Raw genomic sequence first — 57,671 nt, 5'->3', positions numbered from 1 at the left:
AGAACAACTGGGAGATACTTCTCTGTCTGATGCTATTAAATACAGTTTGATCATTACACTGGTAGTGATCGTTTCCCGTCTTCTCTGTACACTGGGTGCATCCCTATTTACCCGTGTGATCAGCAATGTCATAACAACGGCAGATAGTAACCCCGGCTGGCGTATGCCGCTGCTGTTCGGCTGGGCCGGGATGAGAGGAGTGGTGTCCCTGGCTGCCGCTTTATCTATCCCTCTGTATATTAATGGCACCCAGCCATTCCCCCAGAGAAACCTGATCCTGTTCATCACTTTTGTGGTGATACTGGTAACACTTGTTTTCCAGGGCTTAACACTCCCCCTGATGGTTCGCTGGCTTAAACCACACGCAGAAGACTCTCCTTTATCCGAACTGGAACAGGATACACTCATCCGTAAAAAGCTTGCTAAAACAGCCCTGGAACTGCTGAGTGAACGCTATAGTGATGAAGTAGATACCAACGAGCTGTTAATACAGATGAAAAACGGCCTGGAAAGTAAACAGGTATTCCTGGAGCACTTCACCAGCGATCCTGATGTACACCAGTCTATCAGCCGCTACCGGAACATATTCCAGGAAGTGCTGGCAGCTCAGCGCGATCTGCTGAAGAGAATGAACCGGAAAGCAGAATTTGATGAAGAGATCATCAGGAAACATTTCTCCATGCTGGATATGGAGGAAGAAAAACTGGAAAATCATCTGCATTAAAGTATTATGGCTGGAAAGAACGAAATAACCGTGTATGATGCAAAGGCCTTTACCAGTAAGTTCATGCCTTCCAAAGAACTGGAAGCCTTATTGAAGGGCGATCTCCGGAAATTCCTGGTAACCAGGCTGGAAGACATGTACAGGCATGTGAAAAAGGCAGTGCCTGCATCCCGCTCCGTCACGCATTCCTGTCTGTATCTTACCGCCGGAGAAGCCATCATGAAAATTGGCAGCGAGACTTATAGGGTTGGGAAGGATGAGCTGCTGTTCGTCCCGGCAGGACAGGTATTTTCCTTTAAAGAGAACGATGTGAACAAAGGCTTTTTCTGCAACTTTCATGATAACATGTTGCTGGGAAAATATGGCAACAGCGGCCTCCTGAAAGAATTTGAATTTTTACGCGTATGGGGAAACCCGAAGATATTGCCTGGTAAAAAAGCTTCCCGGTATATATTACAGGTGTTTGAACGACTGCTGGCAGAATACCAGGAGAACGGCGTCCGCAACCTCGATATCCTGCAGCCCTATTTTATAGCAATGCTCTGCGAAGTGAACAGGGCCTATCAGCCTGTGTCCGGCAGCAGGTATACGGCTGCAGAGAATATCGCGATTAAATTCCGCGAACTTGTCTTCTCCAATATAAGGACCAGGCACCTGGTAACCGATTATGCAGCCATGCTGAATATTTCTCCCAATCATCTCAATAAAACGGTGAAGGCCGTCACAGAAAGATCTCCTACAAAATGGATCGATGAAGCAATAGTGCTGGAAGCAAAAGTACTGTTGAACCAGAGTAATTTCCCTATCAGCGAAGTAGCTATACAGGTAGGTTTTGAAGATCAGTCCTACTTCACACGGTTATTCAGGAAGTATGAAGGCATCACTCCCTCAGAATTCAGGAAGATGATTGAAATGTCCTAAAGGTAGCTTTGTTTGTCCTAACAGCCGGTTCTATTTAGGCGGAGCTTTGCAGTGTAAAATGTAAACCTGCTCCGCAATTTTAAAGTATGTATTTTTTTCTTTTATTCTCTCATGCTGTTTTCAGGTGGCTGGTCCTGCTAAGCCTTACGTATGCCCTTTATCGTGGTATAAGAGGTTGGTACAACCACGCTGCTTTTACCGCAACTGATAATACAGTAAGGCACCTCACCGCTACTATCGCACATGTACAGCTGGCGCTGGGTTATGTACTGTATTTCAAAAGCCCCGTTATCGCTTATTTCAGGACTAATTACCATGAAGCCGTCAGGCAGGGAGATTACCTGTTTTTCGGCCTGATACATATCCTGCTGATGACCTTATCCGTTGTCATCATCACAATAGGTTCCTCCGCAGCTAAACGTGCGGAAGGAGATAGTAAGAAATTCAGGACCATGACCATCCTTTTCGGAATTGCCCTGCTGATAATTTTTATTGCCATACCCTGGCCTTTTTCGCCACTGGCGCACAGGCCATATTTAAGATCATTTTAATCATGTTACGTTTTTTAAATACTAAAGTTGGCCGGTTAAGACTGATCGGTTTTCTGGAAGGCATTTCACTGTTATTACTACTGGGTATTGCTGTGCCCCGTAAATACGCTTTCGGCGATCCTTCCCTGGTAAAAATGCTGGGCCCCGTGCACGGTTTCTTCTTTGTGGTCTTCGTGATCAATACGTTGAGTGTTGGTATAGAGTACAAATGGAGGTTTTCTGAGATAACATGGAAAGTATTAGTAGCCTGTATGATCCCTTTCGGTACCTTTTACATTGATTACAGGATCTTGAGAAAGATGGATTGAAAAACCAGGAAGGTGGCGTATTTTTAAATTATGAAAATGGAACGCTACCTTCCTGCCCCTGCCTTACGGCCTTTCATCAAAACTTTCATGATCATTGAATGTGATGAGAGCAGGACCAACTATGTAGTGCCCGATACCGGTATAGTGATGGCATTCAGGTACAAGGGGAAGGTAAGCTGGCTGGCTGACGGGGTTAAAGGTATTTTCCCTGCCGCAGCGCTGACAGGGCTAAGAAAAACACACCGTAGTATCCTTTATGATGATAATACCGCAAACTTACTGGTGGTATTCCGGGAGAATGGAGCGGCCGCTTTTTTCAGGGAGCCGATGAACAAAGTGTTTGGCAGCAATGTACCGCTGGAGCAGCTGATACCTGCTCATAAACTGGAAACGGTCATTGCCCGCCTGGAAGAAGCAGGTAATAATGAAGCACGGATTGCCATAATGGAAAATTTCCTGTTGAACGAAAAACGTGAATTTCAGCCGGACGCACTGATAGAACATGCCATCATACAGATCCAAAGCGCAGGAGGCGACCTCAGAATGAAATCATTGCTGAAAGAACTGCATATCAGCCAGGACCCGTTTGAAAAGCGCTTCCGCCGTATAGTAGGCGCTACTCCCAAACAGTTCTCCACTATTACCCGTTTAAGAAATATTATAACCCAGCCGGCAGCATCTTTTACAGAGAAAGCATATGCAGCAGGGTATTTTGACCAGGCGCATTTCATAAAGGATTTCAAAGCCTTTACCGGAAAAACTCCCGGAGAGTTTTACCAGTCTCCCAACTTCTGGTGATTTTATCCCGGTCAACAGATCTCAAAGAAAGACTACTTTTATTTCCTGACTTATTTTACAATCATTGATTCGTAACACGAAAATGTTATTAGTATAGCCGTGTCCGAATGCTATTTTTGTCTAGTGTAATGCAAGAGATGACCTTATAGCCTTGTTATCGTATTTGTTCCCACACCTACTTTACCCGGCTATATTTTTATGTCAATAATCATTTTGCCACCAATAATCTTTAATAGCTGGACAATTTTTAGGATGTATATAGAGAAGTTCGTAACGATGTTGTTAAACTAGAAATCTGATTGAATAAGTTTGAATCTGTCGTCTATACCAGAAGCCTTTGCCGGTTAAGATAACCCTTTACCATAAATGAACTTATAATGCGGTTTTTTCGGACACTTTTACTATTGGGCTGTACAGCGCTTATTGCCTTCATCTACTTTTCCTGCCAGAGATCAAAGCTTACTGGATTTTCTTACAGCTCTTGGTGATGACCCTAATAGGGCCAATTACGATGCAGAGCCGGATGTATTCAGCTTCAATTTTGGGAAGTATTCTGGGAAATTCATTCTCGATGAGAATAGAAGTCCGGTGCTGCTGAGTTATTCTGCATTGAAGGTGGAAAGAGATATTGGAGCCGAAAATGTTCTTAACTGGAAAATCACAGATCCGGAGGGTATCCAGTACTATTTTGGAGGTGATTCGGCAAGAGATCAATCCCACAAAACAACATTTGGAACGGGTTGCGGGAAAAGCTTCCCAAGCGGATCTGTAACTGCCTGGTATCTTGCTAAGATCATTCATCCCAATAACGATACCGTCTATTTTGATTATTCCAGGGTGGGCATGACTTATACAACCGGTATCAGTCAGACAATGTATGCTAAATCTGACTTTCAGGATGTATGTAATGGATCAATGGTCGCATGCGGTACAATTCCAAACACAACATGTTTAGTGGCGCTTACTTCAAATATGGCACTTCTGAAGGAGATTAGAAGTACAGGCGGAGCCAGATTGAAGTTTACATATATCAACAGAAAGGATGTTGCTGACAGGCTTTTGTCTAAAATAGAGTTCTTCTCTGCTGGGGTGAGTACCGCCCTGAAGACTTTTGAGCTTTCATATAGCTATTCTTTCAACTCTTCTTATTTAAATAGCTATAATGGTGATTCGTCTTATCGCTACCGGCCATTTTTAAGCCAGTTAGCAGAATATGGCAATAGTATAGCTGACCAGAAAGTATATGGCTTTAGTTACCTGAATTTAAATAATGTAGCGCCCAGGTTGAGCTTTGCCCAGGATCATTATGGGTATTTCAATGGGCAGAATAATACAACATTTATCCCCAAACCATCCTTTCCATCCATGCAGGATAGGTTTCCTTCTGCAACCGCAAACAGGGAAATTAATCCGGCCTACGCAGCTAATGGGATGCTGTCGAAGATTATTTATCCTACAGGAGGTAGTGACAGCATCATTTATGGCAGTAATATGGTATATAAAACCTATGAAGTTACTCCTGCACCGATTGTTTATAGCATTGGAGGAACAGGAAATCTGAATTTTAGTATGGTGAAAAGATCATCTCCCGATATGCCCGTGGCTATTACGCAGGAGGTTCGTATTCAGGGATGGTGTTCTTTTAATCCGGATGCCGGTTATGAATATGATGACAGGCATCACCTGTCTTCAGTTACAGTTGTTGATGTAACCAATAGCGCAACTGTTTACAGTATTACTTTACGGCCGGGTGAGAGCTTTAATAAGGTGCTTGACTTTGTGACTGGAAACACCTATAGAGTAGATGTCGTTTCTAATGGCCTGCCAGTGACCAGCTACGCAGATTTCTCATATATTCCTGGAAATAAGACTTACCGGCAGGGAAATCTTGATGCAGGAGGTATGCGGGTGGAAAAAGTTATCACAAAAGACCATCTTTCCGGTACTAATAAGGTGAAGAAATACCTGTATGGTACTGAAACTGATCAGGGAATTTCGTCCGGTGGAACGATCTTCGAGCCTTCGTACGATCAGTATATGGATCTGCAGCAACCATGTTCTGGCTCCATCCCTGGTTGCGAATTTTCTCATTGTTACTATTATTCACTGTTTTCCAGCTCCATTAATAATATTTATACTTATGCTCAGTCACCGGTATCTTATAGTTATGTTACTGAGTCGGAAGGTGAGAATTTTGAAAACGGTGGAACAAACCATACTTATGTCATTGCTCCTGATATTCCAGGGAACAGCGTATTGGGAAATTATATTCCATCAGCACCATTTACCGGCTATAGCTGGAAGAATGGACTGGAAACAATAACCCATACCTTCCGTATAGAAGGCGGACAGACAAAATCTGTTCAGAAAGTATTTAATCATTATAAAGAAGATACCCGTATTAATCAGGAAATCAGGGGATATGTTGTAAATAAACGCCGGGAACAGACCTGTTTCCATACTCCTGTAGAATCCTCCGATTTTGAAGCTTTTGATCTGCTGGCCTATTCCTATTTCCCTAAATGGATATACGTGGATAGCACAAGAACATTGACCTATACGAGTGATGGACAACAGTACCAGGAAGATGTTGCCGTTTTTACCTATGGGAATAAAGATCATGCGGAGCTGACGGCAACTACCAAACTGAAAAGCGCCGGAGACCTGGAAAGTGTCGAAAGCTATTATCCACAGGATGTCACTTACACGGGCACTGAAGAAACTGCCCGGCAGGCATTGGTAAGTAAGCATATTATAGCCCCGGTTATGGAACAAAGTGTAAAAGTAGGAGGTACCCAGACTTACCATATGTGGACGAGTTATCAGGTATTCCCGAATGGACTTGTATTACCTCAATCACAGAAATTACAGATAGCCGCCAATCCGGTTGAAATGGGATATATTTTCTATAGCTATGATAATAAGGGTAAACTGCTGGAACAGTCAAAATCCAATGATGTCCATGAGGTTTATCTATGGGGATATAACAGCCGTTACCCGGTTGCCAAAGTGGTGGGAGCTTCCTATTCTGCAGTCATTTCTCTTGTTAACCAGGGAGTTCTTGACAATCCATCCGATGACCAAACCCTGAGGACGGAATTACAAAAAATACGCACCGGCCTGCCTTCGGCGCAGGTTATAACTTATACTTATAAAGATCTGGTTGGACCAACCAGTACAACAGATCCCGCCGGTAGAACAATCTTTTATGAATATGACAACATGGGAAGACTCAATGTAGTCCGTGATCAGAATGGCAAGATCCTTAAAGTGAATGACTACAGGTACCAGTATCCTTTTTCTGTTAATTGACCTCTAAATTGATACTAATGCAAAGAATAAATCCCTATAAATGGTTGTTCGCCCTCAGTTTATTTATGCAGTATCATTTGTATGCGCAGGTAACACCTGCAAGTACAGGGAATCCTGTGAGCGCAACACCAGTTACCATTCCTTCTTCTTATACAGGTACCACTCTTAATTATATACGCTCATGGGAGCCCAGTATGCCGTCTGCCGACATAGGCACTGTTACTGCAACAGGGAGAACGTTAAGTGAAGTAAAGCAGAGTACTCAATATATCGATGGTCTAGGAAGACCTATACAGACGGTTAATAAAGGCATCAGCCCTAATGGCAGCGATCTTGTAACTCCTGTTATTTATGACGTCTATGGAAGGGAACAATTTAAATACCTGCCATTTGTACCTCAGGCTGATAATGTAAATGATGGTGGTTTTAAACAGAATCCTTTTAATGCGCAATCTCAATTTTATAAGAATGCCAACCTGAACCTCGGGACGGTTGGAGAAAGTATTTACTATAGCCAGGCCGAATTTGAGGCATCCCCTTTGAACAGGGTACTAAAGTCTTTTGCACCGGGAAACAGCTGGGCTAAAGAAGGAGCGAATAGACCGGTGCAGAATCAATATCTGGTCAATACCGCCGCAGACTCAGTGCGTATCTGGAATATCAGTATTGACGGAGATATTCCCACCAGTATTAGCGGAAGGATATATGCAGCGGGAAGATTATTTAAGAATGTAACGATAGATGAAGCAGGAAATAAAATAGTAGAATATAAAGATAATGAAGATCATATTGTCTTGAAAAAGACCCAGTTAGCAGAAACTCCCGGAGAGGCGCATGTAGGTTGGTTATGTACTTACTACGTATATGATGATCTGGACAATCTGCGGTTTGTCATTCCTCCTAAAGCTGTTCAACTGATATCTTCAGATTGGACTGTCAGCTCAGATATTGCTGCTGAACTCTGTTTCAGTTATCGCTATGATGGTCGCAACCGGATGGTAGTGAAACAAGTGCCCGGGGCTGGGCCTGTTTATATGGTGTATGATGTCAGAGACAGGTTGGTATTCATACAGGATGCAGTACAGCGCTCTAAATCTACACCAGAGTGGCTGGCTACATTCTATGATGAGCTGAACCGCCCTGTTATGACGGCGATTTATAAATCAGGCAGTACACGGGAGGTATTACAGCAAAGTATGAATACTTCATCTTCAAACGGAACAATAACGTATGATTTCCCTGCTAAGTCAGATTTATATGTTGACAGGTATACGGGAGAGAACAAGTTTGCAGCTACTCAAAGCATAAACTTCATAGAAGTATTTGATTCAGGTGAGAATGCCAACTTTGATGCAAATATAGAACCGGGAGGCACTTCGGGATCTTCAACAATAACTGCAACAAATCCTTTACCTGGAATTGCTTCATCAGATCTCATACCATTGACATATACCTATTATGATAATTATAATTATACAGGCAGGCTTCCTTTTGAAAGTGGTGATATCAGTAAACCACAGGCAGGAGGAAATCCGTATGCGGAGCCATTGCCCGGTACGCCAGGTAATATGACATCAGGATTGGTTACTGGTACTAAAGTACGTGTTCTGGGAACTGATCAATGGCTGACAACAAGCTCTTATTATGATGATAAAGGGCGTGTTATCCAGGTAGTTAGTGAAAATAACGTTGGTGGCCGCGACGTAATAACCAGCCTTTATGACTTTAATGGTAAGGTTTTAAGCAATTATGTGAACCATAAGAATCCTCGTAGCGTCCTGACACCTGGAATCGGTGTGTTAACTTCAAATTTATATGATGCTGCCGGGAGGTTGGTCCAGGTGAAGAAGAAGGTAAATGATGAACCGGAACAGGTAATTGTGGCTAATAGTTATGATGAATTAGGCCAGCTGAAACAGAAACGCCTTGGTGTGACCGGTGCTGATACGCAGCTTGATTCAATAACTTATACTTACAATATCCGTGGATGGATATCTGGTATTAACAAGGCTTATGTAAATACTGCCAATGGCAATTTTAACTGGTTTGGACAGGAACTGAATTATGATCAGGGATTTACTACTAACCAATATAATGGGAATATATCCGGAATCAAGTGGAAGTCTAAGGGTGATGGAGTAAGCCGGGCTTATGGATACAGCTATGATAAAGGGAATCGTCTTACAATAGCAGATTTTACTCAGCAGAATAATGGTAGTACTACCTGGACAAGAGATAAAGTAGACTTTTCGGTAAGTAACCTGTTGTATGACGCCAATGGCAATATTAATTCCATGACTCAGAAAGGGATGGTGGGGACAGCAATTACTACTATCGATCAGCTTGGCTATTCTTATCAGGCAAACAGTAATAAATTACTGTCAGTATCAGATCCGGTTAATACAGTGGTGGCTAAGCTGGGAGATTTTAACAATGGTACTAATATTGGTAATGATTACAGCTATGATGCTAATGGTAATCTAGTAAGCGATCAGAATAAAGGTATTAGTTCAATCATTTATAATCATCTAAACCTGCCTTCCCTGATCACTATCACTGGTAAAGGTACAATCAGCTATGTATATGATGCCACTGGCAATAAGATGAAGAAAACAGTGATAGATAATACTATATCTCCTGCCAGAATAACGGTTACCGACTATCTGGGAGGATTTGTTTATCGTCAGGACAGTTTGGAATTTGCAGGTCACGAGGAAGGACGTATTCGTCCTGTATATAAATCTGGTCAGTCCGTGAGCTATGCTTATGATTACTTTGAGAAAGATCATCTTGGTAATGTACGCGTAGTGTTGGGGACGCAAACAGATGCCAGCGTTTATGCAGCGACTATGGAAACGGCTGTTGCTGAAAAAGAAAATGCTTTATTTAGCAATGTAGATGTAACCCGGCAGGCATTGCCCGTAGGTTATCCTGCTGATGCTACTACAGATCCTAATACGTTTGTTGCCCGCCTCAATGCTGTAAACGGTTCAAAAATAGGTCCTTCTCTTGTTTTACGTGTAATGGCAGGAGATACGGTTCAGCTGGGAGTAAAAGCATTCTATAAAAGCGCGGGCACCAGTACATCTAATACCACTCCTGAAAACATGCTGTCTGCGATCATTTCTGCTTTCAGTGGGGAAAATGTAAATGATGGTGCACATGCCGCGACAGGAAGTAATTCGCCTATCGCTTCCAACTTCACAAGTAGCGATTATACGGCATTAAAAACTTCTGATCCTTCCCAGAATCTGACCGACAAGCCCAAAGCCTATCTCAATTATGCGTTGTTTGATGATCAGTTCCGGATAGTTAATGAAAACAGCGGTGTTAAGCAGGTACAAGGAAGCCCTGATGAGTTACAGACATTATCAGTAGATAGAACCGTTATTAAGAAGAGTGGATTTTTATATATTTACACGAGCAATGAGAGCGGAGAAGATGTGTTCTTTGATAACCTGGTTGTGTCGCATAATAATGGTCCATTATTAGAGGAGACGCACTATTACCCGTTTGGATTGACGATGGCAGGAATAAGTGCGAATGCTTTGAAAGGGGAAGGGTATTTGGAGAATAGGAAGAAGTACAACGGTAACGAATTGCAGTCAAAGGAATTTATAGAGAAAGGGTTAGATTGGTATGATTTTAATGCGAGGATTTATGATCAACAAATAGGAAGATTTCACCAAATAGACCCTTGGATGGAAGTAGAAGGGCAGGAGATATTTACTCCTTATCAATTCTCTTACAATAATCCGATACGTTACAACGATCCTGACGGAAGATGCCCAGTATGTCCGGTAATCCCCTTCGTTATAGAAACTTTAGAGATAGGTTGGAGTGCTTATCGGGTCTATAAGACTGGCGCAACTGTTGTAACGGTTATGAGAGTATTAAACGAAGGTGCCATAGAAGGTGCTGATGCTGGTAAACCTAATAGTAATCCAGCGCCCGTAGACAATACGGCTGTAAAGAGAGAAATACCAGTTGGGAAGGCGCCAGCTGACGTGGATATGCCATTGCCAATTCCTGGTAGATTGGATAAGTCTTCAGAAAAAGGACCTGTGAAGCAAGAAGCTGCAAAAGAAAGACATGGCGGAGGTAAAAATGGGCAACATGCAAATCAAAAGGCCAGAGAGTCAGCACGGGAGCGATATGAGAGAGCGAAAAAAGAGTACGACGCTTTAAACTCGAAGCCTAACAAAACCAAAGAGGATAAGAAGGAGCTAGATAAACTTGAAAGAACGGTTAATCATGAGAAGAGAAAGATGGATAATACTGGAGAAAATCATAGTCGCAAGGCAAAAGGAAGTTGATTATTAATGAAAAATAATTTTAGCCTAATGGAATTGTATACATTTCTTATGGAATTCAGAGGGGGAACCTATATAAGTCAATTTAATGCTGGAAAATTGCAGGAGGCTGTTCTATTATGGACTGAACATTTAGAGATAAAGGAGATTAAATATTTGAGTGAAAAAGGGAAAGCCGAAATAAAAGAAAAAATTAAAAGCAAAGAACCTATAAAAATACGAGACCGTAAAAATATATGGTTTTTCTGTATGTCAATTAAGATGGGTTTTGTCGCGGTTAATGTGGTTAAGACAAGTCTCGACTAATTTTTAAAATTAAAACAGTAAAGTGGAACTGCTACATTTGCCAGGACACAGAGTTAAGCTCTTTTCGTAACTTTGAATCCAAAGTGCTTATATAATTTTCTCTACATCTTGCTTAAATGAAATGGAGGATCTGTGGATTTACATCAAGTAATAAGATTGTATTAGCTTTGGATAAAGCTTTAGTAAGAAAGTTTCACCAGTATAAAATAAAAGTAATACAAGATAACAAAAGTGGTGTATTATGAAGAATGATAACAAGCGTGGGGTAGAATTGAAGGTAGTGGGTGTAGTTACATTCGTCGTAACAATTCTCGCAGTTTTTGTATATGCATTGGAGGGTATCCTGTTATTACCTCTGATGAAAGAAGCAATTAGCGCAGTTGTTAATAATGAATCTTCTGGTCGCGAAAAACTAGCTTATACAGCTTTGGTGGTAGAAGTAAAGTCATGGATTGCTTTACTCGTTTCTTATTTTCTGTTTGGAATATATCTTCTTTTTAGTAAAAATAGATGGGGTAGAGAGACCACAATCGCCTACCGGATCTCACTTTTGTTAGTGTTTTTTTTAAGAATATAGACGATATGCGGTACTTAATATGAGATGTCTCATAGTTGTAAGACCGGTTTTTGTTATTAATTGCATAGTATAACGTTTTCAAGTATGGGTAGACGATAATAATCTTATTGATGCAATTTTGGTATCTCCTGTAAATAAATTTGATTAATCGTGAATACGGCTATCAGACCTAATAGAAGTAATTGTCGTTTTACGATTCTTTTGAACAGATATGTGAGGGCGACTAATTTTGAAAGATTTATTGTTTATCGCTGTTCTTATTAGTAATTCAACGCATTAAGATGCTCTAATAACTGTCTTTTGCACAGGCTATTCTTTAGGTTGATCTGGATGTGAATCTCAGCCGGAAGATAAGAAAGCTAAATCATTAAATAATTAAAGCTGAAGTGGGACTTTATACATTCATAATGGAATTCCGGGAAGGAACCTATATTAACCAGGTAAATGGAGTAACCCTACATGAAACCCCATTACTATGGGCCTGCCAACTTGATGTGAAGCAAATTAAACATTTGGGCGAAAAAGGGAAATTGGAAATAATGAAAGGCTTAACGATGAAATGCCTACTGTAATTGATAATTGTACCAACGTTTGGTTCTTCTGCCTTTCCATCAGGGCTGGTTTTATTGGCGTCAACATTAATTATAAAAACAAGTTCAGACAGCTTTTCATGACTGAAAAATAGATTCGAAAGGATATTTTTGCATACAATGTTGTGAATGATTAATGGAAAGAAGTGTTTTTTAATTATGCTACAGTAATTGTCTTAAATAACGTATAACCATCCGTATTATTCCCTGTAATTGAATCAGCCATATTTCCATTCAGACTATTAGAAAAAATACTGTCTTGTGTGTTTGATGTATCAGGTGTTCCATTATAACCATCTGTTCCATAAACCGACATATAAGTGGAAACAGGAAAGGCAATTTGAGTAACCAGGAGTGAGGTTCCTCCAGAAGTTAATATTTCAACATGAATATGTGGTGCTCTGCCCGGATACCAGCCTGGAAATATGCTGATGAAGGATACCTGCCCATTTGTATCTGTAGCTTGCCTTCCTCTCAAATAATTAGCATTGGTTTGAGTGGTATATTGAGAGTACAATCCATCCTTATCACATTGCCAGACGTCTACAAGTACATTTGCAAGCGGAGTACAACCATTGCTTTTATCCTGTATGGTCAGGGTCATTAAAAGAGGAATACCTGTTCTGTCTCCAATAATACTTGCTCTTACATACTGTGCCGGAGTTTGTATAGGAAACGGCCCTTTGGTTTCCGTGGGCGAAACAGTACAATCACTACCAGGATTGTTACTGCTATCCACATTATCATCTTTTGAACAGGAAGAAATAACGCTGGGCAATGCTATAATAGAACCTAATCCGAAAAGACCTTTCTTCAAAAAATGCTTTCTATCCATATCTTGTTTTTTATGCAGATGACTCAAAGATGCAACCATCCAACGCATAAAAACATTGAACAAGTTCAATAAATAAGATTTGCTGCCAGCTATATTGCTTATTTATCCAATAACCTTCTGTGATAATTGATCTGCCCCAGGTGATAAGCCAGGTGCATAGCTAAGTGCGTCAGGAAATAGGCCGTTGACATTTTACTCTCAAACACTACTTTAGGATATTCTTCTTCCAGCTTATGTGCCGGCAAGGCATCAAGTGTTTTCTCAATAATACTGATAGCACCATCTATCATCTGTAATAACTCACTTCTGGGAACATCTTTCTTCGAAAATTCCTCTTCCCTGTTCCTGATATAACCGGAATGGCCGAGTTCAGCCCCTATAAAAGTATTCAGGTTACCTACCAGGTGCAGGCAGAGGTTGCCGGCAGAGTTAGCAATATTCCCGTCAATGATCCAGATATTCTGTTCATGCTGATAAGCGCTTATCTCAGTTTTTAACTTTAAAAGATCTCTCTGGAAGAGTTGTTTAAGGACAGTCTGCATAAAATTTTATTCTGTTCTCAATTTAGTAAAGAACTTCTATATCTTTGGCTCCTACATAAAAATCAGCATTGATGAGCGGGCCAGTTTATATAAGACATGCCTCAGTAAAAGACGCAGCACAGATAGCAGTGCTGTCTGAAGAGCTTGGTTATCCAACAACGGTGAAAGACACTATTTCCAATCTTACAGCCATAGACAAAAGCAACTACGACGTTGCCTATGTAGCTGTGGCGGGAGAGCTGGTCGTAGGCTGGATCCATGTACTTTACAGCATCCGCCTGGAATCCGGGCCATTCTGTGAAATAGGAGGGCTGGTAGTGTCAAAAACGGTACAGGGGAAAGGAATAGGAAAACTGCTGGTAGAGAAAGCTATCAAATGGGTAGCCGAAAGGAATATACAGAAGCTGAGGGTAAGAAGCAACGTGATAAGGGAAGGTGCACACGCATTCTACCTGAAGAATGGTTTCCACGAACAGAAACAGCAGAAGGTATTTGAATATTTATTGCCTGAAGTATAAAAGAACTGCCGGATGAAGATCCGGCAGTTTTGCTTTACATTATTCAACGCTTGTCTTTCAATGACCAGCCTGTTTTCAGCCCAACAACAAAGATGACAAGTAAGATCTCCCCTGTTGCAAGCAGTATATCGCCCGGTACACGCAGCCAGCGTAGAAGCTGCATGGTTTCCGTCTGCATGAAATCTGCTGACCTCGCATACCAGTAACCATGCTGGATAGAAGCAACGGTCTGCATAATACCAATAGGTAGTATACTGATGCTTACCATTACCAGCAGGCCTATATTGGTACACCAGAATGACCAGCCTATCAGTTTATTATTCCAGTGATGATCAGGGTATAATCCCCGCAGTACAAACAACATCAGCCCTATACCCAGTATGCCATACACGCCGAAGAGGGCGGTATGTCCGTGTACGGCTGTAGTGTTCAGCCCCTGTAAGTAGTACAGTGCAATAGGAGGGTTGATGGCAAAGCCAAAGATCCCCGCTCCCAGGAAATTCCAGAAACAGATAGCAATAAAGCAGTAGATAGGCCACTTATATGCTTTTATCCACTCGGTAGATTTGCTCAATGTGTAGTTATGATATGCTTCATAGCCAATAAGTACCAGGGGCACTATTTCCAGCGCACTGAAAGTGGCGCCCAGTGCCAGTACGGCCACAGGGGTAGCACTGAAATAAAGATGGTGGAAAGTACCCAGGATACCGCCCGCCAGGAACACGATGGTAGAAAAGAGCACACCCGTGGTAGCAGACTGAATACGCAGCAGCCCCAGACGACAGAAAAGAAAGGCAGATACGACAGTAGCAAACACTTCAAAGAAGCCTTCCACCCACAGATGCACTACCCACCAGCGCCAGTATTCTGCAATCGCCAGGTGTGTTTGCCTGCCGTACATCAGCCCGGCGGCATAGAATACAGCTATAGCCACAGAAGCTATCACAAAGAGCGTCAGCAGGTGCCGGCTTTCATCCTTCTTTTTCAATGCCGGCAGCAGGGCCCGCATCATCAGTACCAGCCAGATGATAAGGCCGGCCAGCAGCAATATCTGCCAGATCCTGCCCAGCTCAATATATTCATATCCCTGGTGCCCCCAGAGGAAGTTATCTATCAGTCCCAGTTTCTGCATCACACCCAGCCATTGTCCGGTAAGAGAACCGCCCACAACAATGATAAGCGCAACGAAGAGGATGTTCACACCCAGTTTCTGGTAAGGAGGCTCATAGCCGGAAATAGCAGGAGCCATATAAAGCCCTGTAGCCAGCCAGGATGTAGCTATCCAGAAAATAGCCAGCTGCACATGCCAGCTGCGGGAAATAGATTGAGGAAGGAACTTGTCCAGCGGTATGCCATAAAAGGCCTGTCCTTCCACGCCATAGTGCGCTGTGATAATACCTGCCACCATCTGCACCAGTATCAGCGCGCTTACTACCCAGATATATTTCAGCACTGCCTTCATGGAAGGAGTGGCTTTCATATTCCTTAACGGATCAGCAGCAGGCAGTGGAATATGTTCATCATCTTTATTACGTGCATGGTAAAGCACCAGTAGCGCCACACCTGCCAGCAGCAGCAGCACGCTGAAGCCTGACCAGATATGAAGGGATGCTGACGGGATGTTACCTACCAGTTCATCTCCCGGCCAGTTGTTGGTAAAGGTAATGTTACTACCCGGTCTTTCTGTAATACATACCCACGTAGCCCATGCAAAGAAGGCAGCCATTTTCTGCATCCTTGCAGGATCTTTGATAGCACCTTCAGGAATAGCATACTGCCCCCGCAGGCGGCTGAATGAAGTGTCTGTCATGAACAGCTTCGTATAGTAAGAAGACAGATCGCGGAAAACAGCTGCCCGGCTGTCTGAATAAGTGATCACATCAGATGCAGCATCATAGGTGTTCTTCCTGAGCTCCTGCTTCATCCGCTCTTTGTAGATCAGCTGCTGTTCCGCGGGTAAAGACTTATAATTCTTACCATCTTTCTCTGCCAGCTTGCTAAGCATCAGCTCTGCTTCCCTGTGCAGGTAATCCGCCGTCCAGTCCGGTGCTATGTAGGCCCCATGGCCCCATATGCTGCCCGTTGTTTGTCCGCCTATAGACTGCCACACATTCTGCCCGTCTTTTATTTCCTGCCCTGTAAACAGCGTCTCTCCGGAGCTGCTTACCACCCTTCCCGGTATAGGAGGTGCCTTTCTATAGATATCAGTTCCAAAGAAAATAAGCGCGGCAAATGAGCTGAGCATGACAATCCCCAGCCATCGCCATAGTTTTTTTGTAGTCATGGCTAATAGAATACTTTTTTGTCTTTTATTATTGCAGAAGAAAACGGGCGCTGTATGTCCCGTTAAAAAAAATTAAGTTCTTTTAAGAAAGGTGAGTTTTTTATCAAGCTTTTCCTCAAGATCTCCCAGCCTGGCTTTAGTCAGCACATCAGAAATATTTTTCCTGATCTTCACAAATTCGTGATGCATAGGACAGGGTTCTTTATCTGAGCATTGTTTCAGGCCCAATGCACAACCGGAAAAGATCTCATCTCCATCTACCGCTTTTACTATTTCCGCCAGAGACGTTTTCCTGTCGCTTTCATCAAGGAAAAATCCGCCCGTAGGGCCCTTGAGCGACTGTATCAGCCCCTTTCTGCTCAGGTCCTGCAGTATCTTGGCAATGAAATGCTCAGGAGAATCTATCCCCCTGGCAATATCTTTGATCCCTACCTTACTGCCATCTTTTGTTTGCTGAGCAATGTAGATCACAGCACGTATAGCATATTCGCAAGTCTTGGAGAACATGCCGCAAAGATAAGGGGAGAAATAATAAAAGACAAAAAAGTATTTTAATTATCTTTGCATCGTTAAAATGTTATTTTATGAGAGAGGACATCCGGACAGAAGAGGATATTAAACAGCTGGTACATACTTTCTACGATAAAGTGAGAGCAGATGACCGCCTGTCTGTTATTTTCAACGAAGTGATAAAAGATAACTGGGATAGCCACCTGCAAACCATGTGCGATTTCTGGAGCACACTGTTGTTATACTCCGGAAGGTACAGGAATGATCCGATGAGTAAACACAAGGTATTACCGGTAGATAGTGCACATTTCGGCAAATGGATAGAACTTTTCCAGGAAACAATAGATGAGCTGTTCAGCGGAGAAGCAGCAGACGCTGCAAAGAAAAGGGCAGCTAACATCGCAAGAGTTATGCAAACGGTAATAGGGGTAACAAAATAAACGGAACATTGTTTTCGCCACTCTTTACCGTAAAAAAAGGTTTCGCGCAGGCGAAACCTTTTTTGTTACACAGTTATTTACCCTTTCGGGAAAGCTGCCATATCTGTATACAATACCTCCCAGATATGACCGTCAGGGTCCTGGAAACTACGGGAATACATCCAGCCATGGTCCGCCGGATCACTGGAGAACTTACCTCCGGCAGCCAGCGCAGCTTCTGCTATCTGATCCACTTTCTCCCTGCTTTCTACAGCCAGGGCATTGATCACCTCCGCAGTTTTTAATGTGTCTGGAATATCTTTTTTTGAGAACCCTTTAAAGAATTCTTCTACCAGCAACATGGCATAGATATTTTCTCCCAGTACCAGGCATGCCGCCCGCTCATCAGTGAAATCAGGATTAAAGCCGAAGCCCAGTTTAGAGAAAAAGTCCTGCGCCACTTTCAGGTCTTTTACAGATAGGTTTACAAAAATCTCTTTTACCATTGTGTATTATTTTAAATGAATTAAAGATGATGGAGCTGCATCACTTAGACTTAAGCGCAGCATATTTTTTCCAGTAGAAATAGGAGAGAAGCAGCCCTGCCAGGAAAAGCAATGGCGAAATGATCAGCGCTGTACTATCACCGGCATCAGCCCTCGCTACACAAGCGCCAATGAAGTTGAAAGTAAAACCTGCATATGCCCATTCCTTGATAGTTTTAAACTTCGTTTGAAGCAGTGCAATAGCACCCAGGATCTTACCTGCGCCCAGCACTATCAGTATATGCAGCGGATAACCCAGATGCCGCATGATCTCTTTGCCTTCTTCAGATTGTATAAATTCCACAATGCCTGCCATCAGCATAAATACAGAAAATAGTCCGGTAACGGTCCAGTGAAGGACCTTGATAGTCTTAGGTTTCATTAAAGGTGATTTTATCAGTAAATAGAGTTCAGGTGTCAGTCCGGCAATACCTCGCTGTTGAATCCGAAACGACTCAGCAGGTTGATCAGGTGAAAGGGTTGTACAGGCCCCTCATTACTTTTTACTCTCAGGATCCTGTCACAATCTTCCAGGTCAAAATTAGCGCTGTAATCAACGTAGGTATTGTGTATGTGATCCAGGAGCATGTGCGCATGTTCCGGGCTGTTTACATTTGTTTTAAAAACTTCTACCATATACACAGTTGTTGCAGGTTCAGGGTGTTTATTACAACCTTATGAATGCAAATTTATCAGAAACCTTTTAGTTGCGGGGGCCGTGAAAACGACATAATGAGGGGTAAGATGCGACAAGCTGATGTGAAGTTCTGCTCGATAAGAATAGTCCCACAGGGATTTCGTATTTTTATACCGTATGAAATTTGAACAGATACCGCCACCCGCGCCGCTAAAGCACTATATCCGGTACTTCTGGACACTGGAAAGCGAAGGGCCGTCTGATACATCGTCCACCTTCAGGACAATGGCAGATGGCAGCCCCGGACTCGTATTCCAGCAACCGGAAAAAGGATGCTTTTATCAGAACGGGAAACTGCTGTCAAATACCTTTCTCTACGGACAAAGCACCCGCTATGCAGAACTTTGCCTGAAAGGAACTTTCAGCACAATAGGCGTATTCTTTTTCCCTCACGCACTCAAATCCGTTTTTGGTATCAATGCAGAGGAATTGACAGACTCCTGTGCAGACCTGAATGCCATGGCAGAAAAGCAGGGACTCTACCTGACAGAAATAGTAGCCGCTGCCACATCAACGACAGAGAAAGTAAATATCCTCTCTTCCTTCCTCTTAGTACAGATCAGGAAGAATGAACAACAGCAGGATGGCGCCATGCACTATGCCATGTCCAGCATCCTCCGGTCCGGCGGCAGCATTGCGCTGAAAGACCTGCAGGATAAACTGCAGTTGTCTGAAAGAAGCTTTGAACGCAAGTTCAGACAGCATATAGGTATCACCCCTAAACTATTTGCAAGGATCTGCCGTTTCCAGGCCTCCCTGCGGCAACTCCGGAACAACCAGTATAACAAGCTGTCAGACATCGCTTTTGAAAACGATTATGCTGATCAATCCCATTTTATCCGCTCATTTAAAGAATTTGCAGGTCTTTCCCCTTTCCGGTACCGGCAACAATCCAGGGAAGTAGTGGAAAACCTGTCCCGCTTAACCTCTTAAACCCTCTGACGGTTTTGTTCTATTTTTCCCATTTGCTGCGCTGCAACTTTGTATAAAAAAATATACATGAAAACACTGCTTACCAGCACTGTCGGCGGAATAGACCTCTCACTTTCAAATATCACGCTGACCATCACCACCACAGCCACCGCTCTTATGGCGGGACTGTTCTTTGCCTATTCCTGCTCCGTAAACCCCGGACTGGCACGTCTGGCAGATACCTCTTACCTGGCAGCCATGCAGTCCATAAACAGGGCTATCCTGAATCCCTTTTTCCTGATACCTTTTGTCGGACTGGTGCTTCTGCTGCCCTTCACCGCATACCTGGAGTATACCTCTCCCGTTTCCCCCAGGTTCCTCCTGCTGGCTGCAGCTGCCATCACCTATATCTGGGGCGTATTTGGCATTACCATGTTAAAGAACGTACCATTGAATGAAGCACTGGATGCGTTCAATATCCAGGCAGCCTCCGTTGAAGATCTGACACGTCAGCGCCTGCAGTTTGAAGAACCCTGGAACAGATGGCACCTTATCCGTACCATAGCGGCCGTGCTGACCTCCGTATTCACGATCCTGGCCTGTTTATTTCCTTCATCTTCAAAAATCTGAGTCTATGTACCTGGTAATAGCATTATTGGCCTTAACAGGCCCGGGAAATGGCATGAAAACAGTGAAGATGGAAGGCATGAGGTTCAGCCCCAAAAAAATAGAGATCTCCATAGGAGATACCGTAGTTTGGATAAATGGCAGCAATATGCCGCATAACGTTATCTCTGATGATGGTGTACTGGCCAGCAGCCTTATGAAGAAAGGAGAGACCTTCCGGTATGTATTTAAAAAGGCTGGTACATTCCCGTATTATTGCCAGCCACACAGATCAATGGGTATGAAGGGAACAGTAATTGTAAAATAGATCAGGGCCTCAAAAAATCCAGCGCAAAAGGTACTCCTGCACCCAGTATAGCGCCTGCTGCCACATCCGACGGATTATGTACACCCAGGTACATGCGGGAATACCCAACACTACCAGCCCATAAATATGCAGGAGCAATCACATACCATTTGGAATAAGCCCTGGAAAGAGCAGTAGCAGTGCTGAATGCAGAAGAAGTATGACCAGAGGGGAAAGACGATGATTTAGGCTCATACACCGCGTTGAAATGTATGTTATATACAAAAGGACGGGGCCGTTTTGTCAGCTTTTTGATCAGGGAATTCAGAAGAAAAGTAGTAGCCGTACTACTGGCAACATACAGCGCATTCTTCTTCATCTCCGTATCATTGTTGATCAGCCCTGCCGTAAGCAAGCCCGCAGGTATGGCTACATTCACATAGTCATTGGTGTTGGACAGGAACAGCCATAGTTTGGTTTGCCCCTCCGTCCTGTGATCTGCAAGATATTCCAGCGTACGGCTGTCAAAACGTTGTATGGCAGACTGTGCAGAAGAAGTATGATATAACGTGGCTGTTGTAACCAGCCACGTTATAATGAAAGTTCTTATTCTGATCATTGTTTTAAATACTCTTTATCCAGGAAGAGATAACGGTCAGTATCCTTCTGCACTCTCTGTACCGGCTGTACGTCAATATCCATTAGCTTAGACGCAGCACCAGGTTTGTCAGCTTCCCAGTAAGGTAACCCTTTACCGTTAGGATTGCCTGTTTTGATAAAGTTCGCGAAATAAGATTGCATTGTTGCAGAAACTTTATAGTCTTCTTTCGTCCATGCATATACTTCATTAGAGGCTAGATTACCCATGGCATATTCTATCTCCGCTGCATGCGGAGCGCCCTGAAAAACCTGTGGTTTAGGAGAAGGGCCTGCATTTTTGATCACTCCTCCGGCCAGCCCCGCCTGTGCATTACCCATTTTGGGCGTCATCGGCGGGCGTGGGTGCGAATACACATAACGGTATACAGGCTGTCCGCTGGTCTTGGTATGCATATCAGCCCATTTCCAGGTGCTGTAAACAATAAAACGGTCACTTGCCAAAGCCGTGGCAGATGCTATCACTTCCTCCCTGGTATTGCCGGGATAGAGCTTCAGCACTTCAGCGGCCTTCTCCGGGTACAGCTGTTTTACCTTCTTGGCATAATTTTCCGGCGTAGGCTCATCTCCCCATAACAAGGCATTGTAAGGTATTTCGGCAGAGTTCCATCCTGCCAGCAGGGGTACATGCGCCTGTTCTCCTGCATTATTGATCTCCGTCAGGCTTTTAGGCAGGAAATAACCATCAATATTCATTGCCAGCGGTGGCATATCCTTCTGGTATGCCTTATCCAGCAGCTCTGCTGCAGGTATGGCGCGCAGCTCCGCAATAGTTTTAGCATTAAGCTTCTCCGCGAACAACACCCCGTTCCTTTCCGCCGTTTCTTTTGATACAGGCGTCATAGTTGGATTGATAGCCGCGCCGCTTTCTCCTATAGCACCACTGATCAGCCCCTTGCTTAAAGGAGAGGCCATTTGCGCAGATACCGAAATAGAACCGGCAGATTCTCCGGCAATGGTCACTTTATCAGGATCTCCGCCAAAAGCAGCAATATTCTCTTTCACCCATACCAGCGCCGCATGCTGGTCCAGCAGACTGTAATTACCGGAAGAATGATTGGGAGATTCCTGGTTCAGCTCAGGGTGCGCCAGCAAACCAAATACTCCTAATCTGTAATTCACTGTCAGGGCGATGATCCCCCTCTGTGCCATGCTTTCGCCATCATAACGGGGTTCCGAGCCATCGCCGGCTACCATACCGCCGCCATAGAAGTACACCAGTACAGGAAGCTTTTCTTTTGATGGCCTGGCCGGTACCCACACATTCAGGTAAAGGCAGTCTTCCCCCATGCCGTCAGAACGGAAGTTCATATCCCCGAAAATCGGTTTCTGCATAGCCCGCGGACCAAAACGATCTGCAGCCTTTATACCCGTCCAGTTCTCCACCGGCTGAGGGGCTTTCCAGCGGAGATCCCCTACAGGAGGTTTGGCATAAGGAATACCCTTGAAACTTTTAACACCGGTAACGGGAGATTTAGTGCCCTTCAGAGATCCGTTGACTGTTTTCACAACAAGCGGATCGGCAGATTGAGAGAAGGCGGCTGCCCAGGTTAACTGCCCTAGTAAGATTAACGTGATCAATGATTTCATAAACGTAATGATAGGTGGTGAGGCCATAACGGCGTAAGGAAAGGTACTAAATTAATATTTTGGTTGCTTCAGAATGTAGCGATCTAAAACCCTGTTTAAAGTATATTTAAAACTGATCAGGTCCACCTTTAATCCTCCTTTAAAGCATGTCTTAAGCATGTCTTAAGCATGTCTTAAGCATGTCTTAAGCATGTTTAAAGCATGTTTAAAGCATGTTTAAAGCATGTTTAAAGCATGTTTAGTGTATGCATTGCGGTACCACTTCTGCACCACGGTATAGTCCTGATATAGGTTACACTTCTGTTAGATAATCCTGTTTGAAGTTTACAATTGTTGCTTTTAATCCTGTAATTGGTTTACCGGCCTTCTTTTTCTGTGCTTCCACCTGGCTGGTATTTTACCAGTTGCCTGGCGATATAGGTATAGTCCGGGTATATGCCTGGACCATCCCCGGCATACCGGAAGCAAATATGAAATTTGTTTGTTTTTCCTTATATATTTGACGCCAGTACAATCACTCAATGAAGCGCATATTACCTTTCCTGCTGCTGACAGTTATTTCAGGCTGTTCGGTAGCACAGTCACCCCGGAACCTCTTAGACAAGTTCACCCGGCAACAGATCAGTGAAGCATTATTGCCTGCCGGCAAATGGCATCCCTTTCCCAATACCGGGAAAGAATGGCAGGAAGCATTGCCGGAAAATGTGCGCCGGAGAATAGTACAACAGGCAGAAACCTACGCCCGCATCCCATTCGTCGCCATTCCGGCCTCAGTAATGCTGGAATATCAGCAGAACGGCGACCGCTCCCATTACGAACAAAGCTCCTTCCGCAAACGTGATCAGCTGTTTGTACTGGCATTGGCAGAATCCATTGAACAGAAAGGACGTTTCCTGCAACCCGTTATGGATGGCATCTGGTCCATCTGTGAAGAAAGCTACTGGGGCGCCCCCGGGCACCTCTACTTCCAGAAAGCAGGAATAGACCTGGTAGACGTGGAAGACCCCACGGTCGATCTGTTCGTCAGCGAAACAGCTACCGTACTGGCATTGACAGATTACCTGCTGGGGGCAAGACTGGACAGTATCTCCAGACTGCTGCGCCGCCGGATATACTACGAGGTGGACAAACGCATGCTCACCCCCCTGGAAAAGGACAGCGACCGCTACTACTACCTCAAAAAAGGTACCCCCAGACAACCACTGAATAACTGGAATCCCTGGGTGATCAGCAACTGGATGACCAGCCTGTTATTACTGGAAAAGAACGGGGAAAGGAGGGCAAAAGAGCTGGAACATAGCATGCACCTGCTGGACCATTATATCAATTTCATCCCGGACGATGGCGCCATAGACGAAGGCCCCGTTTACTGGTCCGGCGCTACCGGGCGCCTCTTTGATGCACTTACAGTACTGGAAAGCGCCACCGCCGGGAAGATCAATATCTATAGGGAACCGATCTTCGGGAACATGGCGTCTTATATCTACAAAATGCATATCGCCGGTAATTACTATGTAAACGTAGCAGACGCCTCCCCGGTTATCAGTACCGACGGCTTACTGCTTTACCGCATGGGCACAGCATTGGGAGATAGTGTCATGACGTCTTTCGGGGCCTGGGCATTTCACAGGTACCCCGTAAGTTCGCCCGTCAACACTGACTTCGCCAAACCCCGGATGCTTTTCAATGTCAAAGCCTGGGATGCCTGCAGCCGTAGTAACGGACAGCCGCCTATGCTGCCGGAAATGTGGCTGGAAAGCATCCAGCTGATGGCGGCAAGAACGGAAGGTTTGTTTGTAGCTGCTCACGGCGGACATAACGCCGAAAGCCATAATCACAATGATGTAGGCGATTTTATGGTCTATGCCGGCGGGCAGCCCGTAATCATAGACGTTGGCCTGGGTACCTATACCGCAAAAACATTCTCGAAAGACAGGTATCAGCTATGGTATAACAGCTCAGCCTACCATAACCTGCCGGTTATCAACGGCTACCAGCAACTGGCCGGCAGGCAGTATGCCGCCAGGAACGTTCGTTACCAGCAGGCAAAAGACAGCACGCAGCTCACAATGGATATTGCGGCCGCATATCCGCCAGAGGCTGGTGTTACAGAATGGGACCGCAACGTAACTTTACAGCGGGATCACGATGAAGTACTGGTGACAGATAACTTTACCCTGCAAGGGTCTTCCCGCCTTACCCAGACATTCATGACAGTATGTACAACGGATATACGGCAACCAGGGCGTATCCTGTTTGAGACGGCAGATAAGAGAAAAGTAATACTGGAATATGATCCGGAGACATGGAATGTGACGAAGGAATTGATGGACTGCAGCGCCCCGGATGAAAAACGGCTGACAGAGAACTGGTCCCGGCAACAAATAACAAGGCTGCTGTTGACTGTAAAGAGCCCTGTTACAAAAGGAACTTTCAGCTACAGGATCCGGCAGATATAAACCTGGTATTCAAAAATATTCACCCGCGCGCAGCGCAAAAAAATCTCGCTCTCAACACCCATTTTGAGAGCAGTTTTTCAGCTCGTATATAAAAAAGAATTTTAAACTGATGCACTACCGCTAAAAAGAAAAATAGTAACTTAATAAAATAATTTTCAACGTTATGAAGATCGCGTTAACTGGCTTACACGTAAAAAATCCTTTGCAAGCCTATCAGTTTTATACAGAAGTACTTGGTTTCATTAAAAGAACATATATACCGGAAGCCAACATCGCTATCGTAGCTTCTCCGGATGAACCGGATGGCACGGGCCTGTTGCTGGAACCAAACGATAATCCCATTGCCAAAGCATACCAGGAAGGACTGTGCAAAGCAGGATTACCCGCATTGGTGCTGGGAACAGAAGATCTTGAAAGAGATTATCAGCGGTTGAAGAGATGTGGAGTATTGTTCAGGAAAGCACCTACAAAAACAGAATGGGGCATGGAAGCAATTTTTGAAGATACATGCGGTAACCTGGTACAGTTACACCAGGTACAATAAGTATGAACAGACACAACATTTATTTAAATTCTTAGCCGGCCGTAAGCCCAAATACTTTTATTCAAAAAAACTCAAAAAAAGGTTTTGCCAAAAAGGCGAAACCCTTTTTTTGAGCAGTCTTTTCACATTGTACATCAAAAAGAAATTTAAACTGATACAGTACCCTGATAAAAAATACAACAGCTAACAGGAAATAAAACTTTATCTTTCACATAAGAAATATCTGAAAAACCTTACTGCTCCTGAGAGAAAACCGAATATGAAGTTTACGTTATGATATGCCATGCGGATTGTATCCGTTTATACCCTGCAATAATTTCGCTGTTATGAAACATATCTATCAACCTTTATTCGTACTGTTGTTTTGTTGTCTTGTCAGCCCACACCTACTTGCACAAACAACCCAGGCCTCCTTTACAGGCACAGTCACCAATGAAACCAAAGAAGCGGTTCCAGGTGCATCTATTCTTTTGCGTAATGAGTCTACAGGTTTCAGTAACCGCACCATCACCAACGCAAAAGGAGAATTTACTTTTAAAGAACTGCCGTTAGGCGGTCCGTACACTATCACCGTAAGCTTTGTCGGATATACTGAACAGAAGCGCACCGGTTACATGATCAACCAGGGCGATCTGATAAAAGTAGATATCGCCATGCAAAGCTCATCAGTCAGCATGAATGAAGTAGTCGTATCAGGTTCCGGCCTGAAGAATAAGACAGAGAACTTCGGAGCCGCCACTACAGTAACCGCCCGCGATATTGCACGCCTGCCGGTGAACGGACGTAACTTTACTTCCCTCATAGACCTTTCTCCTTTAAGCAGCGGTAACAACCTTGCCGGTCAGCTGGGCTCTTCCACCAATATTACTATTGATGGTACAACAGCAAAGAACCCGACCTCCAGCAGTGGCACCAATACCCGTATTGGCGGCCCTTATGCACTGACCATGGAAGCTATCCGCGAGTTCAAGGTGGTAACCAACCAGTATGATGTCACTTTTGGCCGTAGCGGCGGCGGTACTATCAGTACCGTAACCAAAGCAGGTACCAACACATTTTCCGGTAGCGCTTTTACCTATGCAAGGGCAGATGTATTGGCCAGCAATTACGATATCCGCGGAAACAGACGCCAGAACGATTTCTCTACCTATCAGTACGGCGCTACACTGGGAGGCCCTATTATCAAAGATAAAGCGCACTTCTTCGTTGCGTGGGACCATCAGAAAGATGCCCGCCCCCTGCAGATAGCAGATATACAATCAGCTGCCGACGAAAAGCGCTTCAACGTATCACGCACAACCCTCGATACCTTCCTCCAGATAGCCCGTGGTAAATATGGCGTGGCAAACTCTCCACAGTTTGGTTCATTCAATAAAAAGAGAGGCACTGACAACCTCTTTGTACGTGTGGATATCCAGCTGAATGAAAAGAACCTGCTGACCATACGCGACAACTATGTGAATGACAGGGCGCCACTTGGCCGTGATGATAATACGGCTATCAATCTCTATGAAGTATATGCAGATGCCCAGGCAAAGAACAATAGCTTGCTGGCTACACTACGCACTGTGGTAAGCAGCCGTTTAACCAACGAACTGAAAGTTCAGCACCTGTACACATTTGAAGAAAGTACACCAGGCAGCCAGCTGCCCTCTAAAAACATTCCCCGTGCTATTGTTGAGCGCGTACAGTCTACAGTAGATGGCAGCAATGTATTTACTTCCATTCAGCTGGGAGGCCAGCGTTATTCACCGGAACACTTTTACAATAATGTATTCCAGCTGGTAGATAACGTTTACCTGAATACCAATAAAGCCAATTTCACTTTTGGTACTGATATCATGTACAGCCATATGAATTCCCTGTACGGAAGTGAAATGAACGGCCGTTTCTATTTCACCGGGGTAGATAACTTCAACAACATGACGCCATACCGTTATGCCCGTGAAGTGGCCCTGGCAGAAGATCCCAGCGTAAAACAGAATATCATCAGCGCTGCGCTCTATGCCCAGATGCAAACAAAGCTGTTCCCGGGGTTTGAAATGATAGCCGGCTTGCGCGCTGATTATACCACTTACCTGAACAAACCTAACTTCAACCAGTCTGTTTATACTGAGCTGGGATTACGTACAGATAATTCACTGACCACTTTCCAGGTACAGCCCCGTCTCCAGTTCAACTGGGATATCAATGAAAAGCACAGGGACTACCTGCGCTTCGGTGCCGCCGTATTCGGGTCTGATATCAACAACTATGCAATGATCAATAACATGTTGTTTGATGGCACCAAAGTACTTTCAGTAGATATACTGTCCGGCGTGCCAAACCCTGATTTCGTGGAATACCGTAAGAATCCCTCCTCAGCACCCGGTAAAGAGCTGTTTGATGAACTGGGACTTGCCCGCATCGGTACCATCAACATGAACGGCAAGGACGCAAGGATCCCTGTTGTATATAAAGCCAATATATCCTACAATCACCTCTTTACAGACCGCTTTAAAATGGGAGTGACCTTCTTTACTACCATTGCACGCAACAACTATATGTATGTAGACCGTAACATGGTGGATGCTCCCTTCTTCCGCCTGGCTAATGAAGGTAACAGGGGAGTGTATGTACCGGCAGATTCCATTAAGGTCAACAATGGCGCCACAAACTGGATGGATGGCCGTAAGAGCAAGAACGTAGGCCGTGTGCTGGAACTGAACAGCGAAGGTAAAGTGAACCAGTTCGCGTTTGTAGTGGATGGAACTTACCGTTATTTCAGGGATGGTGAAGTATCTTTCAGCTATACCTGGAATGATACTAAAGATAACACCTCCTATAACGGAGACGTAGCTAATACCGCTACACTCTCACTGATGGTGAAAGATGATCCGCGCAATCTCCGCAAAATGACCTACTCTGACAACCAGTTCCGTCATAAAGTAGTGTTCTATGGTACATCACCTACTTTTGCCGGCTTTAACATAGGTATCAGGTATTCAGGTATTGGCGGTACACGTTATTCCCTGGCTGTCAGCGGTAACGTGAATGGCGACTTTGTGAACTCGAACGATCTGGCTTATATATTTGACGTTAAAGACCCGAACCTTCCGGAAAGCATCCGTAAAGGCATACAGGGTATACTGGACAACCCGCTGGCAGATGAAAGACTGAAAGAGTATATCCGTAAGAACAGCGGTAAGGTAGCTGAGCGCAATGGAGGTGTAAATGGTTTCTATGGTATATGGGACCTGAGAGCTACCAAGAAATTCAGAGTGCATAAATCACATAATATTGAGCTCTCGGCGGATTTCTTCAACGTGGCTAACATATTCAAAAAAGAATGGGGTACTTACAAGACCCTGGGCAAGCAGAATATTTACTCGCTCGGAGGCTTCGATAAAGCTACTTCAACCTATAAATACAACGTTAACGTAAACACAGGTGTGGTAGTACCTTCTGGTAATCCATGGCAGATCCAGCTGGGGCTCCGTTACGGATTCTGATATCAGATCATAAAAAACGCTTTAGTCCCCAAAGGCTAAAGCGTTTTCTATTTATAAAGCTTCAAAGGTCCTTGGCTTTCTTTGGAGCTTTTCTCCTTTATAGGTCTCTGCCAGCTGTAACCTTCTTAACCCTATTTTCACATATTCTTCCTGCAGCTCAATTCCCAGGCAGTTCCTGTTCAGTTGTTGCGCAACGTAGCAGGTAGTGAAAGTACCTGAGAAAGGGTCCATTACCAGGTCACCCTCATTAGAGCTTGCTTTGATGATCCGCTCCAGCAACGCTACGGGTTTTTGTGTGGGATGCTCTTCATATTCATCCATACGGTAACGTACCCTCGGAAAGCTCCATACATTGCCCGGTACTTTTTCAGTATTATATGCAGTAGGCACAGGTTTACGGTAATCTATCAGCTTTCTCTTAGATCCTGTTTTAGCTTCTACAAGTATATCGCTTGCATTGAAAGTATAATTATTCCGGTCTTTTACGCAGAAGAGGATGGGCTCATATAAAGAGCCGAAGTATTTCTTTGCCTGGGCGCCTGAGCTGTCGTAATGCCATACTATCCTTGACAGGACCTCCGTTCTTTTACGCAGCCAGATGTCAAAGTAAGGCATGAACTGGGTAGCCGTCATTACATAGAAACTGCCGTTGGGCTTAAGCTTCCGGACACAGAGGTCCAGCCATTGATAGCACCATTCCAGGTAGGCATCCTCCGACTCCCATTTTTCAATATGACCGTTAAAGTTCTTCCCGATGTTATATGGCGGATCAGCAAAGATCAGGTCAACCGAATTATCTGCTACATTGTTGGATAGCGCTTCCAGCGCATCCGCGTGTATGATCCTGTGCCTGTCTGTACCGAATATTTCCATCAGCTGTAGAGTATTTGAACAAATATACGAAGATCAAAAAATCTTACTTTCGCGCTCAATTTCAGATAGTGCACCGGTTTGAACTTTCTGGTACACTGCTCAATTTCGATTGTATGATCTCACTCAGAACAGTAGGCCTTTTAATTATAGAGGATGGCAGGTTGTTACTCGCTTACAGTAAGAATAAACGCTGTTTTTATTTGCCTGGTGGTAAAGTAGACCCGGGAGAATTACCGGAAAACGCCCTTTGCCGGGAAATAGCAGAAGAACTGAATGTTGACCTGGAAGAGCAGGACTACCATTACTATACACATATATCAGCCCCCGCATTTGGCGAAGAAGAAAATGTGATAATGGAACAGGATTGTTACCTGCTGACCCGCACAGTTGATCCGCAGGCATCTGCAGAGATAGGGGAGGTACGCTATTTCTCTCTCGGAGAATATAGGAAAGAGAAGGCGCAGGCGCCCGGTGTCATTGTCATACTTACTCTTCTAATGAAGCACGGCTTGATTGTGTAGAGGCCTGGGCAGCCGGCGCCGGTCGCCGGTAACCTGCACGCCCCATAGGAGAGCCGCTCAGAGGCAGGTAATAGTTGGATGGATTTACCCCTGCCGAGTTGACCGTATAAAATTTCTTATTTTCCTGCTCCCCCGTACCCTCAGTCACAGCCCCATTAACCTCCACATAAATAAAGCATCTGCTTTGCATCCCGCTGTTGCCAAAATAAGGAGCTATGAAGGCATTGGACTGAACTATCTGCTTACCGGTCATGCCAGTATAGCCATTGATGCGCAGGCTGTTTTCCTTTGTACCGGCAATGGTATTATTTGTGATCCTCACTATAGCATTGGCAGTGCCCCTCAGGCTGATACCATTGCTCTGATTATCCCTGAAAAGGTTATTATTGATGATGTGGGTAGCCCCGTTCTCCCCCGAGCCATAGAACTGGCAGAATTCACCATACCCATCATGAACGTAGTTGTCGTGTGTATTGGTGTTGGTTGTACGCCCACCAATTACGATGCCTCCGTTATGTGAAGAGTTACGTTGCATAGCCCAGTTTGATATCTCATTATTGCTGATCTCCAGGCCATCTGTTGCAGCTGTCTGAATACCGTCCAATCCTATATTTTTCACAATATTATTATAGATCCTGACATTGCGCCACAGAATAGGCTGTACATACTGATGACCTGGCGTAAAGCCGGAAGGTGGGCCATAGTACGGTATATTAGCTGTAAAGTCCCAATAGGTGGCAGTATGTCCTATATACATAGCCTCATTCTTGGTACCGTTGATGATCAGGTCATGTATAAGCAGGTTCTGCATAACGGTGTTAGGATATAATGTGGTGGCATCTCCTTTCACCGGGTCTGTTTTAGCTACGATCCCGTTCCCGCCATTGTTGATGGTGAGGTTGCAGATCTCCATGTTGTCTGATTTGCTTTCAAGCTGAAGATCACGGTAGGCTTCCCTTGCAGCCTGTGTAGATCCGTTTATCACCACCTGGTCCATGTCCTTCCGTCCGCCAAAACGTATGTAATGACAGTTCCAGAAACTGCATCCTGAAGAGTAACCACCTCCGTTCCATGATGGAACGCCAATAGTAACTACCGTATTTTTAGCGTTCTGTATAATGATAGGCGCAGAAGCGCTGCCGCTCAGGTTTGAAATATATACCGATTTGAAATTTCCTTTCAGATTAAGGATGTCGCCAGGCTTGTAAGTCTTGTCAGCATTGTCTATGGTCAGCCGGCCATAGACGTCGGGTACAAGCGTAAATTCCCTGCCTGAAACAGGAGAGGCTGCAGTATGTATTCCAGAGCTATAGTTTTCCCTCTGGGCCAATGTTTCATCGTGAATGAAATTAATAGCGAGGAAAAGAAGGGGTATTGCAATCATTAATTGGATATTTGTCGTAACCCGGTTAAGGCATCCTAAGTTAGGGCAAAAACCTTATATTCGTATCCAATTCTATATGTCGATGAAACTCATTTATTTATCCCTGCCAGTCGTCATTCTTCTGGATATTTTTATCTGGACGTGGGTGGCAGGGCTCCTGACTGCCCCAAGCGATCTCTCCGTTTTTGCCGGCGTAGTTTGCATTCTTATCTTACTGATAACACATTATCTCCTGTATAAGTTCTTAAAATCCAAAGTAAAAGTATGAAGAAGTCAGTTATTGTAATGATCATTGTAGTGGTGATTTTCCCTGTATTTTGCCTCCTGTGCTGTACAAGGATAGATGCAGGTCATGAAGGGATTAAAGTAAAGCAATATGGCACAGATAAAGGTGTTCAGGACATTTCACTGGTAACAGGCCGGGTATGGTACAATCCGCTGACAGAATCCGTTTACGAGTTTCCCGTCTTTGTACAGACTGCTGATTACAATCCGTTTACTGTAAACGCCCGTGACGGATCTATATTTACAGTAGATCCTACTATTACTTTCAGGGTTATTCCCGGTAAAAGCCCTGAGATCTTTAAGAAATACCGTAAAGGAATAAAAGAGATCACCGAAAGCACTTTATATAACTATGTGCGTGATGCCTTCCGCATACAGTTCAATAAGTATACTACAGACAGCATGATCAGCAGCAGGGAGAACTTCGAGAACGCCGTACAGAAGCAATTGTCAGACGCTTTGTTCAAGGAAGGTTTTGACCTGGAACAGCTAACCAGCGGTATTCAGTATCCCGAAACCATCACCCAGGCTATCGATGCCAAGAACCGGGCAGTACAGCAGGCTATGCAGGTAGAAAATGAGCTCCGTGTAACGGAAGCTAATGCAAAGAAGCTGATCATACAGGCAGAAGCAGAAGCCAGGGCAAACCAGCTTCGTCAGCAGTCGCTCACACCTTTACTGATCCAGCAACAGTTTATTGAGAAATGGGATGGTAAAACGCCTTTATATGGCAATTCTCCCGTGTTCTTTAAAAGTGTACAGTAGTGCATCTGAAAAATCTCCTCAAAAAAAACTTCCTTCAAAAAGTTCTCTCTTAACAAAACGGGTTTTGCCGAAGGCAAAACCCGTTTTGTTAAGCAGTTTTTTCATACTACACATCAAAAAACAACCTGGAATTTTATAACAGATTCTTCTTGATATAAGTACAGCTGGCAGTCAGTGTACCTATCGCACTGGGAACATAATTGTTTTCATGTTCTATGAAGAAATGTTTCATCCCTGAAAGCTTCGCTTCTGCGAAGATGGCTTTGAAATCGATACTCCCGGTTCCTACAGTGGTATTTAATTCAGGATTCGCTTTATCCATATCCTTTACATGCCACATCGTAAAACGTCCGGAATGTTCTTTGAAAAGCCTGATAGGATCATTACCGGAACGCACTACCCAGTAAAGGTCCATTTCAAAATCCACCAGGCTTTTATCCGTTTCTTTCAACAGGATATCATACCCGGTGGTATTACCAAAGGATTGAAATTCAAAATCATGATTGTGGTACGCCAGTTTAACACCTTCCTGGGCGCACAGTTTGCCGGCATCATTTAACCTTTTGGCAATCACTTTATAGTCGTCCGCGCTTTTCCTCAAAGCCTCATCTATCCATGGTGCAGTGATATATTTAGCTCCCAGGGTTTTAGCTGCCTTAATGGCTTCTTTCAGCTCATCTGTATTACCGTCAGCCAGGTAACTACCCAGTCCGTAGTGGCCACTTGGCGTTTTAAGGCCGTTTTTATCCAGTAGTGCTTTAAATTCTTTAGGTGATAATCCCCAGAACTGGTCCCTTTTTGAGAACCCGTAAGTTTCCACTTCCCCGAAACCTGCTTTAGCCACCTGCGCCAGTACCCCTGCCACATTTTTTGATATCTCATCCCTGAGCGAGTATAATTGCAGCCCCACAGCCTTTTTATCTATTGCAAAGGCGCATGAGGGTGTAATAAGGGCTGCCGCAGCCAGTATACCGCCGTTTGCTAAAAATTTTCTCCTTGTCAACATAACGCTACTGTTTAATTATGAGTTTTATGGGCAACAATATAATAAATATTAAATCCGAAAACGACTAAACGCTTCATTCCTCTGTTTAACTCCTTCTGAGCTGGATTAGTTTCTTTATTATAACTGGATTATTCAGGTAATCCAGGTTGTTTGTACTTTGCCACTAAAAACTATGACTTTTTCTATTCAACCTGTTCTGGAGAATGAAAGGATAATCCTTCAGCCCCTGGCGGAATCTGACTTTGATGTTTTATTCAACGCTGCATCAGATCAAAAGATATGGGAACAACATCCTCAGAAAGACCGCTGGAAAAAAGAGGTTTTCCAGTCCTTTTTTGAAAGTGCCATTCAAAGTGGGGGCGCATTCAAAATTATCGATAAAGACACAGGAGATGTGATTGGAAGCACCCGTTTCTTTGACTATGATGCGGCAGAGAACAGGATAGAGATCGGATATACGTTTTATGCAACCAGGTTCTGGGGCACCGGAATAAACCCGTCAGTAAAGAAGCTGATGATGGATTATATCTTTCAGTATGTAGATAGAGTATGCTTTTTAGTTGATTCTGAGAACTATCGTTCACAAATAGCCGTCGGCAGGCTGGGAGCTGCAAAAGTAAGAGAGGAGAGGGCTGCTAATGGTGAGCCCCCAAGATTGAATTTTGTATATGAGATCAAAAGATCCTCTAACCGGCCGCAGGCCCAATCCCCATCATTTAAAAAATGAGCCGCGCGCAGCGCAAAAAAATCAAACGGACGCACTACTTTCCTTTCCATGCCTTATACTTTCCCTTCATACAGTGCCCACAAGGCCTGTAACCCTCCGCAATCGCCTCTTCTTCATTTTCAAAGAATACCCGGTTCTCTGTTTTCATACGTTTACCGGAAGGGCAGGATAAGGTGCCGTAAATTTTACCCGGTTTATTCCCTCCAAGCGTAATAATACCTTTCCTGATAAGCCGGAGAACAGCAGCTGTCCCTATATCAATATGACCGATCATGACAGCCTGTTATTTTTAGCAGCCTCCCAGCCAATAATGGCATTCTTGCGGACACTTCCCCAGTGATACTGACCAATCTCTCCCGTAGCCTTGATAACCCTGTGACAGGGAATCAGGAACGCTACAGGATTATTGCCAACAGCAGTACCAACAGCCCTCGATGCGCCTGTATGTCCTGCTTTTTCAGCGAGATCTGCATAAGTGGTCAGGCCGCCTATAGGGACCTTTAGTAAGATTTCCCATACCTTGATCTGGAACTGTGTACCCTTCAGGTGCAGCTTTATCTGCCCCAGCTTACTCCAGTCCTGCCCGAAAATAAACAGGGCATTCTGCTGAATGCTGTCTACCAGCTGAGTGTAAGTTGCATTTGGAAAGGCACGCTTCAGGTTGGCGAAAGCGGTCTCCCTGCTTTCATCTGCAAAAGCCATATGACATATACCCTTATCCGTCGATGCTACAATGATAAGACCGAACGGGCTTTCTGCAAAGCTGTAATTGATATGAAGCAGCTCGCCTCCATTCTTATATTCACCAGGCGTCATACCTTCTATCTTGATGAAGAGGTCATATAGCCTGCCTGTCCCTGAAAGCCCTGTTTCAATGGCAGCATCTACCAGGGTTGCACCTGTTTTTTTCAATATATCTTTAGCATGTTCTACACTTAAATATTGCAGGAACTGTTTAGGCGTTACACCTGCCCATTCCTGAAACATACGCTGGAAATGGAAAGGGCTCAGGTGCACATGCTCAGCCGCTTCTTCCAGCCCGGGCTGGGTCTTGAAATTCTGCCTGAAAAATTCAATTGCTTCCGCAATCCTTTTATAGTTTATTTCCTGTTGTGTTTCCATGACTTTCCTGTTTTTAGCTTAAAGCATCGTGAAAAATAATGCCTAAAGTATGGCGGTTACCACTATGCAGCGGACTTACACCATGTTTCATACTCACCCTGTAATATCCTTTACTGCCTTTCACCGGCCGGAAATTGGTAGTGAAAAGCAGCATGTCACCTCTTTTGGGTTTAAGCACATTCGCTTTAGATTGTGCCCGGGGGATAGATTCTGTCAGTACAAATTCACCACCGGTATAATCTTCATCTGCTTCGTTTAAGAACAATACCAGCTGCATAGGAAAATAGATATCTCCGTACAGGTCCTGGTGTAGTGTATTAAAACCACCCTCACCATATCTGAGTATAAGAACGGTGGGTTTGGTCTGTCCGTGCTGATGACATAAAGCCTTTAGTTCCTGGTGTGTTGCAGGAAAGTGCTTATCTATATTCAGCACTTTCATCCATTGATTAGCCACCGGTGCAATGTACGGATATACAGTCTCCCTGATATCGGTGATCAGTTGCGGTAAAGGATACTGAAAATACTTGTATTCACCCATACCAAACCTGTATCTTTCCATCGAAATGGTTTTACGGTAGTCATCATCTGACTGGTATGCTGCAATCAACTCTTTACATTCTTCAGGGGCGAGTACTTCTTCTATAACGGCATAACCTTTCTCCGTAAGGCTTTCTGCAGCTTTCTGCCAGTCCTTTGTTTGTAGCCGTTTTATAATATTGCTCATTGTCTGCTGGATTAAGTTATTTACTTATGCAAAACTAATCAGCATGACATCCTTATAAAACCCGCTTCTTGCTATGATTACAGAGAATACTAACAATTTTGTTAGTATCTGACAATTAATTGCAGGGTCTGTAAAGTTAGATGCTGCCCGCTACTTTTGTAAAGAAATTTTCTAATACACTACCTGAAAAGGAAAATAATATGGATCTGTATTTAAAAGGAAAAACGGCAGTAGTGACCGGAGCCAGCCAGGGCATTGGCCGCGCTATTGCAAAGGAATTAGCCATTGAAGGTGTAACAGTGCTCGCTACTGCAAGAAACGAAGAATTATTGAAAAGTCTCAAAGATGAGATCGCTGCTGCGGGTGGCGTAGAACCAGTTACGTTAGTACAGGATTTTGTTGCGCCCGACGGACCGGAAAAGATCGCTGCAGCAGCATTGGTCAGCCTGGGGCATGTTGATATACTGGTTAACAATACGGGCCGTAGTCGCCCGGTAGATGTCGTAGGGCCGGAAGATGCCTGGACCGGCTCCATGACGATGGATTTTGACCGCCACCGGCAACTCACACAGCAGTTGTTGCCTCATTTTATAGAACGTAAACAAGGCGCCATTCTAAACCTTGTCAGCACCTATGAGTTGCGCACACTCAATGTCTCAGCAGTAGCCAAAGCGGCGGTAGTAGCATGGTCCAAGCAGCTTGCCGGGCAATTGGGGCAGCATGGTATCAGGGTCAACTGCTTACAGCCGGGCCTTATAGATACTGAGAATATCCGCCCTTATTTCCGTGGTGACGAGCGCAAGAAATTTGCTGAACGGGAGATCCCCTTGGGCGATTTCGGAGAACCGCAGGATATGGCCAACATGGCTGTTTTCCTGGTGTCTCCCCGTGCAAAATATATTACCGGCACCGTGGCCGTTGTAGATGGCGGTATGCGTCACCATCCGTTCTGAAAACAGGAAAAAAATAGCCCGGAATCTATATTCCGGGCTTCGATGCCGCAATCATTGTTGCTTGGTCAGTCATCTGTTAAATAGAACGGTTTGATATACTTACTATTGTCCACAAGTAGTACTTTCATACAGGAACAGAAATTGTGAGCCGCAACCCTGGTCAAGATAAGTACCAAGACCCCCATTACGGGTAGTTCTGCGTTTACAACCATAAGTTGTTCCGTTAGAGAAAAAGAACTGGTAACTGGTAGCAGCCGCAGGCCCGGTAGATGTCCACTCAACCAGCATATAAGTAGTATTGTTACCATCTATATAGCTACAGGTGCTGCTAAAGTTAGGTGTACTGTAAGTTTGATTACCCGGCACTGCAACTGTATAATGATAGTCTACAGGAGAAATAGGACCGAGCGATATTTTAATATCCACATTGACCGTGTAAGGAGTCTGATTAACAACTACGATATTGTCATCTCCGGAGCGACGGACTACTTTCGTCACCTTCTTCTTTACAGGTGGAATTTCAGTAGTTCCGGTAGAAGGATTAAAGGACATAAATGGCAACGCCAATGTCAGTAAAAAAACAGCAAAGTTTTTCATAATAACAGGGTTTAAGTATGATAAATATATTTGAGGGGCATTCCTTGCAGTGTTATGTATTTAGCCGGGTTATCTGAACGGTTGCTAAGATACAGTCTGAAAGTACTGAGTTGATCCGCATTTTATAAGTGCATCGGTTTAACAGATAACTGCATCGTTTCCTGTCATAACTGCAAATAAATGCTTACATCATCAGCCTGTCTAAAAACTCTCCCTTCTTTCTTTGAGATACTTCCAGCTCAGTACCATCCGTCATTATCACATATCCGCCCTTGCCTTTTATATAGCTTTTAATGAATTGCAGGTTAACAATGATACTGTGATGGATCCGGAAGAAATTGGCGGAATAAAGTTGTTCCTCATACAAACCCAGCCTTTGGGAGGAAATGATCCTGGAGCCGTTGGAAAGATAGAACATGGTATACGAACCTTCTGACCCGCACCAGATAATATCTTTCATGTCCACAAAGTCATAACCGTGAGGAGTAGGTATGCTTATCTTTTTATCATACCCGGTTCCCGGTAATTTGCGCAGCAGCTCATCAATGAAGGTGCGCGGAGCCCTGGTTGTCAGTCTGTCCCTTGCGCGCGTCAGGGTATCTTCAAACTCCTGTATGCCAATAGGCTTTAACAGATAATCAATAGCGGCAAAACGGAAGGCGTCCAATGCATAATTATCAAATGCGGTGATGAATATCAGCTCAAAGTTGCGGAAAGATAATTGTTTTAGAACATCAAAGCCGGTGCCATCAGCAATACGGATATCCATAAAAAGAAGGTCCGGTTCATTCACTTCTATTGCCTTTACGGCGCTGCTGATATGAGAGGCATTACCACAAATGGTCAGATCAGTTGCAAAATCGGAGATCATCTTCTGTAACACATACAGGCTTTTTTCTTCGTCTTCTACGATAAAGGTTTTAAAGGGCATAGTTAATGGGTTTTTATTGGGAAGAGCAGATGAACAATGGTACCGCTGGCAGCGTTGTCCAACGTTTGTTTATCAGTTACCTGCAATACTATCTGGTGTTTCTGAAGCGTGTTGATAGTATTGATCCGGTTAACAGTAATACTGGTGCCGAGAGATACGTGGCCATATTCTTTAGAGCTGTCACTTTGCATAGGTGCAGGCATACCAGGGCCGTTATCCTCAATGATACATTCAATATAATTACCTGCGCGGGTTATCTTAATGTTTAATATGCCCTGCCTGTCTTCCAGTGGAGCAATGCCGTGTTTGACAGCATTCTCCACATAAGGCTGAATGATCATGGCAGGAATTAATATATCTTCCTGCGGGATGTTATCAGATACATCTACCCGGTACTTCATTCTTCTGCCCAGTCTCAATTCTTCCAGTTCCAGGTACAGCTCCAGTATCCGTAGCTCATCTTTCAGTGAAATAACGGATGTGGTGCTGTGTTGCAGTATCTTCCGTATCAGTATAGAGAATTTATGAAGGTAAACATGAGCATTCCTCACATCGGCCTGCATCAGGTAGTACTGGATAGAAGTAAGGCAGTTAAAGATAAAGTGTGGGTTCATCTGCGCGCGTAGCGCCATAACTTCCAGGTCATGCATCCGCTTTTTCAGGTAATATTCTCCCTCCCTTTTCTGCAATACCCGGCGGTAAACCTCGTAGAATCCCAGCGCCGTCAGTATAAAGCTGAGCAGGTAAATGCACAGCAGGAAGCCGTTGGTTTTCCAGAAAGGTGGATCATTAATGATAATTATACTTTTAGGACTATCGCTTTTTTCCCTCCATCTGTCTACTGCACGCACCTCGAAGGTAAAGCGTCCAAAAGGTAATGCAGGAAACTCTATTGTATTGTTCGTAATGTTATTCCAGTTATTGTCCAGCTCTTTCAGGCGGTATTCATAATGTATCTGCTTCCCGCTCCTGTAGGAGATCCCTGACAGCTCTATCTGAAGCTTGTTTTTCTTGGGCCCCAGTACAATAGTATCTGCTACCGGTAATGTTTCATTGCCGGCCGCTATCCTGCTGATATTGATCATAGGATGCAGGGCGGAATGACTGATATAACTCTTCGGAAAGTAGGAGATACCCCTGGCTGTGGCAGCCCATACATAGTTTCCCATAGGTAACGTCTGATTCACTTCATTGGTGGCCAGCCCATCATCTTCTGTTATGTTGGAGAGTGTGTAGGCCAGCCCGGCTTTACGCCAGTGATAGTCTATCTTTGCAATGCCCTTGTTGGTAGATACCCAGGCAGTGTTCTTATCAAAAGAGACATGTTTACAGGTATTGCTGGGCAGGCCCTGCTCTTTTTTGATAAATGTGAGCACGGAATCTTTCAGTATTGCTACCCCCTGTTGGGTAGATATCCATAGTGCAGTATCAGGTGCTATATCCAGGTGATGTATAATACCGGCCAGCGCAGGATACTTCCGGCCAAGATAATGTACCACTCCATTTGAAAACGTATATACCCCATGCATAGTACCCCAGTAATATTGTCCGTCCAAACCAGTCAGGCTGGTAATTCTATTGGAAATCAGTACTTTATCAGTCCCTCTTTTCAGTTTTGTCTGTATCATCCCCCTGGATGTACCCAGTAATATTGTACCATCCCGCTGTACATGTATTGCCTTTACATCAGTTGTAATAAGGTCTTCAGCCATTCCCTTATCAAGCAGCTGTAATGAGCGGTCAGACCCAGCCAGCAGCCTGCCATTTGCCAGAGGCCATATTTCAAGTATCCTGTTATTCCTGACTGTCTGGTTAGGTACTTGTCTGCTGCTCAGGTTTACAGTATTTACCTGTATGATGCTGCCATCGGCAAAGCCGGCTGTTATTATGTTGTTGCCGGATGCCCTTATACACAGTGCATTCTTTACTGTCATATCAGACAATGTATGAAAGCTCATGTCGGGTAAATGGAAAACGCCTTCACCATGGGTAGTGACCCAGTATCCGTTCTCTTCGTCTTTTATAATTGAAGTACAGGAACTGCTGGTAAAGTAAGAATGCAGGGTAAAACGGGAAGTCAGGAAGTTCTTTATACAAAGCAGCCCCAGGTTCCTGGTACAGACCCACAAAGTAGAATCATTCTCACAATAGAGAGAGTTCAGGTCATCATTTCTGAACGGCATGAGACCCAACTGGTGTAACGATATGACAGGATATATTCTTTCAGCATTGCAGTAGTAAATGGAATCAGGAGTATGGAACACGATACCTTTCTTATCCGCAGTAAGAGAGGAGAAAGCGTTTGTAGAGAAGGGAAGGTGATAATATCCGTATCTTTTAAAGAGGTAACGCTTTTCAGTGCTTTTATCTTTAACTGATATACTATAGTGTAATGTATCAAAAATTGAAAAGTAGAAACTGACTTTTTGTGTGGAAGATGCCCGTAATATTGGCCAGCTTCGGAGCTGTTGCCAGAGGTCCGGTTTGAAATGCGGAATAAATTGCCATCTCCCGGGGGTATTCACTGCGCTGTAATATCCTCTGAAGCCCTGGGTGCCCCTGTTCTGTTCTGCTACCAGTACGATTGAATCTGTTAGCCGGTCTTCACAAATGTTGGTTACTCCGGTACAATGATCAAAGCGGATAATAGTGCCGTTATGGTAAACAGATGGGATGCCCAGCAATGAAATAAACCAGATATTGTTATGCCTGTCCAGGTACAACTTTATTATTTCATTATCCGGCAGGCCGTCTTCTCTGAAATAGTTGGTAAATGTTCTTCCGTCAAAACGGCTTACTCCCTGGTTGGTGGCAAACCATATAAACCCGTTCTTATCCTGTAATGCCTGGTAAACAACCGCTCCCGGAAGCCCGTCTTTAACAGTAAGTTGTTTGAAGGATAATTCCTGGCTATAGCCACATAAGCAGCAGCAAAGTAAAATGGGAATTATGAGGGTACGCATCAGGGTTCTCTTTTCATATTGGCCGTGGAAACATATGAATATAGTAAATAATAGGCTAATAAAAAAAGCCTGCTGCCAACTGAAAATATGCACAAAAAATCCCTTTGCCAGGAGCAAAGGGATTTCAGAAGAATAAAGATTGGGGCTTCTCAGGATCTGAAATAATGTCCCAGGTCAATATCCTGGAGCAGGCCGATCTGTTTGGGCTGCCATCCCAGTTGTTCCCGGGTGCGTTCACTTGACACATGGTTATCAATTGCTGCAAAATAAGAGAACCAGTCAAAATGAGCAGCCGCTTCTTCCATAGACTTGCTCACAACCGGCACGTTCAGGTGTTTGCCTATTATACCGGCAATGTCCCGGAACAGTATACCTTCCTCTGCAACCGCATGATAGCGGACACCTCCAACCCCTTTTTCCAGCGCCAGCCTGAAAAGATGCGCCGCATCAAACCGGTGCACGGACGGCCAGCGGTTAAGCCCTTCGCCTATGTAGGCCGAAGCGCCTTTCTCACGGGCAATTTTAATGAGAATAGAGATGAAACCATGGTCGCCCTCCCCATGTACAGATGGCGGAAGACGCACTGCCGATGCACATACACCACGCTCTGTCAGCAAACCAGTCATTTCTTCCGAGATGATACGGGGAGAAGAGGACAGGCTGGAAGCGGAGACATATTCCTCTGTAGCCAGGAATCCACCCTTGAGCAATCCCGTTCCGGAACTGATAAGCAGGGGACGGCTGGAACCGGCTAACGCTGAGCCCAGCGCTTCAAGGGCGCGTTTCTCTATCTCACAGCTTTCCTGGAATTTAGTGAAATCATGAACAAAGGCTGTATGGATCACACCATCAGCCTTGGCAGCGCCACTCCGGAGACTTTCCAGGTCCATAAGATCTCCCCTGTGCACCTGGGCGCCGGCAGCTATAAGAGACTGAGCGCCAGCATCTGAGCGGGTAAGCCCCAGGACCTGGTGACCAGCGCCAATTAATTCCCGGACAACGGCCGAGCCAATAAAGCCCGTTGCCCCTGTTACAAAAACACGCATATTCTGTACTTTAGTTTAGTAAACAATGCAAATTTGAGACGGAAGGCTGCCCTGAAACAAGGGCATTTGACACAATTTTTTGAGGTCATTTGACCTAACTTTGAATCAAATTGAATTTCAGCGATGTTTGAAGCTTTCGAAAACTATATGATGTCCAGAGCAGATCTTACTAAAGATCAGCTGAAATATATATGCTCCCTCGCAACAATGAAGAAATTGCGCAGAAGACATCTGTTGCTGAAAGAAGGAGAAGTATGCCAGTATAAAATATTTGTTTCTAAAGGGCTGTTATATACTTACCGTAGAAAGGATGATGGCACTGAATATATTATGCGGTTTGCACCTGAAGATACATGGACCATAGACCATGAAAGCTATAATAACCAGACACCGTCAGTATATAATATAGAAGCGCTGGAAGATTCAGAAGTAATGTTGTGGAGACGGGACGAATTTGAGGAATTAGCTACTGCAATTCCCACATTTAAGGGCCTTTCAGATCAATTGAAGGCAAATAGCTTAGATATCAGCCAACAACGCATCCTGAAGAATATCAGTTATACTTCTGAAGAGAAATACGAAGATTTCATTACTTCATACCCTGACATTTTCAGACGTGTACCCCTACATATGGTGGCGTCTTTTCTTGGCGTATCCAGAGAAACACTTAGCCGTATCAGACATGCACGGCTTAAACAAAATAATTTATAAATTACACTATCTGATTGAAATAACAATCAGATAGTGTCTCAGTTTGGCCTGCAGGGCAATACCCCTGGCAAAAAAGTTCAAACTGATACACCACCATCAATCAGTGGATAATGTTAACTAAATTTATTTGATAATTTAAACCCATGAAGAACCGATTCCCCCTTAATTGTTTACGCCACAGGAGTTTGGCTATCCTTATAGCTGTGAGCGTCATTGGTTGTGCAAAACCGGAAACACTGAAAGCCGCTAAACTTACCGCTGTTGGTCCTCAGGCTGTTAAAACCTATTATGTTGCTCCGACAGGGAACGACAATAACGACGGTTCTGTCAATTCTCCCTTCCTGACCATTCAGCGGGCACAAACCGCCGCAATTGCAGGAGATATCGTCTATATACGTGGGGGTAACTACGTTATGTCAGAAGCCCAGATAGCCAGGACAGAATCGTTATACGCCTGCGTTACCTATCTCAACAAAAGCGGCACAGCCAGCGCCAGGATACAGTATTTGGCCTATCCGGGTGAAAAACCCGTGTTTGACTTCAGTAATGTGAAACCAGCAGAGAAACGTATCACAGCTTTCCTCATTACAGGATCTTATATCACAATTAAAGGACTGGACGTAAAAGGTGTACAGGTAACGCTTACCGGGCATACGCAGAGTGAATGCTTCCGTAACGAAGGCAGCAATAATATCTACGAAGGACTTAAAATGCATGATGGCAAGGCTAACGGCTTTTACCTGACAAAAGGAGGCAATAACCTGGTACTGAATTGCGATGCTTACAACAACTGGGATGATGTTTCTGAAGATAAAAAAGGCGGCAATGTAGATGGCTTCGGATGCCATCCTAATAAAAGTGGGGCAGGTTATACAGGCAACGTTTTCAGAGGATGCCGGGCATGGTTTAACAGCGATGACGGATTTGACTGTATCAATGCCATGGAGGCTATTACATTCGATAACTGCTGGTCTTTCCATAACGGCTATTCCCCCTCATTTGTAAAACTGGCTAATGGACTGGGATTCAAGATCGGCGGGTTCGGTGTAACCGACTTCAGCAGGGTCCCACCCGTTATTCCCCGCCACACCGTTAAATTCTGCCTGGCTGTCGAAAACAGGACGGCTGGCTTTTACGCCAATCACCATCTTGGTGGCACAGACTGGTATAATAATACCGCCTATAAAAACCCGGTTAATTATAATATGCTTAACAGGAGCGCTGATTATACCGCAGATGTACCAGGATACGGACATACGCTGAAGAATAACCTGGGCTATAAAGCAACTTCCAGCGAGATCATCAATATTGATCTGGCTAAATGCAATGTAAGCAATAACTACTTTCAATTAAGCAATATAAGTATCACAGATGCAGATTTTGCAAGCCTTACAGCATCTTTGCTAACGCAGGCGCGTAACGCAGATTTTACATTGCCTGTCAACGATTTTCTGCATCTTGCAGCAGGAAGTGACCTGGTAGATAAAGGAATAGATGCCGGACTGCCTTACTCAGGGAATAGCCCGGACCTTGGTTGCTTTGAATATAAGAAGTGAGTAAATACATTGTTCGGGAAACTCACTAAAAATAGCGATTTATTGATAGGGGGACATATCCTATCTTCGTTTTATATAACCCAGACTAAATTACATCCGATCCAACATGAATGCATTGGTAAACGCATTGAAGAAAAACAGCCTGATGGAAGCCTCAGCCCTTCTTCAGCAGGGAGAAAAGATCCCCCGTAACCTGCCAGGTTATGAGAGCAGACAGATATTTGAGAACCTGCTGAAGGCTAAAGCCTATGGGCTGATACTGGAACTGGCAGACAACGGTTCTGTAGAAATGGACCTTTATGAGTACGAAAAGCTGGATGGTACTATTTTTGAGACTCTCTTCAGGCAAATAACATCTGAGGATGAACAACAGCAATTCCTGCGTGATTTTATCTCAAAGCTGGATAATATCAATGATGCTGTTCAGAATAGGACATTACTGGAGGTTGCATTTGTGAGCCAGGCCCCGATAGAGACCATCCGCGCACTGGTAGATGCAGGTTGCAATGTACAATATAAAGACAATGCAAATGCAGGCTACCTGTATAAGATTATACAGGAATTCGGCATCCGGGAAGAAAAAGGCCTGGAATATTTCGCTTTCCTGCTGGAACAGGGACTAGACGTTAATGAAGGAAATATTGTCGGAGACACACCCCTGCACTTCGCCATTAACAAGAATAAAAAGCAATACATCGACTTCCTGCTGCAGAACGGAGCAGACCTCAACCAGCCTGACAGGAACGGAGAAACGCCGTTTTATGCCGCTCTGGTCCACCAGGTTTGCGATACAGATACTTACAGGCGGCTTGCTGCTTTCACCCCACCAGACTTCAATATCGTTAATAAGAACGGCGAAACACTGTTGCTCGGCGCTGTACGCATGCGTAGAAGGGGAACCGAAATAGAGGCTGCACTGTTGAAAGCCCTGGTGAACGACGGGGCCGATGTATACCAGACATCTCCACACTACGGAAGAGAAAAATCCGCACTGGACTGGCTCTGCGAACAGCCGGCTGAAATGCTGGAAGCTGTATTGCAAACCGGAGTGGTAGATGTAAACAGGAAAGATGATGCAGGAAATACGTTGCTGCACAAAGTATGCGCTTATAATGTGAACTATGAACAGGAAGCCGCCCGGCAATTGTACCGCAAGGTAAAGCTGCTCATTGAGAATGATGCAGACCCTAATGCTACCAACGATCAGGACCAGACACCCATGATGCTGGCCGTACAGGATAATCTCAAGTCTAAAACAGTTGAACTATTATTAAAACATAAGGTATAGTCCATGTCCATGTCTTTTATAATTGCCTGTGAAAGCGGCAAAAGAAAAATCGCGGAAATCCTGCTCGCCAATAAAGAGGTGGATGTAACTTATACAGATGAGAAAGGCCGCACTGCCATTCATTACGCCGCTCACCAGGGATACCTGGACCTCGTAAAACTTTTACTGGAAGCCGGCTCTGACATTGATTACGAAGATCATAACGGAGAAACACCTTTTTATTTCGCCTGCCTGCAAAAACAGAAACAGACAGCGCTTTACCTACTGGAGAAAGGCGCCCGTTTCAATATCAATGATAACCAGGGTAATAGCCTGCTGCACCTTACTGCCCGGACCGGCCAGCGGGAAGTGATGGAGAAATTGCTGGAACAGGGCATGGAAGCAGACGGGGAAAATAACAATGCAGAAACGCCACTAATGATAGCTGCTGCCTGGCGCAATAAAGACATAGCAGAACTGCTCATAAAAAATGGCGCCAACGTAAATGCTACCAACAAAATTGGTGATACTCCGCTGCTGATGGCTATACGTACCAAAAATCAGCCCATGGTCAGCTTACTGCTGGAGAATAATGCCAACGTAGATCATGTGAATCATGCCGGCGATTCTGCCCTGCTCATTGCCTGTTACGATACCAACCGTATGCTTACCAACCTGCTGGTACAACATGGAGCTAATGTACAGGTAACATCGAAGGATGGACTTTCACCTATCTGGTACGCCTGTGCCAATAATCAGAAAGAGATAGTAAGCCTGTTCCTGGATAACGGGGTGGATGTGAACTTCAGCCAACCGGTTTCCGGCAGTACAGAAAGCATGAGCACCTACCTCAGCTGGGTGGAAGAATCCAATAACCTGTCTATGGAAGCCAGCTTCAGCTTTAACCACAGCTATAGTTACGGAGGAGAAAGCATGTTACATGTAGCTGCAAAGAATGGTCACCTGAGTATGGTCAAACTCCTGCTGGAACGTGGGGCTAACGTCAATATACAGGATGAATCAGGTAACACAGCGCTGCATTATGCTACTTCCGCAGGTAAGAAAGATATTGTGAAATACTTGCTGGAGCAGGGCGCAGATGCTATCATAGTGAATTCGAAAGAACAGAAGGCGATCGATTATGCTTCCATCAAAGGATTTAACGAAATAGCAGCCCTGCTGCTGGGGCAAAGTACTAACACAGGTAAGACTGCTCCTGTTGCATCAGCAGCTGTACCGGATATAAAGAAAGCATTGCTTGACCTGAAAGAATTACTTGACGCCGGCATCTTATCTGAAGCGGAATTCCAGGAGCAAAAGGCAAAGATCCTGGCTGGTAAAACGGCTTAGTTAAAAGTGGTACTTTATTAATATATATTGATCGATTATGCAATTGCCTTTTATTGAGATCATTGAATCTGTAACTCCCGACCCCAACCTCCTCATGTGGAAATTTCCTGACGAGGACAAGGAAATAAAGGACGGAGCTATGTTAACCGTGAGGGAAAGCCAGTCTGCTCTGCTATTGAATGAAGGCCAGCTGGCCGATGTGTTCACCGCAGGAAGACATAAGTTGGAAACAGAGAACATTCCCCTGTTCACACGCCTCAAAGGCTGGAAATATGGCTTCAAAAGCCCCTTTAAAGCTGATGTCTATTTCTTCAATACACGTCAGTTCTTCAATCTTAAATGGGGAACGCCTGCACCGGTATTGATGAGGGACAAGCAATTCGGACAGGTAAGGGTCCGCGCTTTCGGCTCTTTCAATGTCCGTATATCAGATATAGGAAAATTCTTCAAAGAGTATGCTGGTACCTATCCTCAGCTGACCATTACAGAGCTGGAATGGGAACTGCGTGACTTTATAGCGCCGAAGTTTACAGAAGTACTGGCACAGGCTGATATTGCCGTGATAGATGTAGCCGGTAATCTCTCTGCTCTGAATGAAAAAGTACAGCCGCTTATTCAGCCGTATTTTAACGAGCTGGGACTGGAGGTGACCAGCTTTACAGTTGTCAGCGCTACATTACCGGAAGAAGTACTGAAGCATTATGATACCGTTACCGGTATGAATATGGTGGACGACATGAATAAATTCTCGCAATTTAACATGGCCAACGCTATCGGGAATGACCATACCACAATGAATGACGCTGCCAAACAGGCAATGGCAATGGCTATGATCATGAACCAGCAACGGCCGGCAGCCCAGCCCCAGTCCCAGCCGGCTGAAGATGTGACAGCAAGGCTGAAAAAGCTCAAACTGCTTTTTGATGAAGGATTGATCAACGAAGCAGAATATACCGCTAAAAAAGAAGAGCTGTTAAAACTCCTGTAAATATGCCCGAAGAAGAAAAAAAACGGACACAATCCTTCCTGGAAAAACTAAAGGAAAAAGCCCTGAATCAGCAGAACTACGGAGGGGACGGAACTTTTGAAGAAGCACGTATGGAAGTACGCGATTGCCCCAATTGTGGCGCCGGAAGAGCCTACAGGGATGGATTAACCGCCTGTGCATACTGTGGCTTCAGCTTCATGGATATTAAACTGACTGATGGCATTCACATAAAGAAGAGTAACAATTCATAATGGAGGAAATACTTAAACAAACACAGGAACGATGGTTTGTTTTCCTTGAAAAACTGGAAGCCCGGATGGAAGAGATGTGCACTGCCGCTATCCCCGAGCTGAAAAAAGTTTTTGAAGAAGACCAGGACCCTTTTAAAAGAGCCCATGGCCGTATGTTATCGGGATTATTAGGGCAATTGCGGCAAATGAGGGAGAAAGCAGATGAAGTAAGAGAAGAGAAGATCATCGGAACAATGTATTCTGTAGGAGATATAGCATATGATTTCCGGGAGGCATGCTACGACCGGCATAATGAATTTGAAGAAAAACTTCAACGTTATACCGAGTTGCTGGAAGAAACGGCCGAAAGGAGAGACCTGGAAGCCTTCTACCAGGAACAGCTGGCAGCATTTGAAGCCATCAGAGACAAGTTCACCTGTAAACAGTGTGGTGGGAAAATAACGATATCCAAAATGTTCTTCATCGCCACTTATATGACATGCTCCTATTGTCAGACCCAGAACACCTTTTTACCATCCACCGGCGCACAGCTGGTTCTGCATCAGGCCCGCAGCCTGGCAGAGCAGCGTACTGCACATTTGCAGAAGGCCTATGAAGACGGTTATCCCAACGATCCGCTCTTATACAAACAATACCTTCGTGCCATGTTTGACGAATGGAACAAGATCGTACCCGATATGGCGGCAGAGAATGAGAAATTCTATCTACGTCTGCTGAAAGACAACAATATTGAACATCCATAAAAACAAATTCATGTCTCAGAACCAACTACTAGAACCTATTCACGGTATCAGCCTCGAAGATTACAGCGCAGCCTGCGCAAAACTGGGAAACGGCATGGACGAGCAGGCCGTTGCCGGAGCACTTGGTGTAGAATTACCAGTATGGCAGGAAGCCAGCCTGCTCTGGGCTGAACGTATGAAACAGGACTCTACTTTTGAAGTTATAACGCTCTTCGGTCAGTACTTCGGACAGGCAGACCAGCATCCGAAATTCAGCAATGCAACAGCCGGCGCCTCAGGTGGAGGTGGATATACCGCACAGATCAAAGCAGACAGAGCTTTCTACGAAGAACTGGAAGTAGCAAGGAACGTTGCGTACGAATACGGTCTGGACGGCGCTCAATGGATAGTAGAGAAATATGGCATCGCCCTGGGTGATTTCCAGATCGCAGCTTCTCAGTGGAATGCAGAGATACATGCAGATCTGCAGGCTGATTTTGAAGGATACAGCCAGAGGCAGGAAGCTTATCGTGCAAAATACCAGCAATTATTTGCTTCTGCACAAGGCGGAAACGTAGCAGACGATATTACGTTTTAAAGTACTTTTACAGGCAGAAAACCCTTTATTATAAAGGGTTTTCTGTTGATGCTAAACACTTTGTCTGGGGGGGAGCTCTTTCCTCCTTATCCTGCTGAATGTTTCCGGTGTCATTCCCAGCATGGAAGCTATGTATTGCAGGGGCACCTGGTTAAACAGTTCCCTGTTATGTTCATAGAAGAACCGGTACCTCTCTTCAGCTGTCATGGAAAGATGACTGTAGATCCGGTTTTCCAGTATCACAAAACACCGTACCAGGAACAGCTTTTCAAGTTCAGGCCAGCTGCTCACTACTTCTCCTATCTCTTTATATTTTTCCTTACTGATTATGTATACCTCACAGTCTGTCAATGCCTGAATTGTCCAGCGTGCAGGGCCTTCAAAAATAAAACTGGACAGATCTGTTACGAAATTCCCTTTTACTGATATCCATTGTGTTACTTCCCGGTCTTCTGTCGTGGCTGATATTCTCATATAGCCTGACTGAACAAATGCCAGCTTCTGGCAGCTTCTCCCTGCATGAAGAAAAGTATCTCCCTTTTTCAGGGTGGTTAGATTGAAGAATGTACTTATTGTCTCCAGTTCATCAGCCTGCATTACTCCAAAGCAGGCTTTAATATACTCCTGTAGTTCCAGCATTGTAGGTTATTTATGATTGTATCATAAATATACCTCTTTTCATATTCCGTTAAAAACGCCAGCCTAAATGTACTGTAGGGAATATACGAAAGCTTTGATTCTCATAAGAATGCTCTTCGAAAACGATCTCATCTATCTGAAATACTTTGTCAATGCCTATCCAGGGAGTAATATAAAAGCCTTTCCCATCCCTGTTTTTACCACTGAACATAATACGGTAACCTCCCCTGATGCCCGCACTTAGCGTTGTTCCTTTTTCCTTATGTCCGTTCTTCTTATAAGTAGCTCTTTCAAACGTATAGTCAGACTGAGCTCCGATAAACCATCCTCTTGCTTCTTTTCCTGTATAGTCAACTTTAAGACCAAATCCTCTTGAATATTCTTTAAAATCATCATTCTCACTGAGGAATTTTGGAACTTCAATACCAAAAATACCAACATCATAACGGAAAGAATTCTTCTGGTATCCAAGATGAACGGAATAACCTTTAAGGGCATAAGCAATGGGGTCAGCTTCAATTTCAACATGTCCTTTGCTGGTAGTGGTCTGGGCAGATACTTCCATTCCGGTAATAAAGCCAAATAATAATACAGACGCTAAATATTTCATTTAATTTCTTTTAGTACATCAAAGGTATCATACCGGGGAGCAGCTTTTCTTGACAAAAATCAAGAACTTACCGGCAAAACCATTAATACCCCAAACTTCACCACTGCCTCCCTTTCTCCTTCCATTGAAGGCATCTTCACTATTCGCCTTTTCTGATAAGACTAATTTTAAAGAAAGGTGGATGCCGAAAAACCTTGATAAGAGTAGGCATATTGTATACTTCAAAATACCGTTACATGAGACAGGGAAACGAATATCTTATCAGGTTGGAGAATACTCCGACAATCAGTGTCAAACTTGGATGGGCCATTATACGTGGTGGTGGCAACACCTACCCGGTCGATCTTAAAGATCTCACAAAATCTCCGGGTATGGATTGTTCAGCGCATGTTGTCGCATTAGCTAACAATCCCTACGAGGCAGGAGATTATTCAAACGGTCCTGAAATAGGACTGGTAATGAATAATGCAGACCCTAAAGAGCCGGGAGAAGCCATACGCATTACTCTTATTACCGCATTGTAGTGACAGAGAAGTAAATTTTTAGCGGATCTCTGCTTAAAAATTGCTTTTGCCTTCAGGTGAAAGCAATTTTTTTGAGCAACATTAACATTTTATATAAGGAGTTATCATTTTATATAAGGAGTTATACCAGCTCAGCTTAAAGCGTCAGATATTCTTAAAACACTGTCCCTGTTTCTCTGACCTGCCAGCTACCTTCAGCCACTTCTTCATCAAGCTCCTCGTAATCCCATCCGCAGTAACCTATAAATATCTTGATATCTTTTTCTGTAAGAGTGCCATTGTTAATATAATACACAGCTGCTTTGAAATCTCCTCCCAGCAAGATGTTATCAGTCACCGGTGTACCACCGGTTATCAGGTCAGGCCGCCGATGTACAAAGTAAAGATGCTCCTGGTCTACCGGCCCGCCTTCATACAACGAAAAAGGTTTTATATTCTTAAATTCTTCCAGCTCATTCAGCTTTCTGGGAAATTCTTTGTTCACTACAAAGCCCATTGCCCCCTTTTCATTATACTCTGTAATGAATATTACTGCATTCTCAAAAAAGGTTTCCTCCAGGAGGGATGTACTGTTCAAAAAATTGCCCGCGTTCATATATTTCAAAGGTAACACAAGTTGCTATTGCTTTGATGAATTTTCAGCAATACTCTAAACCAAATCGCCGGCTCTGCTGTTATGATATTAATTCTAATATGTTTACCACCAAAATAAAGTTTATGAAAAAACTGATCAAACAGCTCAGTATAGCTGTACTGGCTCTTATGCTGGCTCCAAAAGCAGGGGCGCAATCCCTGGAAACGGTCAGGGAACAAATGGTGAAGGACTGGGAAAGGGCAAAGGAATATACAACGGAATACCTGAACACTATGCCGGCCGATAAGTATTCGTTCAGACCTAATGACAGTATCCGCAGCTTTGCAGAACAGATGCTGCATATAGCTACAGCAAATGTATTTCTGACATCCCAGGTTACACCCGGTAAGTTCCCGGACGGGATCAATTTCGAACTGGAAAAGCGCGCTACTGCTCAGAATAAGGATTCAGTGGTATCTTATGTTATGGCCAGTTATGATTATGCTATTAACGCAGTTAAAAATTCTGATATAAAGAAATGGTGGGAAGAGGTAACGCTGTTCAACAGGTTTAAGTCAACAAAATTTGCGCTGTTGAATAAAGCGTTTGAGCACCAGACACATCATCGCGGTCAGACAACGATATATATACGTCTGCAGGAAATAAAACCACCACAGGAAAAGTTATTCTGAGAAAGAATTCTCCATAGTTATTCATGACTGTATGTCAATAATCATTACTGACATACAAAAAAGGCTGTATCTGAAAACGATACAGCCTTTGGGTGTTTGTATTAGTGCTTGCCATCACTTATCCAATATCGTAAATTCCGTTCTGCGGTTTACCTGGTGTTCTGCTTCAGTACAGCGTACACCATCGGCACAGCGGTTCAGCAGTCTTGTCTCGCCATAACCTTTAGCTACAAGCCGGCTGGCAGCAATGCCTTTAGAAATAAGGTAGCCTACAATTGATTCTGCACGGCGTTGCGATAATTTCAGGTTGTAGCTGTCACTGGCGCGACAATCAGTATGGGTAGCCAGTTCTACTTTCCAGTCAGGGTTCTCCTTCAGCAGGCTGACCAGTTTATCAAGCTCCGGCATTGACGCTGGTGTAATGTTCCATTTTGCGAGGTCAAAATACACGTTCTCCAGTTTGAAGGTTTTCCTGGTTGGCGGTACCGGCGCAGGTGTTTTGGCTGGCTCTGGTTCAGGACTTGTAAGATATGCGTCCTGGCGAAGGGCGGCAGATTCAGACAGGCCTTTTGTTGTGAGGCTGAATCCTGTTGCAGGGTTATAACCTGTTTTTGCCACACTCAGCCCATAGCTGGAAATGCTGTCCAGCGGGAAGCTGTAATTACCCTGTGCATCTGTAACAGCCTTTTGCTGTATACCGGTCCCTTCGTTATAAAGGGTTACTTCGGCATCAGGCAGCGCTTTACCGGTCTTTTTATCCAGTATAACGCCGGTCAGGTTAAAGATGAGGACCCTGTACGGAGTAAAGCGATAAATATCATCGCTGCCTTTGCCGCCGGGTCTGTTAGAAGAGAAGTATAAAGTAGTATTGATAACAGCAGGTGCAAGGTCATCGCCGGCACTGTTCACAGGGCTACCCATGTTCCTCGCGGTCCATTGGCCGTTCTTTTCTTCGGCTTTGAATATGTCAAGTCCGCCCATTCCCGGATGACCGGCAGATGCAAAATAAAGCGCACCTTTTTTGTCAACCAGGGGAGTACGCTCGTCCCCGGCAGTATTGATATCCGGTCCCATATTTACAGGAGATTGCCATTTACCTTCATTGTCTTTCCGGCTATAGTAGATATCCGTACCTCCGTATCCCTGGTCTTTGTATTCAGCAACGAAATAGAGGGTCTGTCCGTCTGGAGTGATGAAAGGATCGCCTACGGGATAACTGAAGATACCATTATAAGGGAAAGAGGTATTGGGCTTCCAGTTTCCGGCAGTATCCCGCTGTCGTTCCATGATCTCGATATGCAGTGTATACGGTTCGTCTTTACCCAGCAGGGAGTTCCGTTTTCTTTTCAGCTCGGTTACTGCATAGTAGAGTTTTTGTCCGTCGGCCGTATAGCTTGCATTTGCACTATGATAATCACCATTAATGTTTCTTCCCAGCAGCCTGGTGCTGTTGCTGTCTGTTCCATTATTTTCATACAGGTGAAGATAGCTGTTGCCCGTCCATCCGTAATACTTTTTCCGGATATTACTGGTATTGAAGGCAGGTGTGCGTCTAAGAGAGTCGTAAGGACGGTCAGATGCAAATATGATCCTGTCGTTACTAAATGCGGTGCTCCAGTCAGACCAGGGGCTGTTCAGTGCTTTCATGTTTTCGAAATCACCCTTTACCGGCGTGGCCAGCCAGGTTACTGCACTGTCGCAACCCCTGAGCATGGATACAGCGGTTTTGTTGTCCGGTTGCCTGGTCAGATAGTTCTGCAACAGGGTTTTAGCTTCTGCATATTTACTCTGGTTGATAAGAGTGCCTGCGTAGTGTATCTCATCATTTTCCGTATGGTCCGGCATAGATAACAGCTTTTCATACCAGGAGGCTGCATGGTCATAGTCGTTCAGTAAACGGTAGCTGTCTGCCAGTCCTCTTGCTGCTGTTAAAGAATTCTTTTTATGATAAGCCTTTTCGTACAGGGGAATAGCTTTTGCATAGTTGTATAGGGAAGCTTCACTGTCAGCCTGTTTTATGATGTATTGTCCCTGTGCTGTCCTGCACGCTGCAATGGCTATCATCAGGCCCAGAAAAGAGGAGAAGCTGTATTTTATTTTATACATAGTGATTGCTGTAATAGTGATCAAAAATATCTTGGAGATAACATCCTGGCCTTGGGTGCTGCAAAGAAATAACCCAGGGAAAGCTCATGAGTAGGGTAGCTGTTAGCGCCTGTTCCGTTCATTGTCTGATCATACGCGTATCCCATCCTGAGTTTACTGTTGATGAATATCTGTACCAGGCCTACTACAGCTCCTGATTTGGTAACTGAGCTGTTTATGTTATTCCTGTTAAACAATGCAGTGCGGTAAGCCGCTCCCAGCCAGAGCTTCTGATCTAACAGGAAGAAGGCGTTCAGGTCTATGCTGGTTGGGCCTGCAAAATCTTCTTTCAGCAGGAAGGAAGGCTTCATTAATACCTCTTCTGACAATGGGACCAGTCCGCCGGCGGTGAGGTACAGGTGTGGCTTTAACGGTACATAGTTCTTTAGTGTACCGGAGCGCTGGAAAGTATTAGTAGTAAGGTTATCTGCGGATAATCCTGCAAAGAACCTTTCGCTGTTGTAATAAACTCCCACTCTTACATCTGGCATCAGTGATGTTTTTTTAGCGTTAGAGAACATCACGTCATTTTGTGAAGCCGGGTTCAGGGCTTCCACGTTCAGCTTTTGTTGGAGAATGCCTCCACTGATACCAACTGCCAGGGTTTTATTACCCGCTTCATCTACAGGGATACGGTAAGCATAGCTGCCATATAATGCGGTATTCTTCTGTGCTCCCAGCTGGTCATTCATGAGCTGTAAACCTAATCCTACGCGTTTGTTGTTAATAGTTCCATCTGCAGCGGCAGAGAAGGTTTTGGGCGCTCCGGGAAAGCCAGACCATTGGGTCCGGTAAAAGACGTTCACATTCCATTGTTCACGGTAACCTGCATAGGCAGGGTTGATATATAAGCCGTTAAACATGTACTGGCTGAACTGGACGTCCTGCTGGCTGTAGGCTGGCAGGAACATAAGAGAATATATCAGCAGGAGAATTATCCTGGTAAAGATCTTATACATAAACTTGTTTTAACTTTTGTTAGGACCTGTTTGTTTCAGAAGACTACCGGCCATGCCGGTAGTCTTACTGTTCGTTTTATCGCATCAGCATTACAAACCCATTGATGGTATGCCATTTCCCTGCGACATCCTGCACCTTCAGGGTATAGTAATATGTTCCTGCGTTCAGGCCCTGGCCATCCCATTCACTCTGGTAATTCTTCTGCCTGTAAAGCATGTTGTTCCAGCGGTTGAAAATGATAATTTCGTTCTGGACATATTTCTCTAATCCTCTTATTACCAGTTTATCATTGGCGCCGTCACCGTTAGGAGTGATAACATTTGGAATGTCTATATCATTCTGTGTTACAGTAATAGTTACAGTAGCAACGTTGCTCCAGTTACCGGTTGCGTCTTTCACTCTGTAGGTAAATGTATCTGCGCCGGTGTAACTTGCATCAGCAGTATATACTATTGTACCATCAGTGTTCACTATCACAGTACCATGTTGAGGCTGTGCAATGATCTCTACTGTTGAAGGATCTATTTGCCCTTCTGCAGCGGCGTCATTTGTCAGCACAGGAATAGTGACGCTGCTTCCTTTTTTGATATCTGTAGCATCATTTTCAGCTACAGGAGAAGTAGTGTCTCTCTGTGTTACTGTAATAGTTGCTGTAGCGGTATTACTCCAGTTGCCTGAGGCATCCTGTACTCTATAAGTAAATACATCTGTACCTGTATAATTGGGGTCCGGAGTGTATAAAACAGTTCCATCAGTGTTCACAGTTACGGTACCATGTTGCGGCTGTGTAACTATTTCCAGCGTTGAAGGAACGATCGGGCTACCTTGCGGCGCATCATTTGTCAGTACAGGTATAGTAACGTTGCTG

The 57,671-nt window shown here is 44.3% G+C and carries 56 protein-coding genes (1 of these 56 running past the window's edge); 31 read left to right on the top strand and 25 right to left on the bottom strand.

All coding sequences use genetic code 11. The annotated features are described in order from the left end of the window. From GO493_RS12820 to GO493_RS12780, 9 genes are all read left to right on the top strand, one after another. Nucleotides 1-724 carry the final stretch of a Na+/H+ antiporter gene (locus GO493_RS12820; RefSeq protein ID WP_157306577.1) on the top strand. 872 nt of this gene lie to the left of the window's left edge, so only the last 724 of its 1,596 coding nucleotides appear in the window; the start codon falls outside the window, past its left edge; its stop codon occupies nt 722-724. A gap of 6 nt (nt 725-730) precedes the next feature. Then, nucleotides 731-1,645: an AraC family transcriptional regulator gene (locus tag GO493_RS12815; RefSeq protein WP_157306576.1), complete on the top strand. Its 915-nt coding sequence runs from the start codon at nt 731-733 to the stop codon at nt 1,643-1,645. Nucleotides 1,646-1,731: 86 nt separating this feature from the next. Next, a complete protein-coding gene (locus tag GO493_RS12810) occupies nt 1,732-2,196 on the top strand; it encodes a hypothetical protein (RefSeq protein WP_157306575.1) in 465 nt (154 codons plus the stop codon). 2 nt (nt 2,197-2,198) lie between these two features. Beyond that, a complete protein-coding gene (locus tag GO493_RS12805) occupies nt 2,199-2,504 on the top strand; it encodes a DUF3817 domain-containing protein (protein ID WP_157306574.1) in 306 nt (101 codons plus the stop codon). Nucleotides 2,505-2,540: 36 nt separating this feature from the next. Continuing rightward, a complete protein-coding gene (locus tag GO493_RS12800; RefSeq protein WP_157306573.1) occupies nt 2,541-3,302 on the top strand; it encodes a helix-turn-helix domain-containing protein in 762 nt (253 codons plus the stop codon). A gap of 423 nt (nt 3,303-3,725) precedes the next feature. After that, nucleotides 3,726-6,614 carry an RHS repeat domain-containing protein gene (locus GO493_RS12795; RefSeq protein ID WP_157306572.1) on the top strand — a complete coding sequence of 963 codons (2,889 nt, stop codon included), beginning with the start codon at nt 3,726-3,728 and terminating at the stop codon, nt 6,612-6,614. Between the two features lie 17 nt (nt 6,615-6,631). Further along, nucleotides 6,632-10,930, top strand: a complete 4,299-nt coding sequence (locus tag GO493_RS12790; protein WP_157306571.1) for a DUF6443 domain-containing protein — start codon at nt 6,632-6,634, stop codon at nt 10,928-10,930. Nucleotides 10,931-10,957: 27 nt separating this feature from the next. Continuing rightward, complete coding sequence (locus GO493_RS12785; protein ID WP_157306570.1) at nt 10,958-11,233, top strand: hypothetical protein; 276 nt, start codon at nt 10,958-10,960, stop codon at nt 11,231-11,233. A 241-nt stretch (nt 11,234-11,474) separates the two neighbouring features. Next, nucleotides 11,475-11,810, top strand: coding sequence for a hypothetical protein (locus tag GO493_RS12780; protein WP_157306569.1), 336 nt, complete (start codon nt 11,475-11,477; stop codon nt 11,808-11,810). 747 nt (nt 11,811-12,557) lie between these two features. Here the strand turns inward: GO493_RS12780 and GO493_RS12775 are convergent. After that, nucleotides 12,558-13,235, bottom strand: a complete 678-nt coding sequence (locus GO493_RS12775; protein WP_157306568.1) for a dioxygenase family protein — start codon at nt 13,233-13,235, stop codon at nt 12,558-12,560. A 98-nt stretch (nt 13,236-13,333) separates the two neighbouring features. Beyond that, nucleotides 13,334-13,777: a DUF1572 family protein gene (locus GO493_RS12770; protein ID WP_157306567.1), complete on the bottom strand. Its 444-nt coding sequence runs from the start codon at nt 13,775-13,777 to the stop codon at nt 13,334-13,336. 71 nt (nt 13,778-13,848) lie between these two features. On the opposite strand from GO493_RS12770, the gene GO493_RS12765 reads away from it, so the two are divergent. Then, nucleotides 13,849-14,295 (top strand): GNAT family N-acetyltransferase, encoded by a 447-nt coding sequence (locus GO493_RS12765; protein WP_157306566.1) that lies wholly within the window; start codon nt 13,849-13,851, stop codon nt 14,293-14,295. Between the two features lie 43 nt (nt 14,296-14,338). Here the strand turns inward: GO493_RS12765 and GO493_RS12760 are convergent, their stop codons facing one another. After that, nucleotides 14,339-16,579 carry a nitric-oxide reductase large subunit gene (locus GO493_RS12760; protein WP_157306565.1) on the bottom strand — a complete coding sequence of 747 codons (2,241 nt, stop codon included), beginning with the start codon at nt 16,577-16,579 and terminating at the stop codon, nt 14,339-14,341. Between the two features lie 72 nt (nt 16,580-16,651). After that, nucleotides 16,652-17,086 carry an RrF2 family transcriptional regulator gene (locus GO493_RS12755; RefSeq protein ID WP_157306564.1) on the bottom strand — a complete coding sequence of 145 codons (435 nt, stop codon included), beginning with the start codon at nt 17,084-17,086 and terminating at the stop codon, nt 16,652-16,654. A gap of 77 nt (nt 17,087-17,163) precedes the next feature. Here GO493_RS12755 and GO493_RS12750 point away from each other — a divergent pair, with 77 nt between their 5' ends. Next, nucleotides 17,164-17,529, top strand: a complete 366-nt coding sequence (locus GO493_RS12750) for a group III truncated hemoglobin (protein ID WP_157306563.1) — start codon at nt 17,164-17,166, stop codon at nt 17,527-17,529. 77 nt (nt 17,530-17,606) lie between these two features. Here the strand turns inward: GO493_RS12750 and GO493_RS12745 are convergent, their stop codons facing one another. The 3 genes from GO493_RS12745 to GO493_RS12735 are packed head-to-tail and all read right to left on the bottom strand — an operon-like array spanning nt 17,607 to nt 18,689. Continuing rightward, nucleotides 17,607-18,014 carry a VOC family protein gene (locus GO493_RS12745; RefSeq protein WP_157306562.1) on the bottom strand — a complete coding sequence of 136 codons (408 nt, stop codon included), beginning with the start codon at nt 18,012-18,014 and terminating at the stop codon, nt 17,607-17,609. A 40-nt stretch (nt 18,015-18,054) separates the two neighbouring features. Beyond that, the gene (locus GO493_RS12740) at nt 18,055-18,435 is read right to left on the bottom strand and encodes a DoxX family protein (RefSeq protein WP_157306561.1); all 381 of its coding nucleotides are present in this window, start codon (nt 18,433-18,435) and stop codon (nt 18,055-18,057) included. Between the two features lie 35 nt (nt 18,436-18,470). After that, nucleotides 18,471-18,689: a hypothetical protein gene (locus tag GO493_RS12735; protein WP_157306560.1), complete on the bottom strand. Its 219-nt coding sequence runs from the start codon at nt 18,687-18,689 to the stop codon at nt 18,471-18,473. A 178-nt stretch (nt 18,690-18,867) separates the two neighbouring features. Between GO493_RS12735 and GO493_RS12730 the strand changes: the two genes are divergently transcribed. The 3 genes from GO493_RS12730 (at nt 18,868) to GO493_RS12720 (ending at nt 20,596) form a co-directional block, all read left to right on the top strand. Then, the gene (locus GO493_RS12730) at nt 18,868-19,683 is read left to right on the top strand and encodes a helix-turn-helix domain-containing protein (RefSeq protein WP_157306559.1); all 816 of its coding nucleotides are present in this window, start codon (nt 18,868-18,870) and stop codon (nt 19,681-19,683) included. Between the two features lie 66 nt (nt 19,684-19,749). Further along, nucleotides 19,750-20,292: an anthrone oxygenase family protein gene (locus GO493_RS12725; RefSeq protein WP_157306558.1), complete on the top strand. Its 543-nt coding sequence runs from the start codon at nt 19,750-19,752 to the stop codon at nt 20,290-20,292. Nucleotides 20,293-20,296: 4 nt separating this feature from the next. Then, nucleotides 20,297-20,596, top strand: coding sequence for a cupredoxin domain-containing protein (locus tag GO493_RS12720; protein ID WP_157306557.1), 300 nt, complete (start codon nt 20,297-20,299; stop codon nt 20,594-20,596). Between the two features lies 1 nt (nt 20,597). On the opposite strand, the gene GO493_RS12715 is transcribed toward GO493_RS12720, so the two are convergent. Together GO493_RS12715 and GO493_RS12710 are read right to left on the bottom strand one after the other, a co-directional pair. Then, nucleotides 20,598-21,194: a phosphatase PAP2 family protein gene (locus GO493_RS12715; RefSeq protein ID WP_157306556.1), complete on the bottom strand. Its 597-nt coding sequence runs from the start codon at nt 21,192-21,194 to the stop codon at nt 20,598-20,600. Further along, nucleotides 21,191-22,822, bottom strand: coding sequence for a carboxylesterase/lipase family protein (locus GO493_RS12710; RefSeq protein ID WP_157306555.1), 1,632 nt, complete (start codon nt 22,820-22,822; stop codon nt 21,191-21,193). Before GO493_RS12710 ends, GO493_RS12715 begins: the two co-directional genes overlap by 4 nt. A gap of 521 nt (nt 22,823-23,343) precedes the next feature. On the opposite strand from GO493_RS12710, the gene GO493_RS12705 reads away from it, so the two are divergent. The 3 genes from GO493_RS12705 to GO493_RS12695 all read left to right on the top strand — a co-directional run bounded on the left by GO493_RS12705 (nt 23,344) and on the right by GO493_RS12695 (nt 29,316). Then, on the top strand, nt 23,344-25,281 hold the full coding sequence (locus GO493_RS12705) for a heparinase II/III domain-containing protein (RefSeq protein ID WP_157306554.1): 1,938 nt from the start codon (nt 23,344-23,346) through the stop codon (nt 25,279-25,281). A gap of 163 nt (nt 25,282-25,444) precedes the next feature. Continuing rightward, nucleotides 25,445-25,825 carry a VOC family protein gene (locus GO493_RS12700; protein ID WP_157306553.1) on the top strand — a complete coding sequence of 127 codons (381 nt, stop codon included), beginning with the start codon at nt 25,445-25,447 and terminating at the stop codon, nt 25,823-25,825. A 326-nt stretch (nt 25,826-26,151) separates the two neighbouring features. After that, nucleotides 26,152-29,316, top strand: a complete 3,165-nt coding sequence (locus tag GO493_RS12695; RefSeq protein ID WP_157306552.1) for a TonB-dependent receptor — start codon at nt 26,152-26,154, stop codon at nt 29,314-29,316. 51 nt (nt 29,317-29,367) lie between these two features. Here GO493_RS12695 and yhdJ read toward each other — a convergent pair whose 3' ends face one another. Further along, a complete protein-coding gene (gene yhdJ, locus GO493_RS12690) occupies nt 29,368-30,189 on the bottom strand; it encodes an adenine-specific DNA-methyltransferase (RefSeq protein ID WP_157306551.1) in 822 nt (273 codons plus the stop codon). 113 nt (nt 30,190-30,302) lie between these two features. Here yhdJ and GO493_RS12685 point away from each other — a divergent pair, with 113 nt between their 5' ends. Further along, nucleotides 30,303-30,710, top strand: coding sequence for an NUDIX hydrolase (locus tag GO493_RS12685; RefSeq protein ID WP_157306550.1), 408 nt, complete (start codon nt 30,303-30,305; stop codon nt 30,708-30,710). Here GO493_RS12685 and GO493_RS12680 read toward each other — a convergent pair. Next, complete coding sequence (locus GO493_RS12680; RefSeq protein ID WP_157306549.1) at nt 30,676-32,094, bottom strand: right-handed parallel beta-helix repeat-containing protein; 1,419 nt, start codon at nt 32,092-32,094, stop codon at nt 30,676-30,678. The two genes, GO493_RS12685 and GO493_RS12680, sit on opposite strands and share 35 nt — an antisense overlap. Before the next feature lie 264 nt (nt 32,095-32,358). On the opposite strand from GO493_RS12680, the gene GO493_RS12675 reads away from it, so the two are divergent. Next, on the top strand, nt 32,359-33,144 hold the full coding sequence (locus GO493_RS12675) for a prohibitin family protein (RefSeq protein ID WP_157306548.1): 786 nt from the start codon (nt 32,359-32,361) through the stop codon (nt 33,142-33,144). A 133-nt stretch (nt 33,145-33,277) separates the two neighbouring features. On the opposite strand, the gene GO493_RS12670 is transcribed toward GO493_RS12675, so the two are convergent. Further along, nucleotides 33,278-34,150: a sugar phosphate isomerase/epimerase family protein gene (locus tag GO493_RS12670; RefSeq protein WP_157306547.1), complete on the bottom strand. Its 873-nt coding sequence runs from the start codon at nt 34,148-34,150 to the stop codon at nt 33,278-33,280. Nucleotides 34,151-34,322: 172 nt separating this feature from the next. Between GO493_RS12670 and GO493_RS12665 the strand changes: the two genes are divergently transcribed. Next, entirely contained in the window at nt 34,323-34,877 is a 555-nt protein-coding gene (locus tag GO493_RS12665) for a GNAT family N-acetyltransferase (protein ID WP_157306546.1), read from the top strand. A gap of 34 nt (nt 34,878-34,911) precedes the next feature. On the opposite strand, the gene GO493_RS12660 is transcribed toward GO493_RS12665, so the two are convergent. Genes GO493_RS12660 through GO493_RS12650 form a run of 3 tightly spaced genes read right to left on the bottom strand, consistent with a single transcriptional unit; the run spans nt 34,912 to nt 36,726 of the window. After that, nucleotides 34,912-35,151 carry an Ada metal-binding domain-containing protein gene (locus tag GO493_RS12660; RefSeq protein WP_157306545.1) on the bottom strand — a complete coding sequence of 80 codons (240 nt, stop codon included), beginning with the start codon at nt 35,149-35,151 and terminating at the stop codon, nt 34,912-34,914. Beyond that, entirely contained in the window at nt 35,148-35,999 is an 852-nt protein-coding gene (locus GO493_RS12655; RefSeq protein WP_157306544.1) for a methylated-DNA--[protein]-cysteine S-methyltransferase, read from the bottom strand. The genes GO493_RS12660 and GO493_RS12655 overlap by 4 nt, the downstream gene beginning before the upstream one ends. A 13-nt stretch (nt 36,000-36,012) precedes the next feature. Then, entirely contained in the window at nt 36,013-36,726 is a 714-nt protein-coding gene (locus GO493_RS12650) for a 2OG-Fe(II) oxygenase (RefSeq protein ID WP_157306543.1), read from the bottom strand. A 200-nt stretch (nt 36,727-36,926) separates the two neighbouring features. Between GO493_RS12650 and GO493_RS12645 the strand changes: the two genes are divergently transcribed. Next, nucleotides 36,927-37,679, top strand: a complete 753-nt coding sequence (locus GO493_RS12645) for an SDR family NAD(P)-dependent oxidoreductase (RefSeq protein WP_157306542.1) — start codon at nt 36,927-36,929, stop codon at nt 37,677-37,679. A 102-nt stretch (nt 37,680-37,781) separates the two neighbouring features. Here the strand turns inward: GO493_RS12645 and GO493_RS12640 are convergent, their stop codons facing one another. From GO493_RS12640 to GO493_RS12625, 4 genes are all read right to left on the bottom strand, one after another. Beyond that, nucleotides 37,782-38,276, bottom strand: coding sequence for a hypothetical protein (locus tag GO493_RS12640; protein ID WP_157306541.1), 495 nt, complete (start codon nt 38,274-38,276; stop codon nt 37,782-37,784). A 184-nt stretch (nt 38,277-38,460) separates the two neighbouring features. Next, nucleotides 38,461-39,207: a LytR/AlgR family response regulator transcription factor gene (locus GO493_RS12635; RefSeq protein WP_157306540.1), complete on the bottom strand. Its 747-nt coding sequence runs from the start codon at nt 39,205-39,207 to the stop codon at nt 38,461-38,463. Nucleotides 39,208-39,209: 2 nt separating this feature from the next. Further along, the gene (locus tag GO493_RS12630) at nt 39,210-42,170 is read right to left on the bottom strand and encodes a ligand-binding sensor domain-containing protein (protein WP_157306539.1); all 2,961 of its coding nucleotides are present in this window, start codon (nt 42,168-42,170) and stop codon (nt 39,210-39,212) included. A gap of 149 nt (nt 42,171-42,319) precedes the next feature. After that, nucleotides 42,320-43,216, bottom strand: a complete 897-nt coding sequence (locus GO493_RS12625) for an SDR family oxidoreductase (protein WP_157306538.1) — start codon at nt 43,214-43,216, stop codon at nt 42,320-42,322. Between the two features lie 123 nt (nt 43,217-43,339). On the opposite strand from GO493_RS12625, the gene GO493_RS12620 reads away from it, so the two are divergent. The 8 genes from GO493_RS12620 to GO493_RS12585 all read left to right on the top strand — a co-directional run bounded on the left by GO493_RS12620 (nt 43,340) and on the right by GO493_RS12585 (nt 50,659). Then, entirely contained in the window at nt 43,340-43,927 is a 588-nt protein-coding gene (locus GO493_RS12620) for a Crp/Fnr family transcriptional regulator (RefSeq protein ID WP_157306537.1), read from the top strand. A 143-nt stretch (nt 43,928-44,070) separates the two neighbouring features. Then, the gene (locus GO493_RS12615) at nt 44,071-45,483 is read left to right on the top strand and encodes a right-handed parallel beta-helix repeat-containing protein (RefSeq protein ID WP_157306536.1); all 1,413 of its coding nucleotides are present in this window, start codon (nt 44,071-44,073) and stop codon (nt 45,481-45,483) included. 106 nt (nt 45,484-45,589) lie between these two features. Continuing rightward, nucleotides 45,590-46,771, top strand: coding sequence for an ankyrin repeat domain-containing protein (locus GO493_RS12610; protein WP_157306535.1), 1,182 nt, complete (start codon nt 45,590-45,592; stop codon nt 46,769-46,771). 9 nt (nt 46,772-46,780) lie between these two features. Continuing rightward, nucleotides 46,781-48,100 (top strand): ankyrin repeat domain-containing protein, encoded by a 1,320-nt coding sequence (locus GO493_RS12605; protein ID WP_198315700.1) that lies wholly within the window; start codon nt 46,781-46,783, stop codon nt 48,098-48,100. A gap of 37 nt (nt 48,101-48,137) precedes the next feature. Then, a complete protein-coding gene (locus GO493_RS12600; RefSeq protein ID WP_157306533.1) occupies nt 48,138-49,088 on the top strand; it encodes an SPFH domain-containing protein in 951 nt (316 codons plus the stop codon). A gap of 2 nt (nt 49,089-49,090) precedes the next feature. Further along, complete coding sequence (locus GO493_RS12595; RefSeq protein WP_157306532.1) at nt 49,091-49,339, top strand: hypothetical protein; 249 nt, start codon at nt 49,091-49,093, stop codon at nt 49,337-49,339. Beyond that, nucleotides 49,339-50,082 (top strand): zinc finger-like domain-containing protein, encoded by a 744-nt coding sequence (locus GO493_RS12590; protein ID WP_157306531.1) that lies wholly within the window; start codon nt 49,339-49,341, stop codon nt 50,080-50,082. Before GO493_RS12595 ends, GO493_RS12590 begins: the two co-directional genes overlap by 1 nt. Nucleotides 50,083-50,092: 10 nt before the next feature. Next, nucleotides 50,093-50,659, top strand: coding sequence for a DUF6620 family protein (locus GO493_RS12585; RefSeq protein ID WP_157306530.1), 567 nt, complete (start codon nt 50,093-50,095; stop codon nt 50,657-50,659). 51 nt (nt 50,660-50,710) lie between these two features. On the opposite strand, the gene GO493_RS12580 is transcribed toward GO493_RS12585, so the two are convergent. Together GO493_RS12580 and GO493_RS12575 are read right to left on the bottom strand one after the other, a co-directional pair. Next, nucleotides 50,711-51,298 (bottom strand): Crp/Fnr family transcriptional regulator, encoded by a 588-nt coding sequence (locus GO493_RS12580; RefSeq protein WP_157306529.1) that lies wholly within the window; start codon nt 51,296-51,298, stop codon nt 50,711-50,713. 49 nt (nt 51,299-51,347) lie between these two features. After that, a complete protein-coding gene (locus GO493_RS12575; protein WP_157306528.1) occupies nt 51,348-51,908 on the bottom strand; it encodes a hypothetical protein in 561 nt (186 codons plus the stop codon). 236 nt (nt 51,909-52,144) lie between these two features. Between GO493_RS12575 and GO493_RS12570 the strand changes: the two genes are divergently transcribed. Further along, nucleotides 52,145-52,432 (top strand): hypothetical protein, encoded by a 288-nt coding sequence (locus GO493_RS12570; protein WP_157306527.1) that lies wholly within the window; start codon nt 52,145-52,147, stop codon nt 52,430-52,432. A gap of 154 nt (nt 52,433-52,586) precedes the next feature. Here the strand turns inward: GO493_RS12570 and GO493_RS12565 are convergent, their stop codons facing one another. After that, a complete protein-coding gene (locus GO493_RS12565; protein WP_157306526.1) occupies nt 52,587-53,027 on the bottom strand; it encodes a YqgE/AlgH family protein in 441 nt (146 codons plus the stop codon). Nucleotides 53,028-53,149: 122 nt separating this feature from the next. Between GO493_RS12565 and GO493_RS12560 the strand changes: the two genes are divergently transcribed. Then, the gene (locus tag GO493_RS12560; protein ID WP_157306525.1) at nt 53,150-53,698 is read left to right on the top strand and encodes a DinB family protein; all 549 of its coding nucleotides are present in this window, start codon (nt 53,150-53,152) and stop codon (nt 53,696-53,698) included. Nucleotides 53,699-53,812: 114 nt separating this feature from the next. Here the strand turns inward: GO493_RS12560 and GO493_RS12555 are convergent, their stop codons facing one another. The 3 genes from GO493_RS12555 to GO493_RS12545 form a co-directional block, all read right to left on the bottom strand. Next, entirely contained in the window at nt 53,813-55,804 is a 1,992-nt protein-coding gene (locus GO493_RS12555; RefSeq protein WP_157306524.1) for an OmpA family protein, read from the bottom strand. 20 nt (nt 55,805-55,824) lie between these two features. After that, complete coding sequence (locus GO493_RS12550; protein ID WP_157306523.1) at nt 55,825-56,802, bottom strand: PorP/SprF family type IX secretion system membrane protein; 978 nt, start codon at nt 56,800-56,802, stop codon at nt 55,825-55,827. Nucleotides 56,803-56,878: 76 nt separating this feature from the next. Continuing rightward, nucleotides 56,879-57,671 (bottom strand): Ig-like domain-containing protein (locus tag GO493_RS12545; protein ID WP_157306522.1); only part of this gene is annotated, 793 nt, incomplete at its 5' end.

The organism is Chitinophaga tropicalis (assembly GCF_009758205.1).
Classification (GTDB): Bacteria; Bacteroidota; Bacteroidia; order Chitinophagales; family Chitinophagaceae; genus Chitinophaga; species Chitinophaga tropicalis.
Note: the sequence above shows the minus strand (reverse complement) of the source record. Positions and strands in the feature narration are given on the sequence as shown.

What these genes read in the sequence shown, in the direction of transcription:
- GO493_RS12815 (WP_157306576.1), top strand. Translation starts at nt 731, where the DNA reads ATGGCTGGAAAGAACGAAATAACCGTGTATGATGCAAAGGCCTTTACC.
- GO493_RS12810 (WP_157306575.1), top strand. Translation starts at nt 1,732, where the DNA reads ATGTATTTTTTTCTTTTATTCTCTCATGCTGTTTTCAGGTGGCTGGTC.
- GO493_RS12805 (WP_157306574.1), top strand. Translation starts at nt 2,199, where the DNA reads ATGTTACGTTTTTTAAATACTAAAGTTGGCCGGTTAAGACTGATCGGT.
- GO493_RS12800 (WP_157306573.1), top strand. Translation starts at nt 2,541, where the DNA reads ATGGAACGCTACCTTCCTGCCCCTGCCTTACGGCCTTTCATCAAAACT.
- GO493_RS12790 (WP_157306571.1), top strand. Translation starts at nt 6,632, where the DNA reads ATGCAAAGAATAAATCCCTATAAATGGTTGTTCGCCCTCAGTTTATTT.
- GO493_RS12785 (WP_157306570.1), top strand. Translation starts at nt 10,958, where the DNA reads ATGGAATTGTATACATTTCTTATGGAATTCAGAGGGGGAACCTATATA.
- GO493_RS12780 (WP_157306569.1), top strand. Translation starts at nt 11,475, where the DNA reads ATGAAGAATGATAACAAGCGTGGGGTAGAATTGAAGGTAGTGGGTGTA.
- GO493_RS12775 (WP_157306568.1), bottom strand. Translation starts at nt 13,235, where the DNA reads ATGGATAGAAAGCATTTTTTGAAGAAAGGTCTTTTCGGATTAGGTTCT.
- GO493_RS12770 (WP_157306567.1), bottom strand. Translation starts at nt 13,777, where the DNA reads ATGCAGACTGTCCTTAAACAACTCTTCCAGAGAGATCTTTTAAAGTTA.
- GO493_RS12765 (WP_157306566.1), top strand. Translation starts at nt 13,849, where the DNA reads ATGAGCGGGCCAGTTTATATAAGACATGCCTCAGTAAAAGACGCAGCA.
- GO493_RS12760 (WP_157306565.1), bottom strand. Translation starts at nt 16,579, where the DNA reads ATGACTACAAAAAAACTATGGCGATGGCTGGGGATTGTCATGCTCAGC.
- GO493_RS12755 (WP_157306564.1), bottom strand. Translation starts at nt 17,086, where the DNA reads ATGTTCTCCAAGACTTGCGAATATGCTATACGTGCTGTGATCTACATT.
- GO493_RS12750 (WP_157306563.1), top strand. Translation starts at nt 17,164, where the DNA reads ATGAGAGAGGACATCCGGACAGAAGAGGATATTAAACAGCTGGTACAT.
- GO493_RS12745 (WP_157306562.1), bottom strand. Translation starts at nt 18,014, where the DNA reads ATGGTAAAAGAGATTTTTGTAAACCTATCTGTAAAAGACCTGAAAGTG.
- GO493_RS12740 (WP_157306561.1), bottom strand. Translation starts at nt 18,435, where the DNA reads ATGAAACCTAAGACTATCAAGGTCCTTCACTGGACCGTTACCGGACTA.
- GO493_RS12735 (WP_157306560.1), bottom strand. Translation starts at nt 18,689, where the DNA reads ATGGTAGAAGTTTTTAAAACAAATGTAAACAGCCCGGAACATGCGCAC.
- GO493_RS12730 (WP_157306559.1), top strand. Translation starts at nt 18,868, where the DNA reads ATGAAATTTGAACAGATACCGCCACCCGCGCCGCTAAAGCACTATATC.
- GO493_RS12725 (WP_157306558.1), top strand. Translation starts at nt 19,750, where the DNA reads ATGAAAACACTGCTTACCAGCACTGTCGGCGGAATAGACCTCTCACTT.
- GO493_RS12720 (WP_157306557.1), top strand. Translation starts at nt 20,297, where the DNA reads ATGTACCTGGTAATAGCATTATTGGCCTTAACAGGCCCGGGAAATGGC.
- GO493_RS12715 (WP_157306556.1), bottom strand. Translation starts at nt 21,194, where the DNA reads ATGATCAGAATAAGAACTTTCATTATAACGTGGCTGGTTACAACAGCC.
- GO493_RS12710 (WP_157306555.1), bottom strand. Translation starts at nt 22,822, where the DNA reads ATGAAATCATTGATCACGTTAATCTTACTAGGGCAGTTAACCTGGGCA.
- GO493_RS12705 (WP_157306554.1), top strand. Translation starts at nt 23,344, where the DNA reads ATGAAGCGCATATTACCTTTCCTGCTGCTGACAGTTATTTCAGGCTGT.
- GO493_RS12700 (WP_157306553.1), top strand. Translation starts at nt 25,445, where the DNA reads ATGAAGATCGCGTTAACTGGCTTACACGTAAAAAATCCTTTGCAAGCC.
- GO493_RS12695 (WP_157306552.1), top strand. Translation starts at nt 26,152, where the DNA reads ATGAAACATATCTATCAACCTTTATTCGTACTGTTGTTTTGTTGTCTT.
- yhdJ (WP_157306551.1), bottom strand. Translation starts at nt 30,189, where the DNA reads ATGGAAATATTCGGTACAGACAGGCACAGGATCATACACGCGGATGCG.
- GO493_RS12685 (WP_157306550.1), top strand. Translation starts at nt 30,303, where the DNA reads ATGATCTCACTCAGAACAGTAGGCCTTTTAATTATAGAGGATGGCAGG.
- GO493_RS12680 (WP_157306549.1), bottom strand. Translation starts at nt 32,094, where the DNA reads ATGATTGCAATACCCCTTCTTTTCCTCGCTATTAATTTCATTCACGAT.
- GO493_RS12675 (WP_157306548.1), top strand. Translation starts at nt 32,359, where the DNA reads ATGAAGAAGTCAGTTATTGTAATGATCATTGTAGTGGTGATTTTCCCT.
- GO493_RS12670 (WP_157306547.1), bottom strand. Translation starts at nt 34,150, where the DNA reads ATGTTGACAAGGAGAAAATTTTTAGCAAACGGCGGTATACTGGCTGCG.
- GO493_RS12665 (WP_157306546.1), top strand. Translation starts at nt 34,323, where the DNA reads ATGACTTTTTCTATTCAACCTGTTCTGGAGAATGAAAGGATAATCCTT.
- GO493_RS12660 (WP_157306545.1), bottom strand. Translation starts at nt 35,151, where the DNA reads ATGATCGGTCATATTGATATAGGGACAGCTGCTGTTCTCCGGCTTATC.
- GO493_RS12655 (WP_157306544.1), bottom strand. Translation starts at nt 35,999, where the DNA reads ATGGAAACACAACAGGAAATAAACTATAAAAGGATTGCGGAAGCAATT.
- GO493_RS12650 (WP_157306543.1), bottom strand. Translation starts at nt 36,726, where the DNA reads ATGAGCAATATTATAAAACGGCTACAAACAAAGGACTGGCAGAAAGCT.
- GO493_RS12645 (WP_157306542.1), top strand. Translation starts at nt 36,927, where the DNA reads ATGGATCTGTATTTAAAAGGAAAAACGGCAGTAGTGACCGGAGCCAGC.
- GO493_RS12640 (WP_157306541.1), bottom strand. Translation starts at nt 38,276, where the DNA reads ATGAAAAACTTTGCTGTTTTTTTACTGACATTGGCGTTGCCATTTATG.
- GO493_RS12635 (WP_157306540.1), bottom strand. Translation starts at nt 39,207, where the DNA reads ATGCCCTTTAAAACCTTTATCGTAGAAGACGAAGAAAAAAGCCTGTAT.
- GO493_RS12630 (WP_157306539.1), bottom strand. Translation starts at nt 42,170, where the DNA reads ATGCGTACCCTCATAATTCCCATTTTACTTTGCTGCTGCTTATGTGGC.
- GO493_RS12625 (WP_157306538.1), bottom strand. Translation starts at nt 43,216, where the DNA reads ATGCGTGTTTTTGTAACAGGGGCAACGGGCTTTATTGGCTCGGCCGTT.
- GO493_RS12620 (WP_157306537.1), top strand. Translation starts at nt 43,340, where the DNA reads ATGTTTGAAGCTTTCGAAAACTATATGATGTCCAGAGCAGATCTTACT.
- GO493_RS12615 (WP_157306536.1), top strand. Translation starts at nt 44,071, where the DNA reads ATGAAGAACCGATTCCCCCTTAATTGTTTACGCCACAGGAGTTTGGCT.
- GO493_RS12610 (WP_157306535.1), top strand. Translation starts at nt 45,590, where the DNA reads ATGAATGCATTGGTAAACGCATTGAAGAAAAACAGCCTGATGGAAGCC.
- GO493_RS12605 (WP_198315700.1), top strand. Translation starts at nt 46,781, where the DNA reads ATGTCTTTTATAATTGCCTGTGAAAGCGGCAAAAGAAAAATCGCGGAA.
- GO493_RS12600 (WP_157306533.1), top strand. Translation starts at nt 48,138, where the DNA reads ATGCAATTGCCTTTTATTGAGATCATTGAATCTGTAACTCCCGACCCC.
- GO493_RS12595 (WP_157306532.1), top strand. Translation starts at nt 49,091, where the DNA reads ATGCCCGAAGAAGAAAAAAAACGGACACAATCCTTCCTGGAAAAACTA.
- GO493_RS12590 (WP_157306531.1), top strand. Translation starts at nt 49,339, where the DNA reads ATGGAGGAAATACTTAAACAAACACAGGAACGATGGTTTGTTTTCCTT.
- GO493_RS12585 (WP_157306530.1), top strand. Translation starts at nt 50,093, where the DNA reads ATGTCTCAGAACCAACTACTAGAACCTATTCACGGTATCAGCCTCGAA.
- GO493_RS12580 (WP_157306529.1), bottom strand. Translation starts at nt 51,298, where the DNA reads ATGCTGGAACTACAGGAGTATATTAAAGCCTGCTTTGGAGTAATGCAG.
- GO493_RS12575 (WP_157306528.1), bottom strand. Translation starts at nt 51,908, where the DNA reads ATGAAATATTTAGCGTCTGTATTATTATTTGGCTTTATTACCGGAATG.
- GO493_RS12570 (WP_157306527.1), top strand. Translation starts at nt 52,145, where the DNA reads ATGAGACAGGGAAACGAATATCTTATCAGGTTGGAGAATACTCCGACA.
- GO493_RS12565 (WP_157306526.1), bottom strand. Translation starts at nt 53,027, where the DNA reads ATGAACGCGGGCAATTTTTTGAACAGTACATCCCTCCTGGAGGAAACC.
- GO493_RS12560 (WP_157306525.1), top strand. Translation starts at nt 53,150, where the DNA reads ATGAAAAAACTGATCAAACAGCTCAGTATAGCTGTACTGGCTCTTATG.
- GO493_RS12555 (WP_157306524.1), bottom strand. Translation starts at nt 55,804, where the DNA reads ATGTATAAAATAAAATACAGCTTCTCCTCTTTTCTGGGCCTGATGATA.
- GO493_RS12550 (WP_157306523.1), bottom strand. Translation starts at nt 56,802, where the DNA reads ATGTATAAGATCTTTACCAGGATAATTCTCCTGCTGATATATTCTCTT.